Consider the following 42,264-nt stretch of genomic DNA (forward strand, 5'->3'; position numbering starts at 1 on the left):
CGCCGAGCTACTCGACGGCCTGAGCGACCCCACCCAAATCCACCGACGCGTCGCCGAGGCCCTCCCGGCGCTGCTGCCCGCCGCCCCCGACCAGCCGCCGCACCCCTACCTGCGGCGACGGCTGGTGGAGCACGCGACCCTCGGCGGCGTGCTGGACGACGCGCACGTGCCAGCCCGGTTCCTGCCCTGGGACACCTCCGGCGCGGTCAGGGCGGGCCTGGGCACCCCGCTCCCGGACGACCCCGAACGGGCGGGGCTGGCGCGCTGGGCCGTGGTCGAGCCGTTCCTGGCCTGCCTGCCGCCGCGCTCCCGCGCGTTCACCCACGACGTGGCCCACCCCGACCACCCGCCGCTGGCCGGGGACCTGCCGTGGGGGTTGCGGACGAGGTGGGCGAACTGGAAGCGGTGGGGCGGCCAGCTCCCGGTCGAGCACCACCAGCCCTACGCGATGCTCGGCGTTCCGGTTCAGGGCGGTCGCGCCCTGCTGGCGACCCACGGCGAGCGCGACGAGGGGGACGGGCTGCTGCTGTGGGACGTCACCACCGGCGAGCAGGTCGGCTCGGCGGACACCGGGCGGCGCAGGCAGGTCCCGCTGCTCCCGGTGCCGCTGCCGGACGGCCGCACCCTGCTCGCGACCGGTCAGCTCGGCGCCGACCGGCTGCTGCTGTGGGACCTGGACCTGGTGGAGGAGGTCGCCGCCGCCCCGGCCGAGGTGCGCGATCCGCGCGAGCTGGTCGCGGTGCCGCTCCCCGGTGGCCCGACCCTGATCGCCGCGAGCCTGCCGGACGGGCGGGTGGTCCTGTGGAACCCGGAGGACCCGCAGGAGCGCTGGCCGACGCCGAGCGCGGACGGGGTGCGCGTCAGCTCGCTCACGGCCGTGCCGCTCCCGGACGGGCGGACCGCGCTCGCGGTGACCGTGGTCGGGCACGGGTTGCGCGTGTGGGACCCGGCGGGCGGGACGTGGATCGGACCGGTGATCGACCTTCCCGAGCAGGTCCCGTGGGGACCGGAGGCGATCCGCGTCGCGGGCGGGCGGGTCCTGCTGGCCGTCGGTTCCGCGCGGGGGACCGCGCTGCTCTGGGACCCCGTCACCGGGGAGCGGGTCGGCGGGCCCCCGACCGGGTACGCGGGGTGGGCCAGGTTGCGGGGCTGGCTGCACCGCGCGGACCGGAGCCTGGTCATCGGGATCGCCGGTCTGGGCGAGCTGCGGCTGTGGGACCCGGTCACGGGGGAGCGGGTCGGCCCGCTGCTGAGCGCGGACGCCGACGAGGCGCACCTGGTGACCGCCGTGGACCTGCCGGACGGCCGCACCGCGCTGGTCACCGGCGGTGAGGACGAGATGGTGCGGTTGTGGGACGTCACCCGCGAGTCGTGGGAGCGGACGACGTGGGCGTACCGAGTGGAGCCGGTCACCGCGCCGGACGGGCGCGTCCTGCTGGCGGTGGAGGGCCCGGACGGCGTGCGGCGGTGGGACCCCGGCACCGGGGAGCTGGTCGATCCGAGGGCGCCTGCGCTGGAGACGCCCGCGAGCTGGAGCAGCCCCACCGCGCGGTTCCGCGCGCCCGACGGCCGCACCGTGCTGGCCGACGCCGATGCCGGCGAGGGCCTGGTGCGGCTGCGGGACGAGTCGGGCGAGGTCCTCTTGCTCGCGCTCGACTGCGCGGCGTCCGCCCTGCTCCCCCTGCCCGCCTCGGCCGCCACCGGTGGCGTGCCGCTGCTGGTGGTCGCCTCCGAGACCGGGTTCGCGGTGCTGGAGGTGCGCGGTTGACCGGCGCGGCGCCGGTCCCCGCCTACCCGGTCGGCGCCCCTCCCCGCTGCGCCAACCCGTGCAGCAGCGGCAGGAACACGTCGTCCACCAGCTCCTCCAGCACCCGCCGCGACAGCGGCCCGCAGCGGGTCAGCGACTCGGAGCGGATCAGGTCCAGCGGCACCCGCTTCACCCGTTCGGGCAGCTCAACGGGCGGCAGCTCACCCCGGTCGACCGCGCGCTCGACCACCCCGTCCAGCGCGTGCCGCAGCGGCGACGGGCACAGCAGCTTGTCGCTGACCAGCACGATCACCTCCGGGTTGTGGAAGGCCTCCCACGCCATGCCGGTCCCGCTCGCGTCCTCACCGCCCCCGGAGCACAGCCCGGACTGCCCGGCGATCCCGCTGAACAGGGCCAGCAGGTCCGTCCGCAGATCGCCCTGGTCCTCCGGCCCCGGCCAGCTCGGGGCGCGCTTGAGCCACGCCGCGAGCACCATCTCCGCCCGGCTCGGCCACCTCCGGTAGATCACCGGTTTACTGGTCCTGGCGCGAGCGGCCACGCCGTCGATGGTGAGCCGGTCGTAGCCGACCTCGTCCAGCTCGTCCCAGACCGCGTCGAGGATGGCCCGCTCCAGCTCTTCGCCGCGGCGCCGCGTCTTCGCCTCGGTCACATTACCCCTTTAGATACGTTGCGTTTCTTAACCACCGGGTCTACCGTCCAATTAGACACGAAGAGTTTCCTATGGGGGAGTCCGTGCTCATCCGCTTGCTCCGCGGCCACCTGAGGCCGTACCGGCGAGAACTGACCGCCGTGCTGGTCCTCCAGCTCATCGGCACGATCGCCTCGCTGTACCTGCCCAGCCTCAACGCCGACATCATCGACTTCGGGATCGCCAAGGGGGACAACGGCTACATCATGACGACCGGCGGCTGGATGCTGCTGGTCTCGCTGGTCCAGATCGCCTGTTCGGTGGGCGCCGTGTACTTCGGCGCGCGCACCGCCATGAGCTTCGGCCGGGACGTCCGGTCGGAGGTGTTCCACCGGGTCGGCTCGTTCTCGGCCCGCGAGGTCGCCGAGTTCGGCCCGTCCTCGCTGATCACCCGCAACACCAACGACGTGCAGCAGGTCCAGGTGCTGGTCGTGATGGTGTGCACCCTGCTGGTGTCCGCGCCGATCACCTGCGTGGCGGGCATCGTCATGGCGCTGCGGGAGGACGCGGGGCTGTCCTGGCTGCTGGTGGTGTGCGTGCCCGCGCTGGCGGTCTCGCTGATCCTGATCGGCCGCCGCATGGTGCCGCAGTTCCGGCTCATGCAGGAGGGCGTCGACGAGGTCAACCGGGTGCTGCGCGAGCAGCTCGCGGGCATCCGCGTGGTCCGCGCGTTCGTGCGCGAGCGGCACGAGACCGAGCGCTTCGCCAAGGCCAACGCCGACCTGAGCCGCACGGCGCTGCGGGCGGGCGCGCTGATGGCGCTGGTGTTCCCGATCGTGATGCTGGTGCTGAACGGGTCCGGCGCGGCCGTGCTGTGGTTCGGCGCGGCCAGGATCGACACCGGCGAGATCCAGATCGGCGCGCTGACCGCGTTCCTGAGCTACCTGATGCAGATCCTGATGTCGGTCATGATGGCCACCTTCATGGCGATGATGATCCCGCGCGCGGCGGTGTGCGCCGAGCGCATCATGGAGGTCCTCGGCACCGACAGCTCGGTGGTCCCGGCCGCCGACCCGGTGACGGCGCTGCCCGGTCCGGCGTCGGTGGAGTTCCGCTCGGCCGAGTTCCGCTACCCCGGCGCGACCGACCCGGTGCTGCGCGACATCTCGTTCCGCGCCGAGGCAGGTCAGACCACGGCGATCATCGGCAGCACCGGCGCGGGCAAGACGACGCTGCTGTCGCTGGTGCCCAGGCTGATCGACGTCACCGGCGGCGAGGTGCTGGTGAGCGGCGTCGACGTGCGCGAGGCGGGCGCGGAGGCGCTCGGCGGGGTGATCGGCCTGGTGCCGCAGCGGGCGTACCTGTTCTCGGGCACGGTCGCCAGCAACCTGCGCTACGGCAACCCCGAGGCCACCGACGAGGAGCTGTGGGAGGCCCTCGACGTCGCGCAGGCGCGGGGCTTCGTGGAGGCGATGGAGGGCGGTCTGGAGGCCCCGATCGCCCAGGGCGGCACGAACGTGTCCGGCGGTCAGCGCCAACGCCTGTCGATCGCGCGGGCCCTGGTGCGCAAGCCGGGCGTGTACCTCTTCGACGACGCCTTCTCGGCCCTGGACCTGGCCACCGACGCCCGCCTCCGAGCCGCCCTGCGCCCCAGGACGAGGGAGTCGGTCGTGATCGTGGTGGCCCAACGCGTGTCGACGGTGGTCGACGCGGACCGCATCGTGGTCCTGGAGAACGGCGCCGTGGTGGGCGTGGGCACCCACGCCGAACTGCTGGAAACGTGCCCGACGTACCTGGAGATCGTGGAGTCCCAACTAACCCCGGAGGCAGCGTGACCACCCCACGCCGCTCCAGGGCAACCTGCAAGCGCCAAAGCGCCTCTGGCCGAACGCCAGCAGCAGCGTTGGCGCTGGTTCCTGCCAGCCAAAGGCCAACCATCTCGCTGGTGCTGGCTCCCGCCAGCCAAAGGCCTCTTGGCCGGACATCAACCGCCGCGCTGACACTGGCTCCCGCTGGTCAGAGGCCTTCCGACTGGACGTCAGCCATTGCATTGGCGCTGGCTTCCACCGGCCAAAGCACCTCACGTCGGATGCCAACCATCGCGCTGGTGCAGGCTCCCGCTGGCCAAAGGTCTTCTGGTCGGACGTCAACCGCCGCGTTGACGCAGGCTCCCGCTGGCCAGAGCGCCTCTCGCTGGACATCTACCGCCGCGCTGGTGTCGGTTCCCGCTGGCCAAGGGCTTTCTGGCTGGATGCCAACCGCCGTGCTGCCCCAGGCTCCCCAGCAGCCAAAACCCGCTCAGCGGTTGTCGACCTCTGCGCCATCAGCGCCGGTTCCCACACGCCAAGGTTCCCCTCGGCGGGTATCCACGTCAGTACTGGTGTCGACCCCACGACGGGCACCATTTCCCACGCCAGTCCCACCACCCACGTGGATGTCGGCCCTCACGCCGGCGCGCCGACCACGCAACGCGTTGGCGCGCCAGGTGCCGCCAAGCCAAGTCACCGTCCCGCTGACGTCCCCAGCCCGCACTTCCGCCCTGTCAACGTCCCCTGCCCGCCCCGCCGAGTCCCCAACTTCCCAGGCCCAGGAACCAATGCCGCCTGCCGCCACCCGGCCGAAGACCTCTCTCCACGGCGCTTCAGGTGGCGCTCCGCTCCTCGCGCCCACCGCTCTGCTCTCCGGCACCAGCACCAGCACCGGTGTCGATTCGCTCTTTCAGCCTGCTCACGAACCGGCGTCCGCACCTCACCGCAGTCGGACACGGCCCCCGCACCCCACCTCTACCTCCGTCATCCCCACCACCCACGAGCCCGTGCCAGGACTGCTCACGTCCCGCTTCTTCGCGCCCATCCCTCCCAACCCCACCCCACCCAGGTCCCCGCTGCACGGCCCCCGGTCGTCCGCGCCCGCGTCCCCGCTGTCGTCCGCGCCGCAGTCAGCACCGTCGCCCGCGCTGCCAACCGCGTCGCCGCTCGCGCCGTCGTCCGCGCCCAGGAAGGCACACCAGTGACCACCACCCAACCCCAGGCGGCCAGGCCGCAGCCGCGTGGACCGATGGGAGGCGGCGGGCCCTTCGGGGGCGGGATGCCGCCGATGGGCAAGGCCCACGACTTCAAGCCGTCCGCCAAGCGGCTGGTCGGCAGGTTGAGCCCGGAGCGGACGCCGTTCGTCGGGGTCGTCGTGCTCGGCGTGGCCAGCGTCGCGCTGTCCGTCGCCGGGCCCAAGGTCCTCGGGCACGCCACCGACATCATCTTCGACGGCGTCCTCGCCCGGATGCGCGGCGTTCCCGGCGCGGGCATCGACTTCGCCGCGCTCGGCTCCGTCCTGTCCTGGGTCCTCGGCCTGTACGTGGCGTCGTCGCTGTTCGGCTACGTCCAGGGCAGGCTGCTCAACGGCGTCGTGCAGCGCGTGGTCTACCGGCTGCGCGCCGACGTCGAGGACAAGCTGCACCGCCTGCCGCTGCGCTACTTCGACAGCCAACCGCGCGGCGAGCTGCTCTCCCGCGTCACCAACGACATCGACAACATCTCCACCACCCTCCAGCAGACCATGAGCCAGCTGCTCGTCTCCGGTCTGACGCTGATCGGCGTGCTGGCGATGATGGTGTCGATCTCCCCGCTGCTGGCGCTGATCGCACTGGCCCTGATCCCGCTGTCGATCATCATCACCGCGCGCATCCGCAAGCGGTCGCAGGCGCTGTTCGTGGCGCAGTGGAAGCACACCGGCGACCTCAACGCGCACATCGAGGAGGCGTTCAGCGGTCACCAGCTCGTCAAGGTGTTCGGCCGCCAGCGCGAGTCCGAGGAGGAGTTCCGCCGCCGCAACGACGACCTGCTCGGGTCGGCGCTGGGCGCGCAGTTCATCTCCGGTCTGATCATGCCGCTGATGATGTTCCTGTCGAACGTCGGCTACGTCGCGATCGCCGTGGTCGGCGGCCTGCGGGTGACCTCGGGCGCGATGACGCTCGGCGAGGTCCAGGCGTTCATCCAGTACTCCCGCCAGTTCACCCAGCCGCTCACCCAGGTGGCGGCGATGGCGAACCTGCTCCAGTCCGGCGTCGCCTCCGCCGAGCGGGTGTTCGAGCTGCTCGACGCCGAGGAGCAGGTCCCCGACCCGGTCGAGGAGCAGCTGCCCGCGACCCGCAGGGGCCGGGTGGAGTTCCACGACGTCAGCTTCTCCTACCTGCCCGAGCAACCGCTGATCAAGCACCTGTCGCTGGTCGCGGAGCCGGGCAGCACGGTGGCGATCGTCGGCCCGACCGGCGCGGGCAAGACCACGCTGGTCAACCTGGTGATGCGCTTCTACGAGCTGGACGAGGGCCGCATCACCCTGGACGGCGTGGACATCACCGCGCTCAAGCGCGAGGACCTGCGCTCGCAGATCGGCATGGTGCTCCAGGAGACGTGGCTGTTCGGCGGCACGATCCGGCAGAACATCGCCTACGGCAGGCCGGACGCGACCGAGGAGGAGATCCTGACCGCCGCCAGGGCGACCTACGTGGACCGCTTCGTCCGCACCCTGCCCGACGGCTACGACACCCTGATCGACGAGGAGGGTGGCAACGTCAGCGCGGGCGAGAAGCAGCTGCTGACGATCGCGCGGGCGTTCCTGGCCAACCCGTCGCTGCTGATCCTGGACGAGGCCACCAGCTCGGTCGACACCCGGACCGAGTCGCTGGTGCAGCACGCGATGGCGGCGCTGCGCTCCTCCAGGACGAGCTTCGTGATCGCACACCGCCTGTCGACCATCCGCGACGCCGACCTGATCCTGGTGATGGAGGCGGGCCGGATCGTGGAGCAGGGCACGCACGAGGAGCTGATCACGAAGGAAGGCGCCTACCACCGGCTGTACTCGGCCCAGTTCGCGGAAGCGGGGGAGAACGAAGAGAAGAGCTGAGCGCGCCACGACCTGAGCGCATCACAACCTGAACGCGGACCGAGTCCGGCCCGGCCGATCACCACAGCGGCGGTGCACCAAGCACCGCCGCCTGTGGCGGGCTGGCGGGCTGGCGGGCTGGCGGGCTGGCGGGCTGGCGGGCTGGCGGGCTGGCGGGCTGGCGGGCTGGCGGGGCGCACCCGAGCCGGTTTCGGTTGGTGTGGTCGGGAACCGGGGGGCGGTGGGAGTCAGGCCGTGGGCAGAACAGGGGTTCAGGTCGGGTCCAGGAGGGCCCACACCGCCTTGCCGCCCACGGCGGGGGCGGTGCCCCACTGGCTCGCCGCGTACGCGACCACGTCCAGGCCGCCGCTCCGGTCCCGGCGCCTGTTCGGCAGGGTGGTGCAGCGGTCCTGGACCGAGATCCTCAGGTGGCCGCCCATCAGGCGGTCGGTGAACGTCCTGGGGCTGGTCGTGGTGCGGTCGCGCGCGGTCCGGTCCCCGGTGGTGCGGTCGTCCGCGGTGGTCAGGCGCAGCCACAGGTCGGTTCTCGCGTGCGCGACGGCGTTGTCGGTCAGCGCCGCCGCGATCAGCGCCGCCGCGTCCAGCAGGCCGGTGAGGTCCCAGGCCAGGCACGTGTCGGTCGCGAACAGCCGCGCGCGCACCGGGCTCACCGGGGTCGGCGGCAGGTGGATGCGCCTGTGGCGGGGTGGGGGCAGGGGAGCGGTGGCGCGCAGGGCGCCCGCCAGGTCCGGGCTCACCGGCAGGCGTTCGCGGATCCAGTCCGCCACCGGGCGGGGGCTCACCATGGCCAGCGGGATGCCCGGCCACTTGGCCACCCGGTCCGCCACCTGGCACAGCAGGCCGAGCAGCGCCGGTGAGGCGATCTCGGTCCTGGTCAGGTCGACCACCAGCGCCACCGGGTGATCGGCCGCGACCCGCAGCAGCGCCTGGCGGAGCGGCGCGGCCGTGGACAGGTCCAGTCTGCCCACCGGGCGCATCAGCGCGGCGCCCGCTGCGTGGGACAGGTGGCAGCGCATGGTCGTCAACGGGGAACCTCCTCCGTCTCGCGGATCACCGCGCGCGCCGGTGCGCCCGGTGGTGCGTGCGGCGGTGTGCGTGGTGGCGCGTGCTCGCGGGTCGCCGCGGGCGTCACGGTGTGCTCCCGCGTCTGCGCAGGTGCCTGCGGGCGTGGGTGCGGGCCACGCGCAGCGCGCGGTCCACGTCGGGGACCGTGGAACCGGTGAGCCGGGCGATCGAGTCCCTGGTGGTCCCGTGCGCGAGCAGCGCCAGCACCCGCAGGTGCCCCACCTCCAACCCGGCCGCGTCCGCCAACGCCCACGCCGCGTGCAACCGGTCCACCACGTCCTGCGCGTGATCCGGCTGCGGGGCGGGGAGGAGGGTGGCGTTGCGGCAGGCTCGGGCGTGCGCGTGCCGCCTGTGCAGCAGGGCGGTGCAGCGGCGCCACAGCACCGTGTCCAGCAGGCCGTCGAAACCCTCGCGGTAGAGGCGGGGGAGGGACATGACGGTCACCAGCACGTCGTGCACCACGTCGTCGGCCTCGTCGCCCACGCCCAGCCGGATCGCCGCGCCGTGCAGGCGGGAACGCCTGCGCAGGCACAGGTCCCAGGCCTGGGACTCGGTGAGCAGGGCCGGATCGTCCACCGGTGGGGTGGCTGCGGCTCGTGGGGGAGTGCGTGGGGCGGGGACGGGTGCGATCGGGGGAGGCGGCGTGGTGGGGAAGGACCAGGGCGGGGCGGGGGGAGCGGGTGCTGGGCCGAGGTCGGGCAGTTCGAGTGCGGCTGTTGCGGTGAAGCGGGTTTCGGAAAGCGCTTTCCCCTGGGGGGTTGCGGTGCTCGGCCAACTGGCGGCACCGGGAGACGAGGAGCCTGGGGCGGGGGAGGGTAATCGGGCCTCGGGGAGCGTCGGGGAGGTGGGCATTCCCTCGGGACCTCCGGGTGTCGGGGCGCTTGGGCATGACGGAGGCGCCTGGGCGGCCGGTGTGCGGGGCGGAGGTGCTGGCTCGGGAGGTGCTGGTTCGGCCGGTGCCTGCGCAGTCGGTGCGCGTGATGGAGGCGCCAGCCTGGGAGGTGCCTGCGCAGTCGGTGCGCGTGACAGGGACGTCGGCTCGGGAGGTGCCGGTTCTGGAGGTGTCAGCTCAGCGGGTGCGCGTGGTGGGGGCGGAGGTGTTCGCCCTGCCGGTGGGAGCGGCGGAGATGTCGGGACGGGCCTGGGGTTGCGCTGTGGATTCGCGTCCCCTCTCACCGCGCACCCCGCATGATCAACCGACATCTCCGCGTTCGCGCGAGGTGGGAGGCCACGCACCCCCTGCCTCGCGCTCGGCCCCATCCGGGCAAGTGCCAGGGTTCACGAGGTGTGCGGTCCCTGGCCAGGGTTGCATTTGCCGAGGGGTGCTGTGTCGGCACGATCGGGTGAACTTTGGCCTGCGGCGACAGGGTCCGGGTGCGCTGGGAGGTCGGGTTCGGCGTGGCGGTTGTGCTGCCTCGGCCTGCGCTTGACAGCGGGGGCGGGGCGCTCAAGGCGGTCGAGCCTTGAGCGCCCCGCCCAGTCACCGGGAGGAGCGCTCCAGCAGCCAGTGCTCCCCGGTCGTCCAGCCGAGCAGCCTCCGGCCGCCGTTCGGGGTGGTGCCGTCCTCGGTGAAGCGGCCTCCGGCCAGCACGTGCTCCAGGCCCGCCACGGCGGGCTCGAAGCGGGCGGAGCGGTCGTGCTCGGACAGGCGTTCGCGCAGGCCCGCGATCAGCGCGCCGCGCTCCCGCTCGTCGCAGTACCCGAGCAGGAACACCGCCTGCCGCCACGCGTAGGCCACGTTCTTCACCAGCAGCAACCCCGCGTGCCACCCCGCCACCGGCTGGGCGAGCCTGCGCGCGATCCAGGCGAACACCTCGCCCACCGCCTCGGGCGCGATCCGGCGCAGCCGCCCGCCCAGACCGAGGCCGTCGACGAGCACCGCCAGGTTGTGCGTGGTCAGCACCTGGCTCTGCTCCAGCACCATCCCCCTCTCGGCCACCCACGACCCGCCCGAGGAACCGGTGGTCGCCCCAGCCTTCGCGCGCCGCCCGCACTCCGCGCCGAACCACTCCGCGGTGCGCCTGCCCGACCGGGACCCGCGCTCCGGCACGAGCGGCGCGGGCTCGGTCAGGTCGTAGTACGCCGCGTACGGCGTGCCGCGCGTGACCCGGTGCGCGACGACGGCCGCGTGGTGCCACTTCTCGGTGAACCTGCCCATGAAGATGTCCGCCGCGATCTCCTCCACCAGCGGCAGCCGCACCTGCGCCTGCCCGGCCAGCGCCGCGAACTCGGACACCAGCGGGTTCGGGGTGATCGTGTGCGGGAACGCCGTCAGCGCCAGCAGCGCGGTCTGCTCCAGCGCCTCGCGCGCCGCCCGCGCCGCGTCCGGCTCCGCCGAGCGGAACACGTCCAGCGCCGCCACCCACGGCAGCTCCTCGAACCGCACCTGCGACGCCAGGTCCACCAGCAGCAGCGACCTGCGCCGCCGGAACGCCCCGTACGCCTGCTCCCGCAGCGCCCCGGCGACCGGGTCGGCGAGCCCGGCCGCGAGCAGCCGCGCGGTCACCTGCGGCAGCACCTCGGCCAGTACCTCGCCGGACGGCACGACCCCGCGCCGCACCAGCTCGGCCACGGGGGCCTCCAGCGCGAGGTCGAGCCTGGCCAGCAGGTGCTCGGGGAAGTCGCTGCCCTCGGGCAGGCCCTCACCTGGGCGGGCCGGACCGGACACCGCGTCCGAGCGCGGCAGGCCACCGTCCTGGTCGAGCCCGGACAGGCGCTCGGCCAGCACCGCCGCGAACGCCGCGTGCGTGGGCAGGGCGACCACCGCGGCCTGCTCGGCGCGCAGCTCGGCGTGCCGGGAACCCCGGCGGGTCAGCGCGTTCGCGAGCGCCCGCCGCACCCAGCCGATCTCGCGCGCGGTCAGCGCCGCGCTGGAACCGACCGCACCGGAACCGACCACGCTGGAACCGACCGCGCCCGAAGCCTTCGACCCCAGTGCGCGTGAGCGGACCACCCGAGCCCGGCCACCGCCGGAACCGGCCGCGCCGACCGCGTCGACCACGTCGCCCGCCGCGCCGCACCGCGCCAGCGCCGAGCGCAGCCGGGTGAAGTTGCTCCTGGGGTGCGCGTGCCGCCCGGTCCGCTCCCCGGCCCGCGCCGCCGCCGCGAACCACGCCGCGCGACGCTCGGCCCAGTCCTGCGGCCACACCTGGCACGGCCACCCGCCGCGCACCGCGCCGTGCTCGTCCAAGCCGGGCAGCTCGCCCTCGACGGTGGACGCCCACAGGTCGACCAGCTCGTCGTGCAGCGGGTTCCACACGCCGAGCGTGGCCCGCATCGTCTCGACCTGCGCGGGCACCGCGACCCGCCGCAGCCCGTCCGCCACCGCCGACACCGGCAGCCGCCGCACGACCGTCCCGGTCAGGGCGGACCGCGCCGCGCGCCGGGGCGCGAACCGCAGCCGGTGCAGCCACGGGGTGATCTCGTCGAGCAGCTCGACCGCAGCGTCGACCCGCCCGGCGGCCAGCAGCACCACCACGGCCGGGATCGCCGCCTCCTCGGGCGTCTCCACCCGGTACTCGCCGGACGCCAGCAGCTCCAGCAGCGCGGCCCCGCCCTCGTCGCCGAGGTGCCACCAGTTCAGCCGCTCCCGGTCGGTGCGGCCCGGCGCGTCGTCGGGCAGCAGCGCCAGCAGCTCCACCTCGTCGTCGTCCAGCTCGGCGGTCTCGGCGAGCAGCCGCCCGGTGGCGAACCCGCCGTGCGCGACCTCCAGGGTCACCCACGGCGGCGTCCCGGACACGGGCGTGCGGCTGCCGACGGACAGCGAGCCGTCGGCGACGCCCCTGAGCACGTCCCCCCACTGCCGGGTCCGCTTCGCGGAGGCCGAGTCGAGCGCGCGCAGCAGCTGCGCGAACGCGTAGGAGGTGGAGGCGGTGTGCTCGGACATGGCTGTGCTCCGGTGGGGAAGTCGCTCCTGGACGTGCGGGGCGCGGCCCCGGACGACGCCGGGGCCGCGCGACGAGAGGACGAGCGCGGTGAGGAGGACGTGGAGGCCGGGCTCGAACCGGCACCCTCCCGGTAACAGCCGGGCGATCTGCCGCTTGATCTACTCCACGGCGCCCCGCGCTCGCGGGACGGGCCCGCTCTCGACATGGAGGCGGGAATCGAACCCGCGCCCACCCGGTCCAGAGCCGGGTGCTCTTCCAGCTGAGCTACTCCACGGTGGACGGAGCCTCACGACTCCGTCCACAGCAGACCATAAAGCCCTCACCCGTTCGTGTCTCCCGGTTTTCCCCCGAACGCGACGGCGCGCCCCCGCGCTGGAGCGGGGGCGCGCCGGGTGGGGCCGGATCAGTGCAGGTAGGGCCAGCCCGCCGAGTCCCAGGCCAACCAGTTGACGCCGAGCTGCGACGCCCCGCTGTCGGTGTAGTAGTGGTACGTGATGATGTCGCTGTCGGAGTCGCTGAACACGTCCTGGTGACCGGGCCCGTGGATGCTGCCCTGCCCGGCCAGGATCTCCGTGCCGCCCCCGGACGTCATCGCCGTCCCGTTGCGCGCCACGTACGGCCCGGTCACGCTCGTCGACCGGCCCACCATCACCCGGTACGTGCTCGCCGCCCCCGCGCAGCAGCGGTCGAACGACACGAACAGGTAGTAGTACGACCCGTGCTTGAAGATCGTCGGCGCCTCGATCGCGCCGCCGCCCCGGCCCGCGATGGACCGGATCGTGCTGTCCGAGCGCTTCCCGGTCGACGGGTTGAGCTGCACGAGCTTGATGCCCGACCAGAACGAGCCGAAGCTCAGCCACCACCTGCCCTGGTCGTCCACCACCAGGTTCGGGTCGATGGCGTTGTAGTCGTTCGAGCCGCTGGACTCGATCACCAGGCCCTGGTTGGTCCACGACCCGGACGCGCCGGTCGTGCTGGTGGCCAGGAAGATCGCCGACTTGTTCGAGCCGAACGTCGACGCCGAGTAGTACAGGTAGTAGCGGCCGTTCTGGTACGACAGGTCCGGCGCCCACAGGTTCCGGCTGCCGCCGGTGTACGCGGTGGTCCAGGACGCGCCGTTCGGGAAGACCGCGCCCGCGTTGCGGAACGCCGTGCGGTCGGTGGAGGTCTTCAGCGCGATGTTGTCCCCGGTGTGCGCGACCAGGTAGGTCCCGTCGGGCTTCTTCACGAACGTCGGGTCGTGCACGCCGATGTCGCCGGTGACCACGCCGGGGTACGGGTAGGCCATCGCCTGGCCCGCTCCCGGCAGGACCAGCGCCAGCGCCGCGAGCAGCACCAGCGCGCGCTTCGTCGCTCTTGCCACGGTTCTCCTCGATCCACGGTGATGGAGGGTTCGGCGGCGGCGGACCGGGCGCGTTCCGGGAGGCGCGACCGGTCCGCCGACCGTAGCGAGGCGGGGGTGGTGCTGACAAGGACGGTTCAAGGTGGTGAAATTCCCCCGCGCCCCCGGTGATCTTCACCCTCGGGGGTGGTCCGCGCGCCCACCGGAAGGACTCCCGTGCAGCTCGCCTCCCCGACCCCGCTGCGGCGGTTCGCCAAGCTCGTCACCGAGGTCCTGGCGCCCTGGGTGTGGGTGGTGTGGCTGCCCGCCGCGATCGGCTGGAGCGCCACCGGGACCGCGTTCGGGGCGCTGGTGTGGGGCGCGGTCGTCGCCGTGTTCGGCGCGGTGATCCCGATGGCGGTGATCGTGCACGGCGCGCGCAGGGGCCGCTGGGACAACCACCACGTCACCCGCCGCGAGGACCGCCTGGTGCCGCTGCTGACCTGCGTCGGGTCGGTCGGCGTCGGCATCGCCGCGCTCGCGCTCGCGGGCGCGCCGCACGAGATGATCGCGCTCGCGGCGGCCATGTTCAGCACGCTGGTCGTCACCACCGCGATCACCCTGGCCCCCGGCGGGCGCGGCTGGAAGATCTCCGTGCACTCGGGCGTGGCGTTCGGCGCGATCGCGATCCTGGCCATCCAGAGCGGCCCGTGGTGGGCGCTGCTGTGGCTGGCCTCCGCGCTGGTGGCCTGGTCGCGGGTCGAGCTGGGCGACCACACCACCGGGCAGGTGTGCGGCGGCGCGGTGCTGGGCGTGCTCGGCGGCGGCGGGATCTACTCGATGGGGCTGGTGCTGCTCGGCTGACCCGCCCCCGCCCCCGCGCCCGCGCCCGCCCCCGCGTCCGCCAGCGCCCCGGAACCACCCGTCCCCGGGCCTCCGCGCCACGTCGCGGGCGTCACCCCCTTCCACCGCTTGAACGCGTGGATGAAGCTCGACGCCTCCGCGTACCCGAGCCGCCGCGCCGCCTCCTCCACCGACAGCGCCCCGCCCCGCAGCAACCGCTCGGCCAGCGCCTCCCTCACCTCGTCCAGCAGCTCCCGGTAGCTCGTCCCCGCCCCGGCGAGCCTGCGCCGCAGCGTCCTGGTGCTCACCGACAGCTCCCGCGCCACCCGGTCCATCCCGGCGTCCAGCGCCCCCGGCCCGGCCAGCCGCTCCCGCACCTCGTTCGCCACCCCGCCCCGCTCGCGCCGCCGCGCCACCAGTCTGCGGCACTGCGCCTCGCACGCCGCCAGCGTGTGCGGGTCGGCCTGCGGCAGCGGCCGGTCCAGCAGACCCGCGTCGTACACCGCCGCCGTCACCGGGGCCCCGAACACCGGCCGCACCCCGAACGCCCGCTCGTGCGCGCCCACCTCGCCCGGTTCGGGGAAGGCGAACACCACCGACCGCAGCGGCAGCCCGCCCGGCAGCAGCTCGCCGATCACCGAGTGCACCGCCGCCAGGTCCCGCTCGGCCAGGAACCGCCCCACCGGGTCGGGCAGCCCGGTGGTGTCCAGCAGCACCCGCACCACCCCGCCCGACACCGACGCGCTCGGGATGCAGAACGCGAAGCTCAGGTCGAGGAACCGCAGCGCCACGTCCACCGCGTCCCGCACGCTCCGGCTGCTCAGGAACGCGAACCCGAGCACCCCGAACGTGGTCGCGTGGTACCGCCCGCCCAGCTCGACGCCCGCGTCCGGCAACGCCGCCGCCAGCGCCCGCACCACCCGCAGCTCCTGGTGCGCGCTGACCTCCCCGTCCGGGTCGGCCAGGTCCGCCGCGACCAGCCCGGTGCCCGCCAGCAGGTCGTCCTCGGCGAGCCCGCGCTCGACCCCGAACCGCACCAGCAGCGCCACGCCCGCGACGCCGCGCGGGAAGTCCCAGTGCCGCACGGCCGGGTCGGCGAGAGGGGGCATGGCCGGAATTGTGGATTCCGCGGCCTCGATTGTCTTGGGCCGATGGGGTGCTCCAGGCCTAGCCTCGGCACGTGGACAACGGGGTCGACGTGGTGGTGATCGGCGCGGGCTTCGCCGGGATCGGCATGGCCGCCTCGGCGCTGCGCGCCGGGTTCAGCGCGCTCGTGCTGGAGAAGGCGCAGGACGTGGGCGGGGTGTGGCGGGACAACACCTACCCCGGCGCGGCCTGCGACGTGCCCTCCTCGCTCTACTCGTTCTCGTTCGCCCCCGAACCGGGCTGGCAGCGCCGCTACTCCGGCCAGGCCGACATCCACTCCTACCTGCGGCGGGTCGCCGCCGAGACCGGGGTCCTGCCGCACGTGCGGTTCGGCGCCGAGGTCGTCTCCGCCGACTACGACGAGCCCGCCGCGCGCTGGCGGGTCGTCCTGGCCGACGGGCGCGAGCACACCGCCCGCCACCTGGTCACCGCCGTCGGCCAGCTGTCCCGCCCGGCCGTCCCCGACCTGCCCGGCGCCGCCGACTACACCGGCCGGGTCTTCCACAGCTCCCGCTGGGACCACGACCTCGACCTGACCGGCCTGCGCGTCGCCGTCATCGGCACCGGGGCGAGCGCCGTCCAGTTCGTGCCCGAGATCCGCGAGGTCGCCGCCCGCGTCACCGTCTTCCAGCGCACTCCGCCGCACGTCATCCCCAAGCCCGACCGCGCCTACACCCGCCGCCACGCCGCCCTCTACCGCGCGTTCCCGCCCGCGCAGGCCGTCGGCCGGGCCACCACCTGGGTCGCGGGCGAGTTCCTCACCGCCGCCATCACCGCCGTGCCCGCGTTCGGCAAGGCGATCGAGGCCGCCTTCCACCTGCACCTGCGCCGCCAGGTCCCCGACCCCGCACTGCGCGCAGTCCTCGTCCCCGACCACCCGGTCGGCTGCCAGCGCGTGCTCTTCTCCAACACCTGGTACCCGGCCCTGAGCAGCGACAACGTCACTCTGGTCACCTCGCCCGCCACCGCCTTCACCCCGCGCGGCCTGCGCTCGGCGGACGGCGTCGAGCACCCGGCGGACGTGGTCGTGCACGGCACCGGGTTCGCCGCCACCGAGTTCCTCGCCCCGATGCGGATCAGGGGTCGCGACGGCGCGGAGCTGGCCGACCGGTGGCGCGACGGGGCCCGAGCCCACCTGGGCATGACCGTCCCCGGCTTCCCGAACCTGTTCGTGCTCTACGGCCCCAACACCAACCTCGGCGGCAACTCGATCCTGCAGATGGTCGAGCCCCAGGTCGGGTACGTCACCGCCCTGCTGGAGCGGATGCGCGCGCACGGCCTGACCAGCGCCGAGGTGCGCCCCGAGGTCGCGGGCGCGTTCGACCGCGAGGTCCAGGACCGCCTCGGCCGCACCGCGTGGGCGCGCTGCCGCAGCTGGTACCGGGTCGAGAGCGGGCGGATCGTGAGCAACTGGCCCGGCCAGGTGTGGGAGTACCGGCGCAGGACCGCGCGCCCCGACCCGAGGCACTTCCGCTTCACCCGCCCCTGACCCCGATCTCGACCCCGTCCCCACCTTCGCCCCTCGCCCCTCGCCTCCACCCCCGCCCCTGTTCCCGCCCCCACCCGGACCCCCGACCTCGCCCCCGACCCTCGACCCACGCGGAGGAGCACCGTGCCCGACCCAGCCCACGACTACGACGTCCTGGTGATCGGCTCCGGCTTCGGCGGCGCGGTCAGCGCGCTGCGCCTGACCGAGAAGGGCTACCGCGTCGGCGTCCTCGAAGCGGGCCGCAGGTTCGCCGACCACGAGTTCGCCCGCACCTCCTGGCGGCTGCGCGACTACCTGTTCGCCCCGGCGCTCGGCTGCTACGGCATCCAGCGGATCGACCTGCTGCGCGACGTGCTCGTGCTCAGCGGCGCGGGCGTCGGCGGCGGCTCGCTCGTCTACGCCAACACCCTCTACCGGCCCGGCGAGCACTTCTTCACCGCGCCCGCGTGGAGCGGGACCGCCGACTGGAAGTCCGAGCTGGAGCGCTGGTACGACCAGGCCGAGCGGATGCTGGGCGTGGTGGAGAACCCGCTCACCACCCCGGCGGACCGGGTGCTGCGCGCGGTCGCCGACGACCTCGGCGTCGGCTCCACCTACCACCGCTCCCGCGTCGGCGTGTTCTTCGCCGAGCGCCCCGGCCAGCGGGTGGCCGACCCGTTCTTCGGCGGCGTCGGGCCCGAGCGCGCCGGGTGCACGCACTGCGGCGAGTGCATGACCGGGTGCAGGCACAACGCCAAGAACACCCTGCCCAAGAACTACCTGCACCTGGCCGAGCGCGCGGGCGCGACCGTCCACCCGCTGACCACCGTCACCGACGTGCGCCCGGTCGCGGGCGGCTACGAGGTGCGCGCCCACCGCACCGGCAGGCCGTGGCGCACCGAGGTGCTCACCGCGGGTCAGGTCGTGTTCTCCGCCGCCGCCATGGGCACCCAGCGGCTGCTGCACTCGCTGCGCGACCGGGGCGTGCTGCCGCGGATCTCCGCGCGCCTCGGCGTGCTCTCCCGCACCAACGCCGAGGCCGTGCTCGCGGTGAAGGCCCGCACCGACGACGTCGACTACTCGCGCGGCGTGGCCATCACCTCCTCGGTGCACCCGGACGCGCGGACCCACGTCGAACCGGTCCGCTACGGGCGCGGCAGCAACGTCATGGGCCTGCTCATGACCGTGCTCGCCGACCCCGAGCCGGGCAGGGCGCGCTGGCGCAGCGGCGTCGACCGGCTGGTGGCGCAGCGCCGCGACCTGCCCAGGCTGCTCAACCCCAGGCGCTGGTCCGAGCGGTCCGTGGCGCTGCTGTTCATGCAGAACACCGACACCTCCCTGACCACCAGGGGCAGGCGCGGCCCGTTCGGCCGGGGCCTGACCTCGGGACCGGGGGAGGGGGAGCAGAACGAGGTGTGGAACCCGGTCGGGCACGAGCTCACCCGGCGTGTCGCGGAGAAGATCGGCGGCATCCCCGGCGGGGCCTGGACGGACTTCTTCGACGTGCCCCTGACCGGCCACTTCATCGGCGGCTGCGGCATCGGCGCGTCGGCGGAGAGCGGCGTGGTCGACGCCTACCACCGGGTGTTCGGGCACGAGGGCCTGCACGTGGTGGACGGCTCGACCATCCCGGCGAACCTGGGCGTCAACCCGTCACTGACCATCACCGCCATGGCCGAGCGGGCGATGTCGCTGTGGCCGAACAAGGGCGAGCCGGACCCGCGCCCACCCCTCGGAGAGGTCTACCGGAGGGTCCGCCCGGTCACCCCGCGTCACCCGGTGGTGCCGCCGACCGCGCCCGCCGCGCTGCTGCCCATCACCCCCGTGTGACCGCCCTGCGAGAGGATCACCCGATGGAATACCCACCGGAACCCTGGGACCTGCACGGGCACGGCTGCGCCTCGCTCTGGGCGGTCAGGACCACCCCGCCGCTGCCCGACGGCGTGCGCCCGGTGCGCCTGCTCGGCCGCTCGCTGGTGGTCACCGGCTTCGTCGCCTACCTGCCCGGCAGCCTGCTGCCCTACAACGAGCTGCTCGCCGCCGTCCTGGTCCGCAAGGGCTGGCGGCTCGGCCTGACCATCACGCACATCTGGGTGGACAGCGAGCCGTCCAAGGCGGGCGCCCGTGCCATGTGGGGCATCCCCAAGGAGCTGGCCGACCTGGACGTCACCCGCACCTCCGGCGACGCCGAGGGCATCGCCGCCGCCCGCCTGGTGCCCAAGGGCGCCACGCTCCCGCTCAAGGCCGCCCTGCCGCTGTGGCAGAGCCTGGGCGGTCGCACCGCGCGCACCCCGTTCCGGGCGAGCGGCAGGGGGATGCTCACCCGGCTGGAGTGGCGGTTCGCCGCCAAGGGCCCTCTCGGCTGGCTCCTGCCGCACCGCCCGCTGCTCGGCGCGGTCATCCCGGAGTTCCGGATGCGGTTCGGCGGCGACCGGGACTGAGCCGGGGGACCGCCGCCGCCGAACCGGGCACGCGGCGAGCGCTGCTCCGCCCACGAGTCGGGCACGCGTTGGGCCGAACGGGCGCGCGACCGGGCACACCCCGTGCCCGGCGCGTCCCCGACGGGCGCACCACTGCGGTCACCACCCCGCCACGCGGCCCGCCGTCACCACCTCCCCCCGTCCGCCCACTACTCTCTGCTTCCAGTAGTCCTAGGAGGAGGCAGCAGAGTGGTTGCGGACGCGGGGCAGGGCAGCGAACACCGCCTGACCGGGTTGTTGAGGAACAATGCAGGCACGGTCATCGCCAGGTGGGGCGACGCGGTGCTCGAGCAGATCCGGGGCCGGGTGACCAAGGCGGAGCTGGAGCGGGACTTCGGCGAGCTCTACACCGCCCTGCTGCACGTCGTCGACGACCGGGATCACTACCAGGTCACCGACCGCAACGCCGAGGTCAAGGCGCTGCTGGAGGACATGTCGCGCAACCGCGCCCGGCAGGGGTACACCCCGTCGGAGACCGCGTCCAGCATCTTCGCCCTCAAGCGCGTGGTGTTCGAGCTGGCCGACGAGCTGCCCGAGACCGACACCGACCTGTTCCGGCAGCTCATGGGCTTCTCCCAGCTGCTGGACGCGCTCGGCCTGATCACCTTCGAGACCTACTCGCGGGCCCGCGAGGAGATCATCCAGGAGCAGTCCGAGCAGCTCCTGGAGCTCACCACCCCCGTGGTGAAGATCTGGGAGGGCATCCTGGCCGTGCCGCTGGTCGGCACCCTGGACTCCGCGCGCACCCAGGTCGTGATGGAGAAGCTCCTCGAAGCGCTGGTCGAGACCGGCTCCGAGCACGCCATCATCGACATCACCGGCGTGCTCGCCGTCGACACCCAGGTCGCCCAGCACCTGCTCAAGACCGTCGTCGCCGCCCGCCTGATGGGCGCGGAGTGCACCATCTCCGGCATCCGCCCGCAGATCGCCCAGACGATCGTGGCGCTGGGCATCGAGTTCGGCGACATCACCACCAAGGCCTCGCTGTCCGACGCGCTGCGGCACGCGCTGCGCCGCGAGGGCGTCGAGGTCACCCACGATCGGAGCGCCCGGTGATGATCGAGCGCGTCCCGATCCTCAAGATCGGCGACGTCCTGCTGGTGTCGATCCAGATCGACCTGCAGGACCAGAGCGTCCTCGCCCTCCAGGAGGACCTCGCCGAGAAGATCAGCGCGACCGGCGCGCACGGCGTGATCATCGACATCTCCGCCGTGGAGATCGTCGACTCGTTCATCGGCCGCATGTTCGCCACCATCGCCTCGATCTCCAAGCTGTTCGACGCCGACACCGTCGTCGTCGGGATGCGCCCGGCCGTCGCCATCACCCTGGTCGAGCTCGGGCTCACCCTCGGCGGCGTGCGCACGGCCCTGGACCTGGAGCGCGGCATGAAGATCCTCGGAGTGCTCGGCAGGCAGCGCAGAGGCGAGCTGTGACCACCCCCGTGGGGTCCCCCGACCTCCAGCCCATCTCGGGTGACGACGACGTGGTGCGGGTGCGCCAGCTCGTGCGCAACCACGCCCTGAAGGTCAAGCTCTCCCTGGTCGACCAGACCAAGCTGGTCACCGCCGCGAGCGAGCTGGCCCGCAACACCCTGGTCTACGGGGGCGGCGGGCGCGCCAGCGTGGAGGTCGTCACCGACGGCCGCCGCCAGGGCGTGCGCGCGGCCTTCACCGACGAGGGCCCCGGCATCCCCGACCTCACGCTCGCGCTGGCCGACGGCTGGAGCAGCGGCAAGGGCATGGGCCTCGGCCTGTCCGGCGCGCGCAGGCTGGTCGACGAGTTCGACCTCGACACCGAGGTCGGCCGGGGCACCAGCGTGACCGTGGTCAAGTGGAAGCGGTGACGTGGCGCAGGTGAACCAGTTCCTCCCGGTCACGGAGGACGTGGCCTGGGTGCGCGTCGAGGAGACCGCCCAGGTCGGCAGGGCCCGCAGGGCCGCCACCGCGCTCGCCGAGCAGCTCGGCTTCCCCGGAACCAGGGTCGCCGAGATCGGCCTCGCCGTCACCGAGCTCGGCACCAACCTGCTCAAGCACGCCCGCGAGGGCCAGGTCCTGGTCCGCTCGCTGCGGGCCGTCGACCAGGCCGCCGTCGAGGTGCTCTCGCTCGACTCCGGCCCCGGCATCCCGGACGTCGACCTCGCGCTGCTCGACGGCCAGTCCAGCACCGGCACCCTGGGCCTGGGCATGGGCGCGGTGGCCCGCGCGGCCGACACCTGCGCGGTCTCCTCCAGCCCGCGCGGCACCGCCCTGGTCGCCCGCTTCCACCCGCGGCGCGGCCCCCTGTCCGACATCCCCGACGACACCGCCACCGGCCTGACCAGGGCCATCGGTGGCGAGGAGGAGTGCGGCGACGCGTGGGCCGTGCGCCGCGACGGCGACCGGCTCGTCCTGATGATGTGCGACGGCTCCGGCCACGGACCGCTGGCCGCGTCCGCCTCCCGCGAGGCCGTGCGGCTCTTCCGCGCGCACCCGAGCACCTCGCCGCAGGAGCTCGTCACCCACCTGCACGGCGCGCTGCGCGGCACCAGGGGCGGCGCCGTCGCGGTCGCCGAGCTGGACCTGGCCGCCCGCACCGCCCGGTTCTGCGGGCTCGGCAACATCGCCGCGTCGGTCCTGACCGCCGACCGCAAGCAGGGAATGGTTTCGGCACCCGGCGTCGCGGGGTACCAGGCGCGCGTCATCCGATCGTTCGACTACCCGCTGCCGGAGGGGGCCGTGGTCGTGCTGCACTCCGACGGCCTCACCGAGCGGTGGGGTCCCGATCCGGACCTGGTCACCGGTCCGCCGCTGCTCACCGCCGCCGCGCTGCTGCGCGACGCGGGCGTGCGCCGCGACGACGCGGGCGTCCTCGTGGCCACCACGTGAGCCCGCACCGGGCTCCCGAGGGCGTCGGGGGGCTGCTGCGCCTGTCCGTGTCGGCCGATCCCGACGTGTTCCTGCTGCGCCAGCGCGGTCGCGAGGTCGCCGCGGGCATCGGCATGGACGGCCAGGACCAGATCCGGGTCGCCTCCGCGCTCAGCGACCTCGGCCGCGAGCTGGTCCGCCGCTCCGAACCGGCCACCGTGCTGTTCGGGCTGCGCGCCGACCCGAGGCCCGCGCTGGTCATCGAGTTCGGCTGGACCGGCGGCCAGGCCACCGGTCCCGGCTGGGACACGGTGCGCCGGTTCATGGACGCGGTCACGGCCGACGAGAACGGCACTCGGGTGACGTTGGTCAAGGAGCTGCCCCAGGGCAAGCTCCCACCCACGGCCGAGGAGGTGGGTCGTCTGCGTCGCGAACTTGCCGCCGCAGCCGGCGGTGACGCGCTCGACGAGCTGCGCACCCAGAACCAGGAGCTCTTGGCGGCCATGGAGGACGCCGAGGCCAAGGGGCGCGAGCTGGAACGGCTCAACTCCGAGCTGGAGGACACCAACCGGGGCGTCATGGCCCTGTACAAGGAGCTGTCCGACGAGCTGGAGCAGACCAACCAGGGCGTGGTGGCCCTGTACGCGGAGCTGGAGGAGAAGACCACCCAGCTGCGCGAGGCCGCCGAGGCCCGCACCCGCTTCTGGTCCACCATCAGCCACGAGCTGCGCTCCCCGGTGAACTCGGTGGTCGGCCTGACCCGGCTGATGGCCGCGCCCGGCTCCGACCCGCTCACCGAGGAGCAGCGCCGCCAGGTCACCCTGGTCAACCAGGCGGGGGAGACCCTGCTGGCGCTGGTCAACGAGCTGCTGGACACGGCCAAGGCCGAGTCGGGCAGCCTGCGCCCCAGGCCCGCCCCGGTGGACCTGCCGCTGGTGGTCGCGCAGCTGCGCGGCGCCCTCCAGACCACCGCCCGCACCCCGGACGTCGCCCTGGTCGTGGACACCCCGCCGGACCTCCCGGTGCTGGTCACCGACGAGACGATGCTGGTGCGCATCCTGCGGAACCTGCTGTCCAACGGGCTGAAGTTCACCGAGCGCGGCGAGGTGCGGCTGACCGTGCGCCCCGACGGGACGGGCCCCGAGCCGGGGCTGCGCTTCACCGTCGCCGACACCGGCATCGGCATCCCCGCCGAGGAGCAGGCCAGGGTGTTCGAGGAGTTCTACCAGGTCGCCAACAAGCTCCAGGCCGGGGCGAGCGGCACGGGCCTCGGCCTGCCGTACGCCCGCAAGCTCGCCCGCATCCTCGGCGGCGACCTGGTGCTGACCAGCGCGCCCGGCGAGGGCACCAAGGTGGAGCTGCGGCTGCCGCTGGGCACCGACGACGCGCAGCCCGTTGGCACCGCGCTGGTCGTGGACGCCGACGGCGGCAACCGGACCCTGCTGACCGCCGCGCTGGACGGCATCGCCACCAGGGTCGCGCTGTCCGCCGACGGCCGCGACGCCCTCGCCGCCGCCCGCGCCGAGGTGCCCGGCCTGGTGCTGCTGTCCTGCGACACGCCGCTGGTCAGCGGCAGCGAGGTGCTGTCGGTGCTGCGGCAGGACGCGGTGCTGCGCGGCGTCCCGGTCGTGGTGACCTGCCCGGACGCAGACAGCGCCGTCGAGCGCACGGTGTCCAGGCTCGGCGCGGTCGTGCTGCCGCTGGCGGGCCTGACCGGCGAGGTCGTGCGACGGGCGGTGCGCGACGCGCGCGCGGCCGTGCGCGCCCTGGTCGCGTCGGACTCGACCGCCCGCGCCACCCTCCCACCCCTCGGGGCGCGCTCGCTGCCGCCGGGGGCCCGAACCCTCCCACCGGGGCCGCTGCGATGAACCTCCCCCAGCCCACCCCGGCGCACATCCTCGTCGTGGACGACCTGGAGGCCAGCCGGTACATCACCGCCAGCTGGCTGCGCAGGGGCGGCCACCTGATCACCGAGGCCGTCACCGGCGGCCAGGCCCTCGAACTGCTCGACGAGGTCGAGTTCGACCTGGTCGTGCTGGACGTCAACCTGCCCGACATGAGCGGCTTCGACATCGCCGAGCGGATCAAGGGCGACCCGCGCACCGCCGCCGTGCCGGTCGTGCACGTGTCCGCCGCGCACCGCGAGGCCGAGGACCGCATCACCGGCCTGAACCGGGGCGCGGACGCCTACCTCACCGAGCCGGTCGACCCCGGCGAGCTGCTGGCCACCGTCGAGGCGGCCCTGCGCTACTACCGGGCCCGCGCGCTGGCCGAGCGCCTCGCGGACCGCCTGGCCAAGCTCACCAGGGCCACCCTGGCGGTCAACGCCGCGCAGACCTTCGACGACCTGGCCGAGGCCGCCGCGACCGGCACCGCCACCGTCCTGGACACGGCGGCGACCGCGCTGGTGCCCACCCCGCAGGGCGCGGTGCGCTCCTGCCGGGCCGAGGGCGGCGAGGCCGTGCTCGACACGGCCCCGGACGACGTCCTGGAGCGCCAGCCCGGCGACGGCGAGGTCCGCCTGGTCGAGGACCCGCCGTGGCGCCCCGGCGAACCCGCCGCCGTGGTCGCGGCCCGCCGCAACCAGCGCCGCACCCCGATCCTGCTCGCGGTGGACCCGGCGAGCGCCACCACCGACGAGGACCGCAACCTGCTGCGCCAGCTGGCCCAGGCCACCGCGCTGGCCGCCGACGGCCTGCGGGCGTTCGCCGAGGAGCACAACCTAGCCCTGACCCTCCAGCGCAGCCTGCTGCCCAGGGTCCTCCCGACCAGACCGACCCTGCCCATGACGGCCAGGTACGTGCCCGCGTCCGCGCACGCCGAGATCGGCGGCGACTTCTACGAGGTCACCGAACTCGACGACGACCGCCTGCTGATCGCCATCGGCGACGTGTGCGGGCACTCCCTGGACGCGGCCACGATCATGGGCGAGGTGCGGCACGCGCTGCGCGCCTACGCCGTGGAGGAGCGCGACCCGACGGTCATCCTGGCCAAGCTGGACGCGATGCTCCAGCGCTACCACCCCTTCCGGGGCATCACGACGCTCTGCCTGTTCCTGGTCGACCCGGCCGACGGCTCCACCCTGGTGGCGAACGCGGGCCACATCCCACCCCTGCTGGCCGACCGCTCGGGCACCCGCTACCTGGACGAGATCCGGGGCCCCCTGCTGGGCGTCGGCCTGCCGAGGCCACCGGCGACCCCGATCGTGCTGGCCGAGGACACCCTGGTCCTGCTCACCACGGACGGCCTGGTCGAGCACGCGGGCGAGGACATGGACGTCGGCCTCGACCTGCTGCGCGAGTCCGTGTCGCACAGCGACGACATGGACGCACTCTGCGACCGCCTCCTGGCGGAACTGGGCCAGGAGAAGAAGGACGACATCGCTCTGCTGGCCTTCCGCAGGCTCGGCCACCTGAACGGGGGAGAGGCCGAGTAATCCGGACACGGTGAGTAGACTCTCCGGGAAGCCGGATAGTCGTGGGTTGAGCAGCCAGCCCGTTCGCACGGACCAGCAGCGCGTGGAGGCACAACTCATGGACGGACAGACGGGCGCGGTCACCCGCGAAGCGGACGGAGTGCTGATCACCCGGATCACCGGCGAGGTCGACGCAGCCAGCACCGACCCGATCAGGGCCGAGGTCCTGGACCAGCTGGACCAGGCGACGGGCGCCCTGGTCCTGGACCTGCGCGAGGTGGTCTTCTTCGGCTCCAGCGGCATCTCCCTGCTGGCCGAGTCGTACGCCAGGGCCCAGCGCCGAGGCCTGGCCCTGGCCGTGGTGGCGGACCAACGCGCAGTCCTGCGCCCCCTCCAGGTGACCGGCATGGCCGACAGCCTCTTGATCAAGCCCACCCTGGACGAGGCAGTGGAAGCCGTCCGCCCCCAGCCCTAACCCCACCGCACCACAAGCACCACCAACGGCCCGCAAGCCGACCGCACCCCCAGCCCCCAGGCCACCCGCCAAGCGGGCTGCGGGGCGAGCGCAGCGAGCCCGCAGCCAGCCCATCCCGCGTCCCTCGTCTCCGTTTGGCCTGGCGCAGCCCGAGCACGCTCGTCAAGATGCCGCCGCACTGCCACGGCAGACCGCCCGAGTCATCCGGCGTCTTGACGAGTGTGCTTGCCTGAAAGGAGGCCAAACGGAGACGAGGGACCCCGCCCACCGCAGGGGTAAACCGGACCACCGCCCCAACGGTCACCGGCCGGCAGAGCTCGTCCCTCTCGTTTTTGGAGGCCTGCCCCGCCGGCGAGGCGAGCTCTTCAGCTCTTGACTTTCAGCTCTTCCCTCTTCGCTCTTAAGCTCTTCCCTCTTCAAACCCCACCCCACCCCCTACCGGGGCACCATCCGCAACGCCAACCGATCCCCGGCCGCTCCACCGTGCAACCCGGACACGGCCATGATCCGAGCAGGCGCGCTCCCCTCGGTCACCACCACCCCGACCGAACGCCCCCGCCCAGCCGCAACCTCGGCAGCCTCCAACAACAAAGCCACCCCGGAACTGCTCAAGTACCCCAACCCGCTCAAATCCAGCTCCACGGGCCGCCGATCCGCAACATCCACCCGCGACAACAAGAACTCCCGCAACGCCCGAACCCCGTCAAGGTCCAGATCCCCACCCAGGTGCAACACCTGCACCGCGTCCCGGAACTCCTCCCCGGCCGTGCACCGAGCCCCCACCACCGGCCCACGCACCGCCCGCGCCGCTCGCCCCCTCCGCTCTCCCCGCCCCCCAGCCGACGAGGGCACCCCATCCCCCTCGGGAACCACGAACTCCACCACGGTCCCCTCAGCCCCCCTGGTGAACACCGCGTCCCGCCCCACCGTCTGGATCAACTGCACCCCACGCCCCCGGTGCCCCTTGTCCTCCGGAGCGGGCCGCCACTGCCCCCAGTCGCACACCCGAACCCGAACCCCGCCATCCGCGACCCGCTCCACCCGGTACTCGAACTCCCCAGGACCATCCGGATAAGCGTGGTCAACGGCGTTGGCCGCAGCCTCCCCCAACGCCAACTGCAAGTCGCACAACAAGTCATCCGAAAGCCCAGCCCGCCCGGCCCACTCCGCCACCCGCCGCCGCATCCCCGACAGCTCAGGCGCCTCCGCCGCAACCCGCTTCCGCAACGGCTCCGGGATCTTCCGCACCACCACCAGCGCCACGTCATCGTCCTGCCCGCCATCGAGCAGCGCGGACGTGATCCGATCAGCCAGCTCGTCCGGCCCGAGCTCGTGCTCGTCCCTGACCAACCGCAACAGCGCGTCCAACCCGGCGTCGATCAACGCCCCGCGCCGCTCCACCAACCCGTCCGTGTACAGCACCACCATCCCCCCGGACGGCAGCACCACCGTCGACTCCCGGTAAGCCGCCCGCCCAGGAACCCCCAGCACCGTCCCGGTCCCGATCGGCAGGAACCGCGACCGCTCGGGCTCCACCAGCAGCGGCGGCGGGTGCCCCGCGCTGGCCCACCGCAGCTCCCCGGTGCTCCAGTCCAACGTCAAACAGGCGCACGTGCTCCCCGGAGCCCCCCGAGTCCGCAGCGCGAACGCGTCCAACCGCTCCAGCGCCGCAGCCGGGGAGTGCCCGTCCAACAAGTACCCGGCCAGGGCGCTCCGCAGCTGCCCCATCACCGCGGCGGCCTGGGGCCCCTTCCCGACCACGTCCCCCACCGACAGCGCCACGGTCGTCTCCCCGACCGGCAGCACCTCGTACCAGTCCCCGCCGATCTGCGTGTGCGCCGAAGCGGGCAAGTACCGCGCCGCCGCGGCCAACCGGGGCAGCGCGGGCAGCTCCCTGGGCAACAGGCTCCGCTGCAACGCCTCCGCGATCTCGTGCTCCCGGTGCCGCAGCACCTCCCGCTCGGCCTCGGCCCGCTGCCGCTCGGTGATGTCCCGCCCGATCGCCTGCAACCCGGTCGGCGTGGCCTGGATGCTCAGCTCCAGCGCGACCGCGCCCCCGTCCGAGCGCCGCACCTGCCACACCTCGGTCACCACGTCCGGCGCGCCGTCATCGCTCAGCAGCGCCGCCAACCGCTCCCCGCGCTCCGACCCCAGCAGCGCCGCCACAGGCTTGCCCACCAGGTCCTCGCGCGCGTGCCCGAGCAGCGCGCACGCGGCCGGGTTGACCTCCACGAACCGCAGGTCCCGGTCCACCACCCAGATCCCGTCGGTCGCCCGCTCCACGAGCTGCCGGAACCGCCGCTCGCTCTCCCGCAGCGCCCGGTCGGCGTGCGTGCGCTGCACCGACTCCCAGCACCGGTTGGCCACCACCGACACCAGCTCCACCTCGGCGGGCGTCCACCGCCTCGGCCCGGCCTGGTGCACGGCCAGCGCGGCGGCGAACCGCCCGCCGCGCAGCAGCGGCAGGCAGATCACCGCCCGGATGCCGGTCCGCCGGTAGACGGGGCGCTCGGCGTCGGTCAGCCTCGGGTCGCCCTCGCTGTCGCGCACCACCCACGGCTCGCCCGCGCGCATCGCCAGCAGCGCGTCCGCGCCGAACGAGGACATGGCGAAGCGGCCGGTCAGCGGCGGCAGCCCGGTCGCGTGGTCGCCGCTCATCGTGAAGTGGTCCTGGTCGGCCTCGGCCTCGGCGTACGCGCACCGGTCGGCGCCGAGGTGCTCGCCGAGCAGCCTGGTCGCGGCGGTCATCACCTCGCCCGCGTCCTCCAGCCGCTGCAGCTCCACCTCCAGCCCGGCCAGGAACCGGCCGCGCTCCTCGGCGGCCCGGCCGGGCGAGGTGTCCACGAGCACGCCGTGCAGCGCGGTGGGCTCGCCGCGCTCGTCGCGGGCCACCCGCACCAGGTCGTGCAGCCACACCACGCGCCCGTCGGCGGCGATGGCGCGGTAGTCCAGCTCGTAGTCGGCCAGCCCGTCCACGTCGCGGGCGGCCAGCGCGTCCCGGTCGTCGGGGTGCACGACGGAGTCCCAGAACCCCGGCTCGCCCAGCCAGCGCCCGACCGGGTGGCCGAGCAGCCGCTCGGCGTGCCGTGACACGAACGTGTAGCGCCCGGTGATCGCGTCGGCGGCCCAGACGACCACCGGCAGGTCGTCCACCAGCCCGCGCAGCGGTTCACCGGGGACCTCGCCGGGGACCTCGCCGGGCTCCTCGAACGGGGCGAAATTTGTGCCAGGCGTTGTGTGAATTCTCACGTCGACGGTAGGTGTGTCGCCACCGGCGCCGACACCCGCCGCCGCAGGGGTCGCCACCAGCGCGTACCCCTCGCCGAGCGCGACGCAGACCACCCGGACCGGCACGCCCGCGAGCTCGCCGACGCCCGTCCAGGCCCCCTCCTCGGCCGCGCCGTCGACGGCCTCCCGCAGGCTCTCCGGCAGTGCGCCGAGGTCCTCACCTGCGGAGAGTCCGAGCAGGGTGCGGCCTTCGGGCGCCAGCGACAGGAGGGTGCGGTCGACCCCCAGGTGGGCCACCAGGACCGGGGAACTCGCACGGTCTGCGCGGAGATCGAACACCGCCAGAGCGTACCGGGGGCGTCGGGGGGACGGGGCCGCGCCGGGCCGTCCGGCCCGACTTCGGCCGCAGGCGGCCGTCCCGGCGGCCCCCTTCACCCGCACCGGTGAAAAGGGGCGATTGGGCATCAAGGGTGCGAACTGGGAAAATGAATCATCCGATGTTCCTCCGACCCGGGAGAACGATGACCTCAGCGACGCGCTCGCGCATCCCGCCCATGCTGTCCTGGACCAACGCAGTGCCCGTGCTCTCCCTGCTGGCGCTGCTGCTCACCTGGGGCCGAGAAACCGGCCCGATCCTCGTCACCGTGGTGGCACTCATGCTCGCGGGCTCCGTGCTCGCGGCGGTCCACCACGCCGAGGTGGTGGCGCACCGGGTTGGCGAGCCGTTCGGGTCACTCGTGCTCGCCGTCGCGGTGACCATCATCGAGGTCGCGCTCATCGTGACCCTGATGATCTCCGGCGGCCCCGAGGCCGCCACCCTGGCGAGGGACACCGTCTTCGCGGCGGTCATGATCACCACGAACGGCATCATCGGCCTGTCGCTGCTGCGCGGCGCGCTGAAGTACCAGGTCGTGCCGTTCAACGCCGAGGGCAGCGGCGCCGCGCTGGCCACGGTGACCACGCTGGCCGTGCTGAGCATGGTGGTGCCGACCTTCACCACCAGCACGGCCGGGCCGGAGTTCACCACGCCGCAGCTGGTGTTCGCCGCGCTCGCCTCGCTCACCCTGTACGGCATGTTCGTGTTCACCCAGACGGTGCGCCACCGCGACTTCTTCCTCCCCGTGGAGATGGAGGACGAGGCGGCCGTCGAGGCGAACGACGAGCACGCCCCGCCGCCGTCCAACCGGGAGGCCTGGACCTCGCTCGGGCTGCTGCTGGTCGCGCTGGTCGCGGTCGTCGGCCTGGCCAAGGTCGAGTCGCCCGCGATCGAGGCCGGGGTGGCCTCGCTGGGGCTGCCGCAGTCCTTCGTCGGTGTCGTGATCGCGCTGCTGGTGCTCCTGCCGGAGACCCTGGCCGCCGTGCGCGCCGCCGGTCGCGGGCGGGTGCAGATCAGCCTCAACCTCGGGTACGGCTCGGCGATGGCCAGCATCGGCCTCACCGTGCCGGTGATCGCGCTGGCCACCATCTGGCTGGACGGCCCGCTCATGCTCGGGTTGGAGGCGACCCACATGGTGCTGCTGGCCATGACCGTGGTGGTGAGCATGCTGACCGTGGTCCCCGGTCGGGCGACGAGGCTCCAGGGCGGCGTGCACCTGGTGCTGCTCGCGGCGTTCCTGTTCCTGGCCGTCAACCCCTGAAGGCCGGTTCGACCCAGCGGGGCCCCGTCACCGAGAACCGGTGCCGGGGCCCTTCGGGTTTTTCGGGGCGTTCCCCCAGGGGGTTTTCACACCGCTCTCCCCGGTGCGGGTGGGTGCCCTGGTGTGGCTGCGGGGAGGGGTTGGGCCTTCCGGCCCAAGGGCGGTCGCGGTGCCGGGACCTGCGGCGGGGCGTTGCCAGGACCGGCCGCTGGGGGACCCGTCCTGGTACTAGGCTCGGGGCCGCGCGGCGCGGTGAGCGGCGCGGTGAGACGGGGGTGCCGATGGCGGACCGGGGTCGCGGGTTATCCCCGAGCGGTGAGCGGGTCTCCACCAGGGGCGCGGCCCGGTGAAGCTGCTCGCCGCGGGGCGCGACGCGGACGTGTACGCGCTCGACGCCAACCGGGTGCTGCGCCGGTACCGGCGGGGCGGTGACGCGGCCGTCGAGGCGGCGGTGATGGGTCACGTGGCGCGGCACGCGTTCCCGGTGCCCGAGGTGTTCCAGGCCAAGGGGCCGAACCTGGTGATGGAGCGGCTGTCCGGGCGGACTCTGCAGGCGGCGCTGCGGGCCGGTGACGCGGAGCCGGGGTTGGCGGGGCGGTTGCTGGCGGACCTGCACGCGCGGCTGCACCGGGTGCCGGGGCGGCAGGGGGACAAGGCGCAGCGGGTGCTGCACCTGGATCTGCGGCCGGAGACGGTGGTGCTGACGCCCAAGGGGCCGGTGGTGGTGGACTGGACCCGCGCGGGGGAGGGGCTGCCCGACCTGGACGTGGCGGTGACGGCGGTGGCGCTGGGGCAGGTCGCGGTCGGCGGGCAGGCGGGGGACGCGGCGCTGGCGCGGGCGGTGCTGCCGGTGTTCCTCGCGGCGGCTGGGGGGAACGCGGTGCGGTTGGTGGAGCAGGCGGTGGCGATCCGGGGGGCGGATCCGAACTTGACCGTGCGGGAGTCGGTGGATCTGAGCGAGGCTGCCGCGTTGGTGCGGCGGACCTGAGTTCTTCGGCTGGTTGCCCTTGGGCGGCTCAGGCGCTGTGATTCCAATTTATTCCATGACTTCAGTGTTGATTAAAAGGAAGCCTCAACGCGAGCCAAGCAAAGATCGCCAGGACTGGCCAGGACAGGCGGGGCTCTGGTGTCGCCCTGGTCCGGCTGGTCCGGCTGGTCGCTCGGGTTGGCCTCGGTGGACCTGTTCCGGGGCGTTCGCCGGGTTCACACTGGTGGGAGAGGACTTGGCGCGCTTCCCCCGCGTCGGGCGGCGGTTCGCCGAGCTTTGAGGGGGGCGCGCGTGTCCGGTGTGCGGGTGGCGCTGGCCGTGGTGGAGCGCGGGTGGCCGGTGATCCCGCTGCGACCTGGTGGAAAGGCCCCGGTGCTGCGCGACTGGGACCGGCGGGCCACCGCTGATCCCGACCGGGTGCGCGCTTGGTGGGCCAGGGCGCCGTTCAACGTCGGCATCGCCTGCCGTGGGGCCGGGCTGCTGGTGGTGGACCTGGACGTTCCCGGTGGTCGCGAGGTGTTCGAGGGGCTCGGGTCGTGCCCGGTCACGTACGGGGTGGGGACGCCCAGCGGTGGTGAGCACCGGTACTTCCGGGCCCCGGCCATCCGACTGGGCAACTCCGCTGGACGGCTCGGGCCGCGCGTCGACACCAGGGGCGCGGGCGGGTACGTGGTCGCGGCCGGGTCCGTGGTGCGCGGGGTCCGGTACCGGGTGCTGTGGGACGAGCCGGTGGCGGCTGCGCCGGAGTGGCTGGTCGCAGCTTTGGCGCCTGCCCCGAGGCCGCCTGTGGTGCCTGCGGTCAACCCCTCGTCGCGGCGGGTCCGGGCTTACCGGGACGCGGTGGTGGCGGGGGAGGTCGAGCGGGTGCGGGGGGCGCTGCCGGGGACTCGCGCGCACGTGGTGTTCACGGCCGCGTGCAGGCTGGGGGAGCTGGTCGGCGCGGGGTGGTTGGGGGAGCGGGAGGCCGAGGAGCTGATCCTGGACGCGGCGGTGGTGCACGTCGGTGTGGAGGGGTGGACTGAGCGGGAGGCGGCTCGGCACGCGCACAACGGGGTGGTGGCGGGCGCGCGGAGGCCTCGGGTGATACCTGAGCAGCGGCGGGGGTAGGGGCACCCCCGCGCACGCGGGGAAGACGACGCCAACACCCCGGAGCAGGACGCCGACTGGGGACCACCCCCGCGTACGCGGGGAAGACAGGGACTTCATCTTGCGGGCGAGCAGGTGGCGCGGACCACCCCCGCGTACGCGGGGAAGACGTCTCGGGCCAGCAGGGAAAGCCCTCGGTCCAGGGGCCACCCCCGCGTACGCGGGGAAGAAGCTTTCTGACCAGCGAGTTTACTCGCCCAAGCCAGCCTTTTTATTCGGCCCGCCCCAGTCCCGTATCCAGCCCCGCGCCCCCGCTCAAGCCACCCCGTCGTCCGATCCGGCCGCCCCAACCCCGCCGCCACCAGTCCCAGCCCCAGCCCGAACCAACGTCACCCCAACCCCCTCAACCAACCCCGCCGCCTCGTCCGACAGCTCGTCATCCGTCACGATCGTGTCAATCTCGTCCAACCGCAACGCCCGATACCGGGCGAACCGCCCGTACTTCGCGCTCCCCGCCACCAGCACCGACGTCGTGGCCACCGCCAACGCCGCCCGCTTCACCTCGACCTTCGCCTCCACCGGCGTGGTCACCCCGTGCCCCACGTCCCACGAGCTCGACGACAGGAACGCCACGTCCAGCGACAGCTCCCGCAGCGCCAGCGTCGCCAGCCGCCCCACCGTCGACTGGTTCGACACCTCCACCCGCCCGCCCAGGCAGATCAGGTCGACCCCTGGGTGGTCGCAGAAGTCGGCCACGGTCGCCAGGTCGTTGCTGACCACGGTCAGGTCCCGCACCCCGTCCAGGAACGGCCGCATGGCCTGCACCGTCGTCCCCGCGTCCAGGTACACCGTCATCGAGTCGGTGACCATCGCCGCCGCCGCGCGCGCCATCGCGGTCTTCGCCGCCCGGTCCGAGCCGGTCTTCTCGACCCGGTCCGGTTCGCGCAGCAGCCTGGTGGCGATCTTCGCGCCCCCCGGCGTCACCTCGACGCTGCCCAGCTTCTCCAGCGCCGCGATGTCCCTGCGGATGGTCATGTGGCTGACCCCGAGCAACTCCGTGAGCTGGTGGTAGCTGAGCACCTGCGCCTGCCTGAGCCTGCGCAGGATCTCCTGCCGTCGCTGCTCCGGGATGAGCGGCGCCATCTGTTCAGTCAACTCCTCATCGGTCCGCGCTCCCGCCCCACGGGCTCGACCAGCGCCGCGCCAGCTCGGCGATCGCCGTCGCGTCGAGCTCCCTGCGGGCCAGTCCGCTGGTCAGCAGGGTAATGCGGCACGCCTCCTCCAGTTCCACGGCCCGGTCCACCGCCTCGGCCAGCCCGCCACCCGCGACGACCGAGCCGTGGTTGGCCAGCAGGGCCGCGCGCAGCTCCCACGGGCACTCCAGCAGGTCCGTGCCCAACCCCGGATCACCGGGGGCGCGGTAGGGGAGCAGCGGGGTCTGGCCGACGCGCATCACGAAGTACGGGGTGAGCGGCGGGACGGCGCTGTGCTCGGCCCACGGCTCCAGGCAGGCCACGGCCACGGCGGACGGGGAGTGCACGTGCACGACCGCTCGGTGCTCGGGGGAGCGGCGGTAGAACGCGACGTGCAGGGGCCACTCCTTCGAGGGACGTGCGCCACCCAGGTGGGCGCCGTCCAGGTCCAGCACGGCGATGTCCTCGGGGCCCAGCTCGCCCAGGGGCACGCCGGTGCCGCTGAGCAGCACGCGGTCGCCGTCCAGGACGCTGATGTTGCCGCTGCTGCCGGGGCTGAGACCGGCCTCGACCACGCGCGCGCCCGCCTCGGCGAGCTGCTCGACCGCGCTCACGCGAGCCGGTCCCAGGCCGAGGTGAACAGGTCGTCGGGGCCGAAGTTGCCGCTCTTGAGCGCGAGCGCGATCTCGCGGTTGTTGAAGGCGGTGGCCGCCGCCCAGCAGATGCCGGGGGCGATCTCAGGGCCCGCGCGCAGCACGCCGACGCCCAGGGAGCGCACGACCGCGCCGCTGGTCTCCCCGCCCGCGACGAGCAGGTGCCGCACTCCCGACCGGACCAAGGTCCGCGCTACCCTGGCCAGCACGGTCTCGACGGCCGGGGCGACCGGCCGTCCGTCGACCTCGGGGACCAGGTCGGCGTCCTCCCCGGTGCTGTAGATGATCGGCACCGAGTCCTCGGGCTGCTGGACGGCCCACGCGGAGATCCGGCTGAATTCGAGATCCGGGGTGCGCACGGCGGCCACGGGGTCGACGCGCAGACCGGGCTGGGTCCGCGTGGCGTCGGCGATCTGTCGGCGGGTCGCGGTGGAGGCGCTGCCGCACAGCACGGCCCGGCGGGCGCTCGCCGGGGCGGTCCACCCGCTGACGTCCCCGTTCGGGTCGGGCAGGCCGAGCGCGAGCCCGGACCCGCCGCTGACCACCACGTCCTCGGCGACGGCCGAGCCGATCACGGCCAGGTCGGCGTCGTCCACCGCGTCCACCACCACGTACCGGGCCGTCGTCCCCTCCAGCGCGGCGCGCAGGGCGTCACGGCCGGAGCGCACCACGTCCAGGTGCACCTCGGCCACCTCGTGCCGGGTCTGCGGGCGCAGCAGGTCGGCGACCCGCGACCGGGTCATGGGGGTGAGCGGGTGGTGGCGCATGGGGGAGTGCTCCAGCAGCTGCCCGTTCACGTGCAGCAGCCCTTCCCGGACCGTGCGACCGTTGGCGGGCAGCGACGGCACGACCACCACCCGCTCCGCGCCCGCCCGGTCGGCCACCGCGTCCAGCACCGGTCCGATGTTGCCCTCGTCGGTGGAGTCGAAGGTCGAGCAGTACTTCACGTACACCCGCCGCGCGCCCCAGTCGAGCAGCCGCTGGTGGGCGGCGCGGGTGGCGGCGACGGCCTCCTCGACGGGCGCGGTGCGGGACTTGAGCGCGATGACGAGCGCGTCGAGCCCGGCTCGGACCCGCTCGCCGGGGTCGTGGTCCTCGATCGCGACCGCGACCCGGTGTCCGTTGCGGCGCAACATGATCGCGAGGTCTGTCGCGCCGGTGAAGTCGTCGGCGATGGCTCCCAGCATGGGCACATCACACATGATGTGAAAATTTGGTGCAAGTTTGTACAAAAGTAGATTCCGTGCCTACAGTACGGCCCACCCCGGCTCCGAGCGGGGGAAGCGGCAGGCAGCGCGACGACGCGCGCCCAGATTGGAGCAACGGTGATCCATTCCCACGCCGTCCGGGACCGGCACCCGGTCAGGATCGCGCTGACCGGCGCGAACGGTGGTTACGGCCGCACGCTGCTGGCGCAGCTGCGGAGCACTCCCGAGCTGGTCCCCGCGCTGCTGGTCGAGCCGGACGCCGACGGGATGCGCCGCACCCTGGCCGAGCTGGGGCTCGACGCGGGCGCGATAACCGACGGGTCCGACGTCGACTGGTCGGGGGTCGACGTGCTGATCGAGGCCAGCGGGAAGGTCGCCGCGGGCGCGGGCTACGCCACCGCCGCGCTGGAGCACGGCGTGCACGTGGTGATGGTCAGCAAGGAGGTCGACACCGTCGCGGGCGTCGCGCTCGCCGCGAAGGCCGCCGAGGCCGGGCTGCGCTACCTGCCCGGCGACGGCGACCAGCCCGCCAACCTGCTGCGCTTGCTCGACTGGGTGACCGCGACCGGCCTTGAGGTCGTCGCGATCGGCAAGTCCGGCGAGTACGACCTGGTCTTCGACCCGGCCACCGGCGCCGTCACCCAGGCGGGCGCCACCGTCCACGCGCCCGGCCTCGCCGACCTGCTCGACCTCGGCGCCGACGTCCGCGCCACGCTGGCCCGCCGCGCCGAGCTGGTCGCGGGCCTCAAGCGCTCGGCCGCCGCCGACCTGTGCGAGATGACCGTCGTCGCCACCCGCTGCGGGGCCGTCCCCGACCGCGAGGACCTGCACTACCCGGTGGCCAGGATCGCCGAGCTGGCCGACGTCTACGCCGCCCGCGAGCACGGCGGCCTCCTGGAGCGCTCCGGGGTGATCGACGTCTTCTCCGCCCTGCGCCTGCCCGACGAGGCCAGCTTCGCGGGCGGGGTGTTCGCGGTGGTGCGCACCGGCGACCCGGTCACCTGGGAGCTGCTGCGCGGCAAGGGCCACGTGGTCAGCCGCGACGGCCGCTACGCCTGCCTGTACTGGCCGTACCACGCGATGGGCGTGGAGACCCCGCTGACCGTGCACGCCGCCGTCGACGGGACCGGCCCCGCGCACGCGCCCAGCCCGTCCGTGCTGCTCGCCGCCAGGACCGCGACCGCGCTCGACGCGGGCACCGCGTTCCGGGTCGCCGGGCACCACCACGAGATCGACGGCGTCACCCCGGTCATGGTCGCCCCCGAGCCGGGCGCGGCCCCGTACTACCTGCTCGACGGCGCGCGCCTGCGCAGGCCCGTCGCGGCGGGCGAGCTGGTGCGCCTGGACGACCTGGAGGGCGTCGCCCCAGGACCGCTCGACGCCCACCTGTTCGCGCAGGCCCAGGCCGTGGCGACCGAGGGAGGCCCGGCATGAGCGCGGAGATCATCGCGCTGGTCGTGTTCGCGGCGGTCTTCGCGATCTCGGCCATCCGCAACGTGCACATGGGCGCCCTCGCCCTGGTCGCCGCGTTCGTCATCGGCATCGGCCTGGTCGGCGAGGACCTGGACACCGTCCTCGGCGGCTTCCCCGTCGACGCCCTGCTGATCCTGCTCGGCATCACCTACCTGTTCGGCATGGCCAGGGAGACCGGCACGATCGACTGGCTGGTCGACCGCTCGATCCGGCTCGTCGGCCCCAGGGTGGCGCTGCTGCCGTGGGCGATGTGGCTGATCGGCACCGCCGTCGCCTGCCTGGGCACCTCGCACGCCGCGTTCGCCGTCGTGCCGATCGCGATGTCGCTGGCCACCACGCACCGGATCAGCCCGACCCTCATGGGCATCGCCATGAGCTCGGCGATCGTCGGCGGCGCGCTGGCCCCGACCAGCATCAACGGCATCACGGTCGCCACCGTCGCGGAGAAGGCGGGCCTGCCGTACAACACCGGGCTGATGTTCTTCCTGTCGGTCGGGGTGAACGCGCTGGTCGTGCTGGCCGCGTTCCTGATGTTCGGCGGCCGGGAGCTGATCCGCCGCTCGCGCGCCGGGGCCGAGACCACGACCACGGCCGACGAGTCCCCGCTGGTGCCGATCAACCGCGTCCAGGTGACCGTGCTGGTCACCCTGTTCCTGCTGATCGCCGGGTTCTTCACGCTCACCGTGCTCGACGTGGACGTCAACCTCGGCGTGGTCGCCCTGACCCTCGCGGTGGCGCTGTCCCTGCTGTTCCCGGAGATCGGCCGCAAGGCCGTGTCCAAGGTCGACTGGGGCACGATCCTGCTGCTCGGCGGCATCCTGACCTACGTCGGCGTGCTCACCAGGCTCGGCGCGATCGACCAGCTCGGCGAGATGGCCCGCTCGGTCAGCGCCCCGCTGGTCGCGGCGGTGGTGATCTGCGTGATCGCGGGCCTGGTGTCGGCGTTCGCCTCCACGATCGGCATCCTCGGCGCCCTGATCCCGCTGGCCGTGCCGCTGCTGGTGGACGGCGGCGGCCTGGAGGCCACCGGGTTCATCTACGCGCTGGCGATCTCGGCGTCCCTGGTGGACTGCGCCCCGTTCTCCACCACCGGGGCCACGATCGTGGCGTCGGCGGCCGAACCGGAGCGCCCGCTGCTGACCAGGCGGCTCACGGTGTGGGGCTTCGCGATGGTGCTGATCGGGCCTGCGTTCACGATCCTGACCATGGTGGTGCCGCAGTACCTGCTGTCCTAGCCCGCCACGGGAGGACCGGGGGCCGTCCGCGCGCTGCGGGCGGCCCCTCGCCGTGTGCCACGATCAGGCAGGAGCATCGGCTGATCGGACGACCTGTCCGCCCACGGGTGGGAGGTGGTGGCGGGCTTCTCGACGCACCCGGACTGGGACCACCTGTCTGGCACCCCCGGTTCGGCGCGGCGGCGCCTCGGCTCTGCACCGCCCGCTGCGCCGCCTCGATCCGGGAGCAGCTGGCCGAACCGGACGCCGAGGCCCGCACCGCCGAGCACCTCGCCCCCACGGGCATCGCCGACCGGGGCCCCGCTCGACCTGCTCGGCCGGGTGACCGCCCTGCCGGACGGGGCGGCCCTGCTGCCACGGGACGGGTCGAGGGCGCGGATCGTCGAGCACCGGGCGCACGCGCCGTGGCACGCGGCCCTGCTCCTGGACGGGCACGGGGTGCTCGTTGCCGGCGACATGCTCTCCGACGTCCTGGTCCCCTGCTCAGCTGGGCCGCCGTCGACCCGGTGCGGGACCACCTCGCCCCGCTGTGGAGCACCAGCAGCGGAGCGCCGCCCCCCGCCCCGTCCCGGCCCCTCAGGCCACGTACTCCGCCAAGTGCTCCCCGGTCACCGTCGCCCGGCTCGCCACCAGCTCCGCGGGCGTCCCCTCGAACACCACCCGCCCGCCGTCGTGCCCGGCCCCCGGACCCAGGTCGATGATCCAGTCCGCGTGCGCCATCACCGCCTGGTGGTGCTCGATCACGATCACCGACTTCCCCGAGTCCACCAGCCGGTCCAGCAGCCCGAGCAGCTGCTCCACGTCCGCCAGGTGCAGCCCGGTGGTCGGCTCGTCCAGCACGTACACCTCACCGCTGCCCGCCATGTGCGTGGCCAGCTTGAGCCGCTGCCGCTCGCCGCCGGACAGGGTGGTCAGCGGCTGCCCCAGGCTCAGGTAGCCGAGGCCCACGTCCGCGAGCCGCTTCAGGATCGCGTGCGCGGCGGGCACCCGCGCCTCGCCCTCGCCGAAGAACCCGACCGCCTCGCCGACCGGCATGGCCAGCACCTCGCTGATGTCGCGCCCGCCCAGCCGGTGCTCCAGCACCTCCGCCTGGAACCGCTTGCCCTCGCAGTCCTCGCAGGTGCTCGCCACGCCCGCCATGATCGCCAGGTCGGTGTAGGTGACGCCCGCGCCGTTGCAGGTCGGGCAGGCGCCCTCGGAGTTCGCGCTGAACAGCGCGGGCTTGACCCCGTTGGCCTTGGCGAACGCCTTGCGGATCGGCTCCAGCAGCCCGGTGTAGGTGGCCGGGTTGCTGCGCCGCGAGCCCTTGATCGGGGCCTGGTCCACCGGGATCACCCCGTCCCGCCTCGCGAGCGAGCCGTGGATCAGCGAGGACTTGCCCGACCCCGCCACGCCCGTCACGGCCACCAGCACGCCGGTCGGCACGTCCACGTCCACGCCCTTGAGGTTGTGCGTGGCCGCGCCCCGGATCTCCAGCTTGCCGGTGGCCGCGCGCACCGAGTCCTTGACCTTCGAGCGGTCGTCCAGGTGCCTCCCGGTGGTGGTGCCGCTGGCCCGCAGGCCCGCCACGTCGCCCTCGAAGCACAGCGTCCCGCCCGCCGAGCCCGCGCCGGGACCGAGGTCCACCACGTGGTCGGCGATCGCGATCACCTCCGGCTTGTGCTCCACCACCAGCACCGTGTTGCCCTTGTCCCGCAGCCGCAGCAGCAGGTCGTTCATCCGCCGGATGTCGTGCGGGTGCAGCCCGGCGGTGGGCTCGTCGAACACGTAGGTGACGTCGGTGAGCGAGGACCCCAGGTGCCGCACCAGCTTGACCCGCTGCGCCTCGCCGCCGGACAGCGTGCCCGCGGGCCGGTCCAGGCTCAGGTAGCCCAGGCCGATCTCGGTGAACGAGTCCAGGGTGTGCCGCAGCTTCTCCAGCAGCGGCGCGATCGACGGCTCGGCCAGCCCGGCGACCCACTCGGCCAGGTCGCTGATCTGCATCGAGCACGCGTCGGCGATCGACTTGCCCGCGACCTTCGAGGACCGGGCCTCGGGGCTGAGCCGGGTGCCGTCGCACTCCGGGCAGGTGGTGAAGGTGACCGCGCGCTCCACGAACGCCCGCACGTGCGGCTGCATCGCCTCGACGTCCTTGGCCAGGAACGACTTGCGGATGCGCGGGATCAGGCCCTCGTAGGTCAGGTTGACGCCGTCGACCTTGATCTTCGTGGGCTCGCGGTGCAGCAGGTCGTGCATCTCCTTCTTGGTGAACTTGCGGATCGGCTTGTCCACGTCGAAGTAGCCGCACCCGGCGAAGATCCGCCCGTACCAGCCCTCGGTGCTGAAACCGGGGATGGTCAGCGCGCCCTCGGCGAGCGACTTGGAGTCGTCGTAGAGCTGGGTGAGGTCGAAGTCGGTGACCGAGCCCCGGCCCTCGCAGCGCGGGCACATGCCGCCCAGCCGGTTGAACGTGGCCTTCTCGGACTTGGTGCGGTTGCCCCGCTCGACCGTGATGGCGCCGCTGGCGCGCACCGAGGCGGTGTTGAACGAGTACGCGCTGGGCGGCCCGATGTGCGGCTTCCCGAGGCGGCTGAACAGGATGCGCAGCATCGCGTTCGCGTCGGTGGCGGTGCCCACGGTGGAGCGCGGGTCGGCGCCCATGCGCTGCTGGTCCACGATGATCGCGGTGGTGATGCCGTCGAGCACGTCCACGTCCGGGCGGCCCAGGTTCGGCATGAAGCCCTGCACGAACGCGCTGTAGGTCTCGTTGATCAGCCGCTGCGACTCGGCGGCGATCGTGCCGAACACCAGGGACGACTTGCCCGAGCCGGACACGCCGGTGAACACGGTCAGCCTGCGCTTGGGCAGCTCGACGTGGATGTCCTTCAGGTTGTTCTCGCGAGCCCCGTGCACGCGGATCAGGTCGTGCCCGTCGGCGGGGTGCCCGGACGTCGGGGGCGTGCTGGCCTGCTGGGCTGCGGTGCGCTTGGCGGCGTTCACGGCGGCCATGCTAGGGCGTGTCCTCAAAGCAGTTGTAGCTGATCTGCTTTGATTTCGGGTCGTGATCCGCAGGCACGAGTTGACCGATGAGCAGTGGCGGGTGATCGAGCCGTTGCTGCCAGTCTCGGGCGCGAAGGGTCGTCCTCGGGTGGACGACCGTCGGGTGATCAACGGGATGCTGTTCAAGGCCAAGTCCGGGATCGCGTGGCGTGACCTTCCCGAACGGTACGGGCCGTGGAAGACGGTCTACAACCGGTTCTGGCGCTGGTCGCGCGACGGCACCCTCACCGCGCTCGTGGCGAGGGTTCGCGTCATCGCCGAGGCGATCGACGAGTTCGACCGCGAG

General features: G+C 73.6%; 31 protein-coding genes and 2 tRNA genes (1 of these 33 only partly in view). 20 read left to right on the forward strand and 13 right to left on the reverse strand.

Annotation, left to right across the window (positions count from 1 at the left end; translation table 11 throughout):
- On the forward strand, window positions 1-1,768 hold the 3' portion of the coding sequence (locus tag LV78_RS31400) for a WD40 repeat domain-containing protein (protein ID WP_253849643.1). It extends 767 nt beyond the left edge of the window; only the last 1,768 of its 2,535 coding nucleotides appear in the window; the start codon falls outside the window, past its left edge; the stop codon is at window positions 1,766-1,768.
- A 22-nt stretch (window positions 1,769-1,790) separates the two neighbouring features.
- On the opposite strand, the gene LV78_RS31405 is transcribed toward LV78_RS31400, so the two are convergent.
- Window positions 1,791-2,417, reverse strand: coding sequence for a TetR/AcrR family transcriptional regulator (locus tag LV78_RS31405; protein WP_253849644.1), 627 nt, complete (start codon window positions 2,415-2,417; stop codon window positions 1,791-1,793).
- 83 nt (window positions 2,418-2,500) lie between these two features.
- Between LV78_RS31405 and LV78_RS31410 the strand changes: the two genes are divergently transcribed.
- Together LV78_RS31410 and LV78_RS31415 are read left to right on the forward strand one after the other, a co-directional pair.
- Window positions 2,501-4,231: an ABC transporter ATP-binding protein gene (locus LV78_RS31410; RefSeq protein ID WP_253849676.1), complete on the forward strand. Its 1,731-nt coding sequence runs from the start codon at window positions 2,501-2,503 to the stop codon at window positions 4,229-4,231.
- A gap of 1,222 nt (window positions 4,232-5,453) precedes the next feature.
- Window positions 5,454-7,295 carry an ABC transporter ATP-binding protein gene (locus tag LV78_RS31415; protein WP_253849645.1) on the forward strand — a complete coding sequence of 614 codons (1,842 nt, stop codon included), beginning with the start codon at window positions 5,454-5,456 and terminating at the stop codon, window positions 7,293-7,295.
- Between the two features lie 251 nt (window positions 7,296-7,546).
- Here the strand turns inward: LV78_RS31415 and LV78_RS31420 are convergent, their stop codons facing one another.
- The 6 genes from LV78_RS31420 to LV78_RS31445 form a co-directional block, all read right to left on the reverse strand.
- Window positions 7,547-8,320 (reverse strand): STAS domain-containing protein, encoded by a 774-nt coding sequence (locus LV78_RS31420; protein WP_253849646.1) that lies wholly within the window; start codon window positions 8,318-8,320, stop codon window positions 7,547-7,549.
- A 103-nt stretch (window positions 8,321-8,423) separates the two neighbouring features.
- Window positions 8,424-8,936: an RNA polymerase sigma factor gene (locus tag LV78_RS31425; protein WP_253849647.1), complete on the reverse strand. Its 513-nt coding sequence runs from the start codon at window positions 8,934-8,936 to the stop codon at window positions 8,424-8,426.
- Between the two features lie 904 nt (window positions 8,937-9,840).
- Window positions 9,841-12,246, reverse strand: a complete 2,406-nt coding sequence (locus tag LV78_RS31430; RefSeq protein WP_253849648.1) for a hypothetical protein — start codon at window positions 12,244-12,246, stop codon at window positions 9,841-9,843.
- A 97-nt stretch (window positions 12,247-12,343) separates the two neighbouring features.
- Window positions 12,344-12,415: transfer RNA gene (locus tag LV78_RS31435), tRNA-OTHER, on the reverse strand.
- A 33-nt stretch (window positions 12,416-12,448) separates the two neighbouring features.
- Window positions 12,449-12,521 (reverse strand) — tRNA-Gln (locus tag LV78_RS31440).
- A gap of 129 nt (window positions 12,522-12,650) precedes the next feature.
- Window positions 12,651-13,610, reverse strand: a complete 960-nt coding sequence (locus tag LV78_RS31445; RefSeq protein ID WP_253849649.1) for an arabinan endo-1,5-alpha-L-arabinosidase — start codon at window positions 13,608-13,610, stop codon at window positions 12,651-12,653.
- A gap of 195 nt (window positions 13,611-13,805) precedes the next feature.
- On the opposite strand from LV78_RS31445, the gene LV78_RS31450 reads away from it, so the two are divergent.
- Entirely contained in the window at window positions 13,806-14,432 is a 627-nt protein-coding gene (locus LV78_RS31450) for a hypothetical protein (RefSeq protein WP_253849650.1), read from the forward strand.
- On the opposite strand, the gene LV78_RS31455 is transcribed toward LV78_RS31450, so the two are convergent.
- Entirely contained in the window at window positions 14,402-15,520 is a 1,119-nt protein-coding gene (locus LV78_RS31455) for an AraC family transcriptional regulator (protein ID WP_253849651.1), read from the reverse strand. The two genes, LV78_RS31450 and LV78_RS31455, sit on opposite strands and share 31 nt — an antisense overlap.
- A 71-nt stretch (window positions 15,521-15,591) precedes the next feature.
- Here LV78_RS31455 and LV78_RS31460 point away from each other — a divergent pair, with 71 nt between their 5' ends.
- The 10 genes from LV78_RS31460 to LV78_RS31505 all read left to right on the forward strand — a co-directional run bounded on the left by LV78_RS31460 (window position 15,592) and on the right by LV78_RS31505 (window position 26,238).
- Window positions 15,592-17,046, forward strand: a complete 1,455-nt coding sequence (locus LV78_RS31460; RefSeq protein WP_253849652.1) for a flavin-containing monooxygenase — start codon at window positions 15,592-15,594, stop codon at window positions 17,044-17,046.
- A 123-nt stretch (window positions 17,047-17,169) separates the two neighbouring features.
- Window positions 17,170-18,855 (forward strand): GMC oxidoreductase, encoded by a 1,686-nt coding sequence (locus tag LV78_RS31465; RefSeq protein WP_253849653.1) that lies wholly within the window; start codon window positions 17,170-17,172, stop codon window positions 18,853-18,855.
- A 23-nt stretch (window positions 18,856-18,878) separates the two neighbouring features.
- A complete protein-coding gene (locus LV78_RS31470; protein ID WP_253849655.1) occupies window positions 18,879-19,466 on the forward strand; it encodes an acetoacetate decarboxylase family protein in 588 nt (195 codons plus the stop codon).
- 228 nt (window positions 19,467-19,694) lie between these two features.
- Window positions 19,695-20,561 carry an STAS domain-containing protein gene (locus LV78_RS31475; protein ID WP_253849656.1) on the forward strand — a complete coding sequence of 289 codons (867 nt, stop codon included), beginning with the start codon at window positions 19,695-19,697 and terminating at the stop codon, window positions 20,559-20,561.
- Window positions 20,561-20,938, forward strand: coding sequence for an STAS domain-containing protein (locus LV78_RS31480; protein WP_253849657.1), 378 nt, complete (start codon window positions 20,561-20,563; stop codon window positions 20,936-20,938). The genes LV78_RS31475 and LV78_RS31480 overlap by 1 nt, the downstream gene beginning before the upstream one ends.
- On the forward strand, window positions 20,935-21,348 hold the full coding sequence (locus LV78_RS31485; RefSeq protein WP_253849658.1) for an anti-sigma regulatory factor: 414 nt from the start codon (window positions 20,935-20,937) through the stop codon (window positions 21,346-21,348). The genes LV78_RS31480 and LV78_RS31485 overlap by 4 nt, the downstream gene beginning before the upstream one ends.
- A 1-nt stretch (window position 21,349) precedes the next feature.
- A complete protein-coding gene (locus LV78_RS41840; RefSeq protein ID WP_253849659.1) occupies window positions 21,350-22,369 on the forward strand; it encodes an ATP-binding protein in 1,020 nt (339 codons plus the stop codon).
- Window positions 22,366-24,216: an ATP-binding protein gene (locus LV78_RS31495; RefSeq protein ID WP_253849660.1), complete on the forward strand. Its 1,851-nt coding sequence runs from the start codon at window positions 22,366-22,368 to the stop codon at window positions 24,214-24,216. The genes LV78_RS41840 and LV78_RS31495 overlap by 4 nt, the downstream gene beginning before the upstream one ends.
- Window positions 24,213-25,784: a fused response regulator/phosphatase gene (locus tag LV78_RS31500; RefSeq protein WP_253849661.1), complete on the forward strand. Its 1,572-nt coding sequence runs from the start codon at window positions 24,213-24,215 to the stop codon at window positions 25,782-25,784. The genes LV78_RS31495 and LV78_RS31500 overlap by 4 nt, the downstream gene beginning before the upstream one ends.
- Window positions 25,785-25,881: 97 nt before the next feature.
- The gene (locus LV78_RS31505) at window positions 25,882-26,238 is read left to right on the forward strand and encodes an anti-sigma factor antagonist (protein ID WP_253849662.1); all 357 of its coding nucleotides are present in this window, start codon (window positions 25,882-25,884) and stop codon (window positions 26,236-26,238) included.
- A 435-nt stretch (window positions 26,239-26,673) separates the two neighbouring features.
- On the opposite strand, the gene LV78_RS31510 is transcribed toward LV78_RS31505, so the two are convergent.
- Window positions 26,674-29,805 carry a SpoIIE family protein phosphatase gene (locus LV78_RS31510; protein ID WP_253849663.1) on the reverse strand — a complete coding sequence of 1,044 codons (3,132 nt, stop codon included), beginning with the start codon at window positions 29,803-29,805 and terminating at the stop codon, window positions 26,674-26,676.
- Window positions 29,806-29,987: 182 nt separating this feature from the next.
- On the opposite strand from LV78_RS31510, the gene LV78_RS31515 reads away from it, so the two are divergent.
- From LV78_RS31515 to LV78_RS31525, 3 genes are all read left to right on the forward strand, one after another.
- Window positions 29,988-31,103, forward strand: a complete 1,116-nt coding sequence (locus tag LV78_RS31515; RefSeq protein ID WP_253849664.1) for a calcium:cation antiporter — start codon at window positions 29,988-29,990, stop codon at window positions 31,101-31,103.
- Window positions 31,104-31,449: 346 nt separating this feature from the next.
- Window positions 31,450-32,091, forward strand: coding sequence for a phosphotransferase (locus LV78_RS31520; RefSeq protein WP_253849665.1), 642 nt, complete (start codon window positions 31,450-31,452; stop codon window positions 32,089-32,091).
- A gap of 291 nt (window positions 32,092-32,382) precedes the next feature.
- On the forward strand, window positions 32,383-33,198 hold the full coding sequence (locus tag LV78_RS31525; RefSeq protein ID WP_253849666.1) for a bifunctional DNA primase/polymerase: 816 nt from the start codon (window positions 32,383-32,385) through the stop codon (window positions 33,196-33,198).
- Between the two features lie 294 nt (window positions 33,199-33,492).
- On the opposite strand, the gene LV78_RS31530 is transcribed toward LV78_RS31525, so the two are convergent.
- From LV78_RS31530 to otnK, 3 genes are read right to left on the reverse strand one after another with little or no spacing between them, the layout of a single operon-like run.
- Window positions 33,493-34,320: a DeoR/GlpR family DNA-binding transcription regulator gene (locus LV78_RS31530; RefSeq protein ID WP_253849667.1), complete on the reverse strand. Its 828-nt coding sequence runs from the start codon at window positions 34,318-34,320 to the stop codon at window positions 33,493-33,495.
- Window positions 34,321-34,336: 16 nt separating this feature from the next.
- Window positions 34,337-34,984, reverse strand: a complete 648-nt coding sequence (locus LV78_RS31535) for a class II aldolase/adducin family protein (protein ID WP_253849668.1) — start codon at window positions 34,982-34,984, stop codon at window positions 34,337-34,339.
- Window positions 34,981-36,210 carry a 3-oxo-tetronate kinase gene (gene otnK, locus LV78_RS31540; RefSeq protein WP_253849677.1) on the reverse strand — a complete coding sequence of 410 codons (1,230 nt, stop codon included), beginning with the start codon at window positions 36,208-36,210 and terminating at the stop codon, window positions 34,981-34,983. Before otnK ends, LV78_RS31535 begins: the two co-directional genes overlap by 4 nt.
- Before the next feature lie 138 nt (window positions 36,211-36,348).
- Here otnK and LV78_RS31545 point away from each other — a divergent pair, with 138 nt between their 5' ends.
- Complete coding sequence (locus tag LV78_RS31545) at window positions 36,349-37,665, forward strand: homoserine dehydrogenase (RefSeq protein ID WP_253849669.1); 1,317 nt, start codon at window positions 36,349-36,351, stop codon at window positions 37,663-37,665.
- Window positions 37,662-38,939 carry an ArsB/NhaD family transporter gene (locus LV78_RS31550; protein ID WP_253849670.1) on the forward strand — a complete coding sequence of 426 codons (1,278 nt, stop codon included), beginning with the start codon at window positions 37,662-37,664 and terminating at the stop codon, window positions 38,937-38,939. Before LV78_RS31545 ends, LV78_RS31550 begins: the two co-directional genes overlap by 4 nt.
- A gap of 576 nt (window positions 38,940-39,515) precedes the next feature.
- Here LV78_RS31550 and LV78_RS31555 read toward each other — a convergent pair.
- The gene (locus LV78_RS31555; protein WP_253849671.1) at window positions 39,516-41,927 is read right to left on the reverse strand and encodes an ATP-binding cassette domain-containing protein; all 2,412 of its coding nucleotides are present in this window, start codon (window positions 41,925-41,927) and stop codon (window positions 39,516-39,518) included.
- Between the two features lie 55 nt (window positions 41,928-41,982).
- Between LV78_RS31555 and LV78_RS31560 the strand changes: the two genes are divergently transcribed.
- The coding region (locus tag LV78_RS31560; RefSeq protein ID WP_253848807.1) for a transposase at window positions 41,983-42,264 on the forward strand (282 nt) is incomplete at its 3' end.

This window comes from Actinosynnema pretiosum, from assembly GCF_024171695.1.
GTDB lineage: Bacteria > Actinomycetota > Actinomycetes > Mycobacteriales > Pseudonocardiaceae > Actinosynnema > Actinosynnema pretiosum.

What these genes read in the sequence shown, in the direction of transcription:
- LV78_RS31415 (WP_253849645.1), top strand. Translation starts at nt 5,454, where the DNA reads ATGGGAGGCGGCGGGCCCTTCGGGGGCGGGATGCCGCCGATGGGCAAG.
- LV78_RS31430 (WP_253849648.1), bottom strand. Translation starts at nt 12,246, where the DNA reads ATGTCCGAGCACACCGCCTCCACCTCCTACGCGTTCGCGCAGCTGCTG.
- LV78_RS31455 (WP_253849651.1), bottom strand. Translation starts at nt 15,520, where the DNA reads ATGCCCCCTCTCGCCGACCCGGCCGTGCGGCACTGGGACTTCCCGCGC.
- LV78_RS31470 (WP_253849655.1), top strand. Translation starts at nt 18,879, where the DNA reads ATGGAATACCCACCGGAACCCTGGGACCTGCACGGGCACGGCTGCGCC.
- LV78_RS31480 (WP_253849657.1), top strand. Translation starts at nt 20,561, where the DNA reads ATGATCGAGCGCGTCCCGATCCTCAAGATCGGCGACGTCCTGCTGGTG.
- LV78_RS31500 (WP_253849661.1), top strand. Translation starts at nt 24,213, where the DNA reads ATGAACCTCCCCCAGCCCACCCCGGCGCACATCCTCGTCGTGGACGAC.
- LV78_RS31505 (WP_253849662.1), top strand. Translation starts at nt 25,882, where the DNA reads ATGGACGGACAGACGGGCGCGGTCACCCGCGAAGCGGACGGAGTGCTG.
- LV78_RS31515 (WP_253849664.1), top strand. Translation starts at nt 29,988, where the DNA reads ATGACCTCAGCGACGCGCTCGCGCATCCCGCCCATGCTGTCCTGGACC.
- LV78_RS31530 (WP_253849667.1), bottom strand. Translation starts at nt 34,320, where the DNA reads ATGGCGCCGCTCATCCCGGAGCAGCGACGGCAGGAGATCCTGCGCAGG.
- otnK (WP_253849677.1), bottom strand. Translation starts at nt 36,210, where the DNA reads ATGCTGGGAGCCATCGCCGACGACTTCACCGGCGCGACAGACCTCGCG.
- LV78_RS31550 (WP_253849670.1), top strand. Translation starts at nt 37,662, where the DNA reads ATGAGCGCGGAGATCATCGCGCTGGTCGTGTTCGCGGCGGTCTTCGCG.
- LV78_RS31555 (WP_253849671.1), bottom strand. Translation starts at nt 41,927, where the DNA reads ATGGCCGCCGTGAACGCCGCCAAGCGCACCGCAGCCCAGCAGGCCAGC.